A 57,671-nucleotide genomic window follows, 5' to 3' on the forward strand; every position below is an offset into this window, starting at 1 on the left:
AACAATGACCGGTTGCACACAGCTAATAGTGGAATGTCTCCGGCTAAATATGAAATGTCTCTGATTAAAGTGTCCGGTTCGACTTGACCAGAACAGCCAATACCAGCACAACTCCATCCTTCACACTGTTTGATGCCACACTCCGCTATGAAAAAGGCCCCATACTTTTCACTATTAATTCGAGCAACATATTTAATAAAAAATATGTATCTTCGACCTTCTTCAACAGGCAATACCCCGGAACTGAGCGCACTGTTATCGGAACATTATCGTTCAGATTTTGATTATAAGTTTTAAATTGTTGCCAACAGCGAAGTAATAATTCGATTGTATTGCCAGGGAAATCATGTTGTGTTTCCAATATGAATCAGGTTAGAAACGAATATGACAATTGTTATCATTTACAATCAATAGGTTATTGTTGTTTTGATACTGAACAGCTATTATAATGTGGCTGGCTTCGTCAGAATTCTTAAAATTATGCTGGTGTCGGTTAGACGTGGCAGATATATGAGTATTGAACACGACAACAATCCTGTTGGAATAGGAGGAAATTATGAAAGGCAACACAAAAGTAATAGATACGTTGAATGCGCTGCTTGCTGACGAATTAACTGCCATGGACCAGTATTTTACGCATTCTCGCATGTACGATGACTGGGGATTTAGCAAACTGTACGAGCGCATTGATCATGAAATGGACGATGAGAAGCAGCATGCGGATTTGCTTATCAAAAGGATTTTGCTCTTGGAAGGTGTGCCGGCTATGGGTAATCGCAGTCCGCTCAGGATTGGCAAGGACGTTCCGGCCATGCTGCGAAATGATCTGGAACTGGAACGGAGTGTAATTACTGCGTTGCGCAATGCAATTGCAGTTTGTGAACTGGAACAAGACTATCAGACACGGGAAATATTAGAAGGTCTGTTGAGTGAAACAGAAGAAGACCACGCCTATTGGCTGGAAAAACAGCTCGGTCTGATTGAAAAAGTCGGGCTGCAGAATTATCTTCAATCACAAATATGATCCCGGGTTTGTATAAAAATTTCTATTACAAGACAAAGCTGAACGGTTGCAGTGCAATGTAACAGGTTGGCCGTTTCGATGCGATGGATTACAGCGCCAGGTTCGGCGCTATTTCTTGCAACAGAGCCATTAATTTCTGTTCTAATGAAATTGGAGACACAAGATTACCTAAGCAAAGTCAGCATCATTTGAGGACTTGAATTAGCTTGAGCAAGAATAGCAGTTGCAGCTTGTTGCATAATTTGCGTTCTGGTCATTGTTGCTGTCTCAATTGCAAAATCAGCATCCTGGATGCGCGAACGGCTGGCTGTCATAGATTCTGCACTGACCTGATTATTGGCTATCGCCGATTCAAGTCGATTGAGTTGCGCGCCTATCTTCGCTCTTTCCTTATTAATATGCTCTAATGCAAGGTCCATTTTATAAATGGTAAAACCTGCATTATTAATCAAATCAATGTTATCAATACCCATGGCTCCAGCATTTACAGCACCAAAAGAAACATCCAGTGTTTCATTCTTGTTTGCGCCTAATTGTAAAGTTTTGTTATTGCCCAGCCCAGCCAGAGCGATATTTTCCCATTTTTCATTGAACCCACTCAACGCATTTTGGCCACTTCTGGAACTGCTGTTTGGAACAACACTTTCAGCCGTTCTAACAGCTCCACCATCAACATTTGCGCCTCCAATCGCACCAGTATCTTCGTCTGCCAAGTTCATTCCAGCGATATAAGCAGTGCCATTAGCCACAAAATCAGCATTAAAAGCATCTGCGCTTGCCCACAGCCCACCTGAAGCTGCGTTGATTGCATCATTCAGTGTGGCGGCTTGATTCTGATTAAGATAAGTCATGACATCCTTGATGCCAGCACCACCATTTTCTTTGATTTTCTGATGCATATAACCCACTGCAGCATAAGCAGCTGAGTACTCATCTGAGCTTCCTACCCAGGCACCGCCTGCTGAACCAAAATTTGCCGCTTGCGCCATGACCCCGACAACGCCAACATTGTTAATTGAACTCTGTAATCGCTCATCTGCGCCATGAATAAATTCAGCCGCACCCTCCAGGAACCATATCTGATCAGCCGCCGGATTGAACATTGAAGCAATATTCATGCTGCGATACATGACGGCATGCACCATTTCATGGGCAATAATTCTGTCATTGTAAAAAGGGGCCGTACCGCCGTTCGGCAGATTAGGCGGCGTGAAATCACTCATATCAATCTGCAGCTTGACATCGGTAGCCTTACCCGTAAAACCGCCGGGAATCGAACCAACAACCCGGGCGGCAGTTTGCCCTGCACCGTCCGAAAAAGTAGTCAACTCAATGCTAATATCGGCGCCATCAGCTGAAATACCATAGTATTGCTGGATCATGCTCTCAGCCTGTTCGAGCCAGCCGTTCTGCAAGCCATAAAGTACGGCCAATTGATTTGAATCGCCTATAACACTGCCACTTGTAAAATCAAAAATTTTTTCATTATTGAACGCAGTAGAGGATGATACTCTATCTATTTCCTGGATAAGTTGATTGGTCTCTTCCTGTAACGCCTTTTTATCACTGAGGCTATTTGTTGAATTAGCTGCCTGAACTGAAAGCTCCCGAACTCGCTGTAATGAGCTTGAAATAGATGAAAGTGCGCCGTCCGCGGTTTGCAGCATGGAAACACCGTCATTGGCATTTCGAGTCGCCTGATTTAAACCACGAATTTGTGATGTCATACGTTCGGATATCGCAAGTCCTGCGGCATCGTCCCTTGCGCTATTGATACGCAGACCGGAAGACAACCGCTCCAAAGAACGATTTAAATTCGTCTCCGTCATCGACAATTGGCGCATGCTGTTTAAGGCACCGATATTTGTATTAATTGATAAGCTCATTATTTCAAGTAAAATTATTTATACGATATTCTTATCTCTTTACGGAAAATCGAAGCAATTATTAAGACCAAAAATTGAATTTTCCGAATTTAATATATACAAAATATTTGATTACGAGCTCGTCTTACAAATTCTTAGAAAACTAATTTTTCGTGACAAAGAAAAATCAACCTACCACTAAAAAAAGTACGCCCACAACACAATATCAAACGCTTAAACAGATAGGCGAATTAAAACCGGATGCAGATCAAGCCAATGCGGTCGACGAATTGGAGCGTTTATATCATGCACTGATAGACTATTCTTGCTCCGACAGTCTAAAAAGTGGTTGGTTATTACATTTTTTTCGCCGCACTAACCACAAACAGGAATCTCCTAGAGGTATCTATCTTTATGGTAACGTCGGGCGTGGCAAATCCATGCTAATGGATTTATTTTTTAGCGTCGCCCCTTTGGCATCGAAACGGCGCGTGCATTTCCATGAATTCATGCTGGAAATTCATAATCATCTAAAAATATGGCACAATTTTTCCATACAACAGCGCAAACTTGCAATGCAAAATTTACAGAATATACAAGGTAGAAAAGTTGATCTGGATGATCCAATACCTGCCGTAGCGCAACAAATCGCTAATAAAGCAACATTGTTATGTTTTGACGAGCTGCAGGTTACTGATATTGCCGATGCGATGGTGGTCGCCCGGTTATTTAAAGAGCTGTTTGATCAAGGTGTAGTGATAGTATCTACATCCAACAGAGCACCAGATGACCTGTATAAAAATGGACTCAACCGCCATCGTTTTGTACCGTTTATTGATCGCATAAAAAAAAACATGGCAATCGTGTCACTGAATGGCCCCATCGATTACCGCTATAACCGATTAAAGGGCACAGACACTTATTTTCATCCGGTAAATGAAACCACCACAGCCAAATTATCCGCAGCCTTTTTTCGTTTGACGGATCGCAGTGTGGAAGATCGAGACAAGGTACCGAGTGGTGAACTAAACGTTCAAGGACGTAAATTATTTGTGCCGAAATCCGCGCGCGGCGTAGCAGTTTTTTCGTTCAAGCGATTATGTGCCAATCCACTGGGCTCAGCAGATTACCTTGCTATCGCTAGAGCTTATCATACGGTCATCATAGTAGCTATTCCACAATTTACACATGAAAATACAAGCGAAGCCAAACGTTTTATCCATCTTATCGATGCACTATATGAATATAACGTCAAATTTCTTTGCTCGGCGGTCACACCTCCACACCTACTTTATCAATCAGGCAACTCCGATTTCGAGTTTGAGCGCACTATATCCCGCTTAATAGAAATGCAATCAGAAGACTATTTAGCAAAAGGTCATGGAAAACTTATTGCTGAATAGCTATATTCCAAAAGACTGGCGTCTTCAGTCACGCTTTCTGGATGCAAAAACATAACCACCAATCGCTCCCAATATCAACCCAATTGGACAGGCAACAATAATACCAAAGAATATAGCTTGCTGAGTATCCTGCACCAAAAGCATTGGCCCAAAGAAACCAAAAATAAACCCTAATCCACCCAATATGAGCGCACCGTTCAGCACAGACGCACTCACACTCATTTTTTTACTGGAAAACGATTGCCACGAATACCATCCCACGCAAGCCGCACAGACTAATGATAAGGCTACGCTGATCAAACCAGTTAATTCAGTGGTAATCAATAAAATTGTCTGGATAAAAAACAGAACGATACCAAACATTAACAAGGAAACGATTACTCTAAATGTAAACTGCACTGTTGTAACTCCAATTTATGAATCAGGCGACCAAATAACAGGAAGTACCATTTCTTACCTTTTCGCTTCGCCTGATATATCGCAGAATCAGCATTAGCTATTAACATTTCAATATTTTTGCCGTCATGGAGAAAGACAGTGATGCCGATACTTGATCCCAAAATGGCATAAAAACCATTATTAGAGGCCGTTTATATTCTGTGTCAGATAAGCATTACGACTAACGCGCTTTGCTTGTTGGCCACGTAAAATAACTGTAGCCACTGCTCTTTCAATGCATAACTTACAGTTATTTTCCGCAGCTTGATGATAACTGGTTATGTGTTCAGGTGTCGAGCACATGATCCAGTCGATCTTCAAAAAAAGATCTAATTGTGACAAAACCTGAGTCCAGTTCTGAACCGACATGGTCCATTTCTCAGTGGCATTTAATATGCCTGCGTAAGGTAATTTCAATAAGCTGTTTTCATTTTGGAATGCACCTTTGGTTTTGGTTAATTTCCGAAACTGACGATGCATCGCTTCAACAGCATTGGTTGTGTAAATGATTTTTCGTATCGGTTCCGGGTGTTTAAAGTAAGCCGATAAATAATGCCACTTTTACGTCAGGATCTGATCACAATGGGATAGGTATTGCTCCATTTTCAAAGGCCAGGCAGTTCTTTCTTTTCTTCAGGTATTAATCCTGACAGGGTGTAAATGGCCTTGCCGATATAACGACCCGCTTCCGTAATTTTATAATGCACGGCAACCATTCGCATCACTGGGCAAATATTCTTCAGCGGTCTTTGCTGCCATTCTTTAAGTGCGGGCAAGTTTTGGCCCCTTCAGATACTATTTTCTAATTGTTTGTTCAATCTCCAGTTAAGCTATTTCAGCCAAACTGGAGAAGATAGAAAAACAGATGGTTAAATTTCAGGAATCAGACTTAGAAGTTCCTCAAGCGTAGCTGCATCACTAATAGGACATGTAAAGCCATCAATTTCGATACGCGATGTATCTTTACATGGCGCCACATCTTTTAGATTCGCCACCCCAAACTGATCCCAACACTGCTGATTGGTAAGTCCCACTGTGGGGCAATTCTGATTAGCAAGCAAGTTACCAGCTGGATATTCACGCGCAACCATCACATGACCGGGAGATTGCTCTTTAAAAAATAACTGAAAATCATTGCCTGATTGCTTGTCATAATTATAGACATACGTCCTTGACAATTCAGTTACTGTCGACAATGAGAAGGGTGGAACTATCCTAGTAGCGATCGCAGCAGGCTTTAGCGACAAGAATTTGTTTTGAGGACCCATATTTTGTTCAAATTCCACATCTTTAAGCAAGGTATACTTTGAACCTACCAGAGGAGAATGTTCTCTTACGTTGACATAATTCCTAAGAAATGCATCATCAACTATAGTTATCCGGGGCGGAGCCAATCCAAATTGCGGCTCTACTGGCAGTAAAAATGCCGGAAGATCAATGCCCAGATTGAATCCTTCAACCCTAATATTTCTCAACACAACGTGACCGGCTTGATATCGAGGATTATGCAAATCAATACCTATGTTAATTGTGCCGATATAGTTCTTGTTCGATACGGCTTGATTGCCAATAATCGTTATGTTGTCATAGGCGGCAGAAATGTTACGCTGAGAATATAAACCGGTCTGTTTGATATTCCACAAAAGATAGTCACTCAACTGTCCTACGACACCTGCAAAACCGACCCATATGCCAACACCACTGGCGTATACTTCATTGTTTCTTGACATTCGGATTTCTGGCGCAAATGTCTTTTTATAGCTCGTCCATTGAGTTAAATCGTCAATATCAGCACCTCTAAAATTGGGCACTAAAGGCTGATTATTCACAAACCCTTTTGATCGCGCGTTATACATGACACCCGCATAAGCAGCATTAGCGGCTACGTTTCCGGTTACATAATCATCGTTACCTGTAAACCATAAAGCGGAACCTTCATAGCCGAAATCACTAAATCCGTGATGTCTGCCTATTTCAGCAACGCCCCCATATCTTGGCTCATAAAGACTCTTAATGATGGTTCCGACTTTAACAACGAAATTATTACTGAAAACATTTTCTCTTTCATTGCCTTCTTCTGTAATGATCCCGGCACCCTCAACGTCATAGACAACGTTACCATCCACAAGACCAAAGTGAGAATTATGTACTGCTATGCCCCACTTAGCGCCGTTGTCAATTGCATTGCCAACCAGAACAAATTGATAACCGTCATTAGATGTATTTACGGGTCCCATATGATGATGCATATGAATAGGATAACGGCCAATCTGATTTGTGCCGATGTGTGCTACCACATTATCAGTAATGACTGTATTATCCAGCGGCTTCGCTGTAGTACGACCCATATCGACGAATGAAACATATCTGATATCCACTTTGGATCTCTCAGTAAACATGCTGTGTCCTCTAACGCCACCGGAATTTTCAGAACGCACCACAATGTTTCTGCTTAAATTGCCAATATGCGGCATACCAATCAAATTACCATCAGTATCACGGCCACCCAGATGATCGTACACCAGCGGTCGAGTTAATCTAATTGTATTGCCAGAAATGTCAGCGATAATCATTTCCTCAAGCTGAAGTTCTATTGGTGTCACAGGTTCAATCTGCCATTTCTTAACTAGAGGTGTTTGTCTGGTATCCGGCAGCACAAGCTTATCTCCCACTGACCAACCGGTCGGAGAACTTGCCAGCACAAGAGTATTCTGTCCAGCCCGGGGTTCTTGTGCCAACCTTATCCAGGTTGGTGACATTTCTTTTCCGTGCATATTGACTTCGCCGAATGAGATCAAGCCGGTACCATATTGCAATGGATCGTAGGCTCCTGTCGCCCTATCAGGGCCCCAAGTAGCAAGCGAACGATTGGCAATAATTATCTCCACTTTCACATTCCCTGCAATCGGACTTGCCAGGGTTCCAACATTCATCCTGCCCTCACGATAGACTAAAATAGTGCCTACTTTGATTCTGCTACTCATAGCTGTATCAAATGTTAACGTTCCCTTAATTCCGAGAGAAGCTAAAGCAGCGTCGCTGATACCATTGTAATTGACAGCGTGCCCTTGCTCTATTCGAACAACATCATCAGCATGAGGTACTCGCGCTTGTTGCCAGGTAGAAACATCAAACCAATTCCCGCTTTGTTTTGAAACAATCGTTGGGTGAGCTGCAAAGTTAGGAATCACATCTTTTCCGGTTACAACAGAATCCAGGTCGCCTTCCATTACGGCTGCTGGGTGATGATGCGGTTCCACGCTTTCTAATGGAGCCGTTTCTTTTGAAGTTGCATCCGGAGCCTCTTCCGCAAATACTAGTGATGCTGCTACAAAAATAATCATAGCTAATAAAAATTCTTTCATTTAATTTCCTTAGTACACTTATAGCGTTTATCCTGATTGAAGAATCAGTACATTACATATTCTCAATCAACAAATGAATTGATCTGTAAACAAATCAACTTTGGATAAATCTTGTTGATAATTAGAATCAATCTTTGAATTTTTCACTTTGATTCACCACGGGTCTTCTATGATTTGTACGAGCAGACTCGCATATACGAGATGATCAACAAGTCATACTTTTACCCAACTCATAGATATCTGTGTTTTTTTGATACCGTGTATCAAGTGCGAATAAAAGTGAATTTTGTGGTGTAGTTAGCTCAAATAAAATTGCTCATACGGAACCACTAGAATGCGTTTGTCAAAATCAAAATAAATTCGACTTCGATTATTGGAAGAGCAGGGGGATTTGTAAATTGTCATGTTTGGTTCCTCGTTCGTTAATCAAACTCAGACACAGGCCGGGGAACGCATGTTTCTACTATGTTGTATCTATTGACGATATCAGTTGTCGTATCTATTGATGATACTAACTGACATATCTGCAGACACTAACTTTTGGTAACCCCGCTATCTATTTGCTAGACCGGAAGCTTTGCGTCCTCACCTCACGATGAGTATGCCTTTGTCTTTTTGTTTTATCGTAATTTTTTGAAAAATCTTTAGGGACTGCTGACATATTACCGATACCAATTCAACTACCAGCAAAAGATACTGACAGCCGTACGTAACAACATCTTTGCGAAAACATGGGAAACTCTGTCGATAACCCTCACTGACAATCGTTACATTCATTTTCTTAATAGTCTGGCGCGCAGTTGGGCGTACTCATTACTTTTTTCTAACAAAACCTTCACCCTAATATTGGAAGCCCAAAAAACATGTTAACCATGATTGAAAATAATGTGACATCCAGTGTTATAGGCCGCAGCAAAAAACTTCTCTTTCACGTAGTATCACGTTACACTGCCAAGAAACACCATAACAATTGAGCAAGAATCGTTATCCGACGTGTCGCCTGAAATGATTTTATGCTATGGGAGAGTTTAAATGAATTGGTTTCGTCTAATTCTGTTTGGAACTGTCATACTGATGATGCTAACCGGTTGCATGGCTAGTCGAAAAGATAAAGACAAAATGGCAACATCCGCATTGCAAAACACCTTTCCGTCAGATCCGGTATTTTTCAAAGCCGCCCGAAAAATCAGTTTTGAGGATCAAGGCAAATTTATCATGCTGGAAGGCAATCAATGTACAGAACAGGTACGTGGGCCCGAATCTGCAATCATGTTAATCACATTAGACATGCCCACTTATGTCAATCGCGGCACCGTAGTATTGAACGGATGGGATTTGCGCTATTTACACAAAGACCACGAGGTACGTTCGATGCGTGCCGACATTACACACAGCAAACTGGTTACCGGCGGCGACAGCCCTCCTATGCTTGTTTTTGAAGTGGCAGGCGAACTCAGTGATCAGAATTGGGACGATGCCTATGAATTCTGCGTTTACTACACGGGCTTTGGCTTTAACTCTGCTTGGATTGATGCACAAATAGAAGGTGATTATAACGGTATAAACACCTGGGATTTACAGATCGATTCTGAAGGACCGATCGCTACGCTGGAAAGTTTATGGAGTGACGGCGCTCTCAGAAGCAGCGATTCAATCGTTGTTATTCCACGTGGATTTAGTTTCCAATATGACAACAAATTTGAATGTGAACTACGCTTCCCTCCCTGCCGATGGGACGATCCAGCTGATCACCAACTGCGTCAGGTCGCATATAGTCTTTTTCAAACAGGCGCTTCACCAAATCCTGACGGTAATCCACACTGGATTACACAAACTATTTTCAAAGACAATGGCACACGAACGCACTGGATCAAAGCGCGCGCAGCTCTTATCGGCGGCGGCAGTGTCAAACTGCATGCCGATTTCCTGCCATTGAATCCGCGGTCAGGCAAAGCGAATATTTGCCGTAATGGCGTCGATGGCGTTATACGTACTGAAACATTCCGTATTTATGATTTGCCTTTTGATTACGCTGTACCCATGCTGACAGGTTGGGATCTGAACTATGAATGTGATGATCAACATGTTCAACGTGCCGGCATTTGGATACACGACATACGCTTTGACCCTGATTCAAACGGATTAGAATATAAACTCTCATCCATTCTGCGAGACAAAAATGGTGCCCCAAGCTTCAATGCTGCTCACCGGGTCAGCGTACTGGGACTTAATCGTTCTTCAATACCACCTGTGGTTGAACGATCAGCTCCCGATATCCAAATCAGGCTTCGCGATCAATAACAGTTTTTAGTGAGTGCCTCTAAAATGGGAAAACATTAAACTTGAGCCCGTGATCAATTCATGAATTCACATGCACGTTCAATTTTACACTTAACTTCTTTTCTCTTGGCGTTGCAAACTTAAACATTTGTCCTGAATATTGCTGTGTGAGGCAGGTTTGTATCAAAAGTAGTGACAGACAATTACAGTCAGGCAAACCATAGTTCTCTGCAATCAGCTTTATTGCGCGCGTGATGACACTGAAAATCGCAAAAAGTAACAGCATTGGCTTTATTTGCCAGCAGTACCAATTACCGTTACTGGCGATCAAATCAATTCCGGCTCTTACTATCTTCTCAGGCTTGCGTTCTAACAATACACCGGGTTGTACTGCAGAGCACTGACCTCGCGCATGTGACGATTAGTACGCTGAACTAGAAGTTAATCAAAATCGGCGCTGTCATCGTGCGCAATCACCACCGTACTCGCCTGCCACCCACAAGCAAATGCCCCTACCGGATAGTCTTCTTTTACGTCACGGCCAGACTGGTACTCAGATACCACATTTCCAGACTGTTGCGCATATTTCTACCAGATGAAAGCCCATGGGCAGGCAAGTCACACCTTTTTTACAAAACTTGACATCTAAATCTGCTGGGAAATTCATTGCATCAATATTAATTTGAAAATAAATTGACTCCCACTGGCAAAAGTCGACTTTTGCCAGTATAAAATCTCCTTTTTTGATTCATGCAATCTTCGGGTTAGAAACCTAATTTCCCGATGAATGTGATAACAATTTCCTGAGGCGTTATAATAGCGGCCAGAATTTGAATAATATGATCAACAATACAACAATATGCGAAAACAACTGATTCAGAGAACCCCCTTTCTCGACGGTGAAGACGTCAACGCGAAACGAGCAGAAATTCGTAACTATTTTCATGGCACGCTGGATTGTTATGAACAGCTTTTCAAAACACTGCGCAATGATGATGCTTATTACAAAAAACCGATTTCACTGCGTCACCCTCTGATTTTTTACTATGGTCACACGGCGACTTTTTTTGTCAACAAACTGATGCTGGCAGGATTGATCACCAAACGTATCAATCCAAAATTTGAATCCATGTTTGCCGTCGGCGTGGATGAGATGAGCTGGGACGATCTGGATAACACGCATTATGAATGGCCTACTGTAGAAGAAGTACACCGCTATCGCGGCATGATGCGCAGCATGGTCGATAGGCTGATCAGCGATTTACCGCTGACACTGCCAATTACCTGGGAAAGCCCCTGGTGGCCAATTCTAATGGGCATTGAACATGAACAGATTCATTTAGAGACATCTTCCGTACTGATTCGGCAACACGCGCTTGCGCATGTGCAAACACATGAAGCCTGGCGGCCTTGTGAAAAAACGGGCGTTGCACCCGAGAATGAATTGATCAATGTACCTGCCGGATCAATTGAAATAGGCAAAAACAAAGTATCGCATCAACATTACGGCTGGGATAATGAATATGGCCTGCATACTGCAGATATCGCAGCTTTTCAAGCCAGTAAATATCTTGTCAGCAATCAGGAGTTTTTTGCTTTTATGCAGGCGAACGGTTATCAGACAGACGATTACTGGGAAGAAGAAGGCTTGTCCTGGCGTAACTTCACCCATGTCAAACACCCTGCTTTCTGGATAAAGAAAGACGACAACTGGTTCATGCGTACTATGACCGACGAAATTCCGATGCCATGGGACTGGCCTGTCGATGTTAATTATCATGAAGCAAAGGCTTTTTGTAACTGGAAGACGAAAACAACAGGACAACCGGTCAGATTACCTACCGAAGACGAATGGTACCGGCTATATGATATCTCCGGTTTGTCTGAAGTACCCCATGACAAATCGGCTGCGGGCAATCTACATCTCGATTATTATGCTTCCAGCTGCCCGGTGAATGAATTCCCACAAGGTGAATTCTTTGATATCGTAGGCAATGTCTGGCAATGGACCGAAACACCGACCTATCCATTCGAAGGTTTTGATGTGCACCCGCTGTATGATGATTTCACCACACCGACTTTTGATAACCAGCATAACCTGATCAAGGGTGGTGCATGGATTTCCTGTGGCAATGAGTCTCTCAAAAGCGCCCGCTATGCATTTCGGCAGCACTTCTTCCAGCATGCGGGTTTTCGCTATGTTGTATCCGACGCACCGGCCACGTTGCAGACTTCAAACTATGAAACCGACAAACTACTTTCTGAATACGCCGAATTTCATTATGGCGACACCTACTTTAATGTACCAAACTTTCCCAAAGCACTCGCGGAAATTGCAATTGCCGCCATGGGCGACAGACCTGCACATAAAGCCCTCGACCTCGGCTGCGCATCCGGACGCTCAACTTTCGAGCTTGCACGTCATTTTGACCGTGTAATTGGCATTGATTTCTCCGCGCGTTTTATCGGTCAGGGTGTGCAACTGGCGCAACAAGGCATTCTACGCTACACGCTGACCGACGAAGGTGATTTGGTATTCTACAAGGAGCGTACACTCAACGGCCTGGACTTGGAAGCCGTGAAAAACAAAGTAGAGTTTTATCAGGGTGATGCATGTAACCTGAAACCATTGTTTTCAGGTTACGACCTGATTCTTGCGGCAAACCTGATTGACCGGCTGTACGATCCCGCCAAATTACTTAACGTTATCCATACACGCATCAATAAAGGCGGTCTGCTGATGCTTACATCACCGTATACCTGGCTGACTGAACATACCAAGAAAGAACATTGGATTGGCGGCTTCAAACGCGATGGAGAAAATTTCACTACCCTGGATGGTTTGAAAGAAATTCTCGGCAAACATTTCAAATTGATTCAAGGTCCGCAGTCGGTACCTTTTGTCATCCGTGAAACCAGCCGGAAGCACCAACACACATTATCCGAAGTCACTATTTGGGAGAGAATTTCTTGAAGGGTGGACTCGATCCAGAGTATTTCAATCGGATAATCAACCGCGAACAAACCGATAGCGTCAAATATGACGGGCGGCAAGGCATATTTGGCAAATCTAACGTGACGCCAGCATGGGTGGCGGATATGGATTTTGCTGTGCCGCCTGCCGTCACCGAAGCATTAATTGCGCGCGCCAGGCATCCGATTTACGGCTACACGCTGTTTCCCGACAGTCTGTATGACGCCACTATCGACTGGATACAACGGCGTCATGGCTGGACAATAGCGCGCGACTGGATAGTAATGTGCCCAGGCGTGGTGCCATCGCTTAACGCCACAGTCATGGCATTTACCCGGCCCGGCGATTCGGTCATTATACAACCACCGGTTTATTTCCCCTTTTTTTCAGCAGTAACTCAAACCGACAGAAAACTGATCGAAAATCCGCTGAAACGCAATCATGATCGCTACGTTATCGACTTTCAACATCTGGAACACTGTGCCAAGGATGCACATCTGTTACTATTGTGCTCACCGCACAATCCGGTAGGTCGCGTCTGGTCGCCACAGGAACTGGAACAATTATTAACAATTGCAGAAAGACATAATCTCATCATTTTTTCTGATGAAATCCACGCCGACTTGATTTATCCAGACAACAAACATACCGTACTTGCCACACTCAACGGCAGTAACAAACATGTCATCACCGCTATGACACCGAGTAAAACTTTCAATATTCCGGGTCTGAATCTGTCCGCGCTGATTATTCCGGACAAAACAATCCGCAAAGCCATTAATGACGTATTCAACAGCTGGCATATCAGCGCATCCAACCCGTTCAGCATCACTGCATTTGAAACTGCGTATCGTGAAGGTGAAGAATGGCTGGAAGCATTACGGATTTATCTTCGCGACACGCGAGATTGTGTGGCAGCCTATCTAAACGAACATCTTACAAAAATACAGCTGATTTCTTCAGAAGGTACTTATCTACTCTGGCTCGATTGCAATGCAATGAACATGAACGATACCGAACTCAAACATTTTTTTGTTCATGAAGCCAACGTCGGCATGAGTCCGGGTATTTTATTCGGTAAGGAAGGAAGCGGCTTTATGCGACTGAATATTGGTGCGCCAAGACAAACGGTGATGCAGATCCTGAAAAATATTCATCAGGCGTATAATCGACGCACATAAATGCATGCATTTTTAGCGATATAAAGCGCAAGATGTTCGACGAACGTTTCAAAGCCGCCATGATCTGTTGGAATAACTCGGAGACCCAGGATTCTTAAAGCTTTATTTGATTTCATTGCAGTATTGTATCGTTAATTCACGATGAATTTGTCGATGAGTATTATCGAGAGTGCGCCACTGATTGCGAGAAACGATCTGCAGGGTTTGATCCGTTTCGGTTCTTTTCAATCTTATCAATCCAGAGAAGAGCTGACTTGCGCACTGCTTAGTTTTTGACTTTCTACACTAGCTTTATGCGCATCTTCTGTTGAGTTCTTTCACATTAAAGTCGCGCTATATACTTGATTGATTTTCAGTTTTTTCTTCATACATGTCTGAAGCTCAAAAATTCAAAAGCATGGTCACAGACATGACATGGAGCATCAGATCGGGACGGGTATTATTTCGTCTGTGAATATACTGATTCATATAGCCAATTTCTAACAAAAGATGCTTATTTATACCATAACCTATCCCGGCAAATGCCCGGTTCTGGTTAAAACCACTTTGAGTGCCTGCATCTGTTGAATTCAAATTGGCAAAAATTTCGTTCCATATAACAAGGCTGGTATTCGGTGAAACAAAGCGCATGGGTGTTGACAGTTTAAACATCTGCCGAAAAAGATGCGCGACATCACCGCTGCCAGGAATATCAAAAAAATGTTGTTCCAACCGGGTGCGACTGCTCGCTGTACCGAATGGATAATTCTCTTGCAGCGATAACTGCTGCCAGACCGCATGATCGTTAAACGAACGAAGTGCAAGCGGTCTGCCGGTTGGCACCCAGTCATATCCAATCCAGGCAGTAACTTTGTCACTGAAAGTATATCCGACCCCCGACCGTATCAATCCCTGGGTAAACCGGGACGAACTATCACCAAAACGACCCTGCATAAAGAGCTTGTACCTGAAGTTTTTCAGATAGGAATTATTTGCAGACATACTACCCGTCATTTCAAATCCTGCCCAGGTATAAAAATCCTCGGCGGTATTATCCGCTAAAACGGTATTCATAACGACCAGGTTGATCACTACTGATGCGATGAACCTGTTAATTCTTCTAAACCTGGATGACATCCGCATATTGATTTGAGAATGGTTAAAACGAAGTAGAATCTGTTATACACTCATGCAAAATCACTGCAGCTTACACTGAGTTGTGCGCAATAACACCCTAATTGTGGATCGTATCAAACTCGAATAAGTAGAAATACAGGATGGGGCAGGCGACAAAATTGCTGCAAGGAAATTTTGAAATGGCTATTTTTGTCTTGCGATGCCTGTCTCGAAAGAGTTTCTCAACGACCTGTTAAAAACCGGACACAACCGCTCGTCAAGAATATTGGTAGACTATGCTACTTGTTATTCTCATAAAAAATGTTTGAGAATAATGACATTTTTTAAAAGCTTTTAGATGGTGGCGTTGGGCGCTTACCATATGCATAATAAATGAGCATTTTGAGTCTGCTTTGAATGCTGCTACGGCATACGTATAATTTCTCCATGCCTGTTAAATGCCAACAAAAGCTGTGAACAATAAATGCTTACACATACGTAGGTGGCGAGTTGTTAAAAACATTCTGCTTTCCGCGATTTTTTGATTTTTATCTTCATTTTGCAGTGTGCTCAACGCCGCCTGATAACACTGTGTCAAAGATTCTTACACTCCTGCAAAAATAAGACACAACATAAAAGCAAGCAACTGTTTATTAAAAGAAATATTTCATGGCACAGATATTGCTCCAATTAATAATGCAAGACAAAGCAAAAGATTCTGTTCACCTTGTACAAACAGCTTGTTTCATAACTATATTTCAATAAAAGGAAAAAAATGCAAACGCAAATCAATCCACTCGCCGCTTTGGCTGTTGCTTTGGCGCTCATAAGTACGAACGCACAAGCCATACCCTTAACCATAAGTGGTAGCGCTACCCTGTTAAGCGGAGATAATCGCAGTGTTTCAAACAATAGCACCACCCCTAATCAACGCACCCAAAACACTAACATTGCTGTCAGTCAATTTAATTCAAATAATGGCGTACTAATGAGCTTGACAGCAGTGCTGACACCCGGTAACAGCACAACCTGGTTGCGTGCTGATGGCAACAATCCCGCTCGTGGCACAGCAACGGTGAACGAGGTTTGGAGCGGGAGCGGAGGGTTAAATTCAACTGGGACATTAAACACAGTGACCAAAAGCGGCAATGCGGATGGCGCTGACAATAGCTGGAATTCCCTGTCGCAAACCATCAACAATGTTACTAATTTGAACCATTGGGTTGGTACTGGCAATGTCGTCACTAGTTTAAATACCACACTGATAGCTGACCGTGACACTAACACGCTCACTGCAAATATAGGTAGCTCAGGTGCCAACAACACCGAAACCTTGACCAATCTAAACGCCGGCTATTCTGTAACATACGACTACCTGCTTCACGCAGATGCTTCCTTTGCCGCTGGCAGCTCTCATACTGTTCTTAACTTGGATTTTGGCTCAGTGAATCTGGGTGACCTTGCGCCTTTACTAAATTTCAGTATCTTTAACCTCTCGGGAGAACGCGTAGGACTTGATCTGGACAGCTTCTCTGGCGTTGGTGACACTTCGGCACTGGGAACAAATCTGGGTCTATTTGCTGGATTGGCCGCAAGCGGTGAAAATGGGTTTCAGGCCTCTTTAGATACCTCAGTCGCTGGTTTTTTCAACGCCACTTATCTCTTAACCTTGTCTGATGCTGATATTGGCGCATCTTCCAGCAGGTATCACTATGACAATTACCTGACATTAAATCTAACAGGCAATGTAATCAGTCAACCATCAGTTTCACCTGTAGTTGTCGCTGTTCCTGTACCCGGCATACTTTCTCTATTCGGTATTGGCCTACTTGGCTTTATTGGATTGAGACGGCGCAAAGTGCAATAACTGTCTATTTACTGACATTGGTAAGTTTATTTTACATTACGAGGCAGCTTTGGCTGCCTCGTCCGTTATCATCAATAACGCCAAACTCACTGAATATATAACACAACAAAACCGGCATATTCGCACCCTTTATTCGGCATTTAAAGATCCTGGCGATTCCCGGGACATATCAACCCAGACCACACCTGTTCCGGTTCCGCCGTCGATCACATGTGCAAAATCGCTTGAAGGAGATGACTGATAGACAAAAACGGCAAACAGCAATTACTCACCAGTAACACCCTGCAATCCGATGAAACGGTGTTGTTTCAGAATTCTAAATTCAATCGAAACCGATTGCACCGAATAAAAAAGAAGGCGCTTTTATAAATAGCTCAACTTAGTATAATTTCGGTGGGTTTCCTTTGGTCTCAACTACTTTACCTACTTGATTCTCCCACTTTCTTATAAGCTGATTCCACTCGCTTGATTGTAAATATTCCTTGTATGAATTTTTTAAATCAAATTCTGGCATGTACGTTCCCAAAACACCTTTTTCAAGAATACCGTCTTCAATGACTCCCTTCTCTCTGATAATCAGAACAGGGATTCCAATTTGAAATGCCATTGCAGGCTCTATATGGCTCCATGCACTCGTTAGCCAGCTGTTATCAATCGCGTAGGTATTATCAGTTTCGGGCTTCACATTACCCTGAATAATTAATGCTCGTCTAAAAGCAATTGTTATGATGCCATTTGACTCGAGCATTAATCGTCGAATTGCTTTTAGAGGTGCGTCCACATCATAATCAGTTACTCCGAGTGTTCGAGGATCATAGCCTCTAGACTTTAAATGTTCGCTCAAGGACAACACAAAATCTTCCTGATTCCTTGTAAAGGGTTTTGGATAACTAAGAAATATTGATATTCCCACTTTATTAAATTTCCATCACTCACATAACCAGAAAAATTTTCAAAATATCATAAAATAATTTAGTCAAAAATATATTTAGTTAAGCTTGAATAGGCTGAATCAAGCTGGCACAAATTACTCAACCGCCACCCGTTGCACCTTAATCGGCCAGACTCCTCTATCCACCGCCTGCCGGCCATTAAAAACGATATAACTCTGGCGTCCGTAATGTGGCAACGGGCGGATGATGGCCTCAAGTGAAGCGGCGTCCTGTGCGGATACGATAGCGAGCGAACCGCCATCGGGACTTGTCAACGTCCAGGCTTGTGCGCTGCCTTTGTCATTCACTGTTTCCGGTCTGGACGGCAGGTCTTTGGCTGACAGCCAGGCATCGACTTCATGTTGCAGGCCGATTATCAGTGTGGGTGTCGCGGGGAGTGGTTGATTGGCAGCTATGATTCGGGGTGCGCGACGCTGCAATTTTTCCGCCAATGTTGCTGCGATCTGTTGTGTTGCATCAGTATCCGGTAATAAAATGGTTACGGTAGTGGGATTGACCATGACTTCGCGCAGTATGGGCGGTGCTTCATCAGGTGCGAGTTGACGGAACAGGCGCACATCCGGATCAAGCACGACGGATTGCGCTTTGCCGTTGATGTCCAGCACAAAGCTTTGCCCGGATTGTTGCAGGTCAAGGATATGGGTTTCTTCCCCTGTAGCTGTTTGTACGGCGACCGGAACGCGCAATTGATAGGACGGCTCGTCTTGTGTCAGTGTTATATTCAGGCGATAACCGGTATCAGCCTGTTCCTGCCTGACATCAGTAATAGTCAGGTTCGGCGCGCCGGTACGATTCAACCACTGATCAAAAAATGGTTGCAGATTCTGCGCCGAAATCATTTCAAAAGCTTTCTGCAGGTGCGGCCATGCAGTAACTTTGAAGCGCTGCATGGCCCATAAGCCTTTAAGCGAGCGGTTAAACATTTCTTCACCGATCAAATCGCGCAGCATAAAAAACAACATGGCTGATTTATTGTAACCGACAATTTTGGATGCACCATGTGTGCGTGAAGTGAATGCGGCCAGCGGTGAATCCTGTCCAGGTTCCAGCGCAGCGAAGTCGCGCAGCCAGCTCAGTCGCATCTCGCGTGCGGCGTCATCGCTCTCCAGTTCCTTATATGTGTAGTCTGCCATGAATGTCGTCAGGCCTTCCGACCAGTTACCGCTCTGATAATCGGGATAAACCGCATTGCCCCACCAGTTATGCAACACCTCATGACCCAACGAGGTATCGCGTATAAACGGCAGTTGCAGCACATTAATGCCCAGATAAGTCAGTGTCGGCATACCGAACCCAGTCGGCGTAGGACTGGATACGATGCTGAATTCTGTGAACGGATAAGCGCCTATCCACGATTCGTACAGCTTGAAATAGCGTTTCACCGATTCAAGATAGTCATCGGCAAGCTGACTGATCTGTGGATGAAAATAGGTGCGTAACTGAATCGGTTCGCCTTTGATGCCGGTAACACTGTCCGTTGCAATCTCATAAGGCCCGGCCATCAGATCAATGCCCTCAGCCGGATGCGTGAATTCAAAACGGGCTCGATAACCTGAGTCTGTCTCCTCTTCCTCCACTAAACGACCCGCCACCAGTCCCCGTTGACCGGACGGCAACTCAATCTGAACGCTATAATGTACCAACCCATGCATTACGCGCGGATACCAGTAGGATGCATTCGGCAGGTACGTGCCCATTTCTCCACTGACAGCGCTGACAGCAATGGGCCTGTTCAGTGTCTGTTCGTGATCCAGCGTCTCATCAAGTGGATGCAATTCACCGCGCCAGTGAATTTCGACTTGATGCGGCCGCAACATGGCAACAGGTATCTGCCACATATGCGACTGATCCGTCTCTGGGTCAAATGGCTGACCATTTATGCGCGCCTGTGTAACCTCAAATTGCGCACCCAGTATCAGCGTCTGTTCACGCGTTCTATTGAAGGTAATGACGCTGCGCCCTTCCAGTGCGCGGGTTGTCGGATTGATGCGCACTTCAATGTCATAATCAATGGCACTGTCCGGCAAAGAATAAGCCGTTGCAGTGCTAGCAATACAGAATAAAAAATAATACAGGCAAAATTTAATCGTTTTTCGCTTCATCTTAATCCCAAAAAATAAACCAATCCGAAATCAAGCTTTCCGTTTTTCAGCAGCCTGCTAACTTTTCAATGCCGGAAATCTGGCGATGATTTCCATTTCCCGGTTTTTACGCTTCACTTTGAGCGGCAACCAGGTACCCGGCGCATGCCGTTTAACAATATTTATAACATCATCGGTCGTCTCAAGCATCAAACCGGCCATTTCAAGAATGACATCCGCATCCTGCAGACCTGAAGCCTCGGCGATACTGCCTTTTTCCACCTGCAGTACCAGAGCGCCGCCGCGCGCCATTTCAAAACGGATGCCCAACCGTTGATGCTGTGGGGCACTTAATGAATCAGAAACATGCGGCAACACGCCAAAAACTGCATCGGCCACGCTGGCGACAAGCTGGCTGCAGGATTTATTGATATCCCACGGTAATATTGATGCAACCTCCTTCACACCCAGATCATTTAACTGATGCGGCACGCCATAACCATGCACCACATGACCTGAACCCATAATGCCGACAACCAGCGGTTTTTCAGCATCGCCTGCACGTTTTTCATCGTTCAACACCTGATGCAGTATTTGCGCCATAGCGCGATCCCATAATTGCTGGCCGGCATAAAAACGCTTGAAATCCGGATCGTCATAACCGACTTCACCATCATTTTTGTCCTTGCGGTCATGCTGTTTGTAAATCGGCAAAAGAAAATCCAGATAAGCCTGACTGGGTTCAGCCGGGCGCGTCACGCCTTCACGTTCTTCAACCGGAACGCCATGAAAACCTTTTTCAGATACCATACGGCGCAGCCGCTGCTCAATATTCAATGCTACGATCGGGATATGATTCATACGCGCGAAATGAAACAATGGCAGATACAGATCTGGGTCGGTATTCCAGACCTTGTCCCATTCCGACGCAGTGAGAAATTCCTTTTCACTCAGTTCACCTGCAACCCATTGGTCCAGTATGGGCTGCACGCGACGCGGAAACATTTCAAAACCGATCACCATATCAGGACGTGCGGCATGCATCGCTGCAAGCATCTGTAATTGCCAGCGGTGATGATCGGCATTGACATGCGTCTCACCCAGCAACACTACCGAATTGCTGATTGCACGGTCAATAACGTCCGCATATGTTGCTTGGCCTACGCCGGGAATAATCCAACTGCCCAGCGGTACACAGTTTGACTGTACGGGCTTATGTGCAGGCTTGACCCCGGTTTCGGCAGCACCGGCCTGCGCAACAGTCATTTTCCAGCCAAAAAATATTATCAACAAACCCAGCGTAACCAAGCCTTTTTTCAGTATATTTATATCGTTTTTCATCGCTTTTATGATCATTATCCCACCCATTTCCGGGCATTTCTAAAGAGACGTATCCAGGGTGCATCCTCGCGTGTACGCGTGCGCCGGGCCGAATCACCCGATTCGTGCGGATACCATGAATGCTGTGCAATACGGAAAACACGTTCCGGATGGGGCATAAGTATATTAAACCGACCATCCGGCGTTGTCATACCGGTGATACCGCCCGGCGAGCCATTGGGATTGCCGGGATATGTTTCTGTGGCTTCTCCGCGGTTATCGACATACCGCATGGTAACCAACGCTTCGCTATCTGCCAAGCCACGATTGGCAAAGTCCACACGACCTTCGCCATGTGCAACGGTAATTGGCATGCGGCTGCCGGCCATGCCTTCAAAAAGTATCGATGAACTTTGCTGTACTTCTACCATGACAAAGCGGGCTTCAAATTGTTCCGAATAATTGCGTACAAAACGTGGCCAACTCTCAGCGCCAGGGATGATTGCGCGCAAATTACTCATCATCTGGCAACCGTTACAGACACCGAGCGCAAAAGTGTCAGTGCGCTGAAAAAATGATTCAAACGCATCGCGCGCGCGCGGGTTAAACAAAATGGATTTCGCCCATCCTTCACCGGCACCCAGCACATCACCATAGGAAAAGCCGCCGCAAGCGGCCAATCCCTTAAAGTTTTTGAGCGATACTTTGCCGGCAATGATGTCACTCATATGCACATCAGTTGTAGCAAATCCTGCACGATCAAATGCGGCCGCCATTTCCACATGGCCGTTGACACCCTGTTCGCGCAATATAGCCATTTTAGGTCTGACGCGAGCACGGACAAACGGCGCGGCAACATTTTCTTCGGAATCAAAGCTAAGCGCCACATGCAAACCTGGATTATTGTCATCCAGGATGCGATCATATTCCTGCTGTGCGCAAGCCGGATTGTCGCGCAGCGTTTGCATATGGTAGGTGGTTTCCGACCAAGCCCGTTGCAGGTCAATGCGCTTTTCAGCCATGACAGGCTTGTTGTTGCGCAGCAAACGCAATTCATCATTTGCATTGAGATGACCGATAATAAAGCTCATGTCCCGCAACCCGGCCTCGGCGAATGTATTCATGACGAATGCACGTTTTTTGGTAGAAACTTGTATTACTGCACCCAGTTCCTCATTAAACAACACAGCAAACAGACGTTCCAGAAAACGGCCGCTCAGATGCTCGGATTGCAGCTCTGCACCATCAATATCGCTGGCGAGCGGATCAAAACAAAGCTGATCAAGGTTGACGGTGACACCGACATGCCCGGCAAACATCATTTCACACAACGTGGCAAATAAACCACCGTCCGAGCGGTCATGATAGGCCAGTATCGCATCGGCAGCATTCAACTGCTGAATGCAGGTAAAAAATGCCTTAAGTTTTTCTGCACCCGGTTGCGCATCAATATCAGGTGCCTCATTGCCGATCTGTTTATGAACCTGCGCCAAAGCTGATCCACCCAAACGGTTTTTTCCGCACCCCAAATCAATCAGAACCAACGTCGTTTCACCACAATCGGTGCGCAGCTGCGGCGTCAAAATGCGCCGCACATCGCCGACTCTGGAAAAAGCTGAAATAATGAGCGATAAGGGTGCAGTGATTTCTTTGGCGCTTTCATCGCCGGTTTGATCGTCCACTTCCTGCCAGGTTGTTTTCATCGACATGGAGTCCTTACCCACCGGAATGCTGATACCCAATTGTGGACACAGCTCCATGCCGACGGCATAAACAGCGTCAAACAATCCGGCGTCTTCTCCATGATGTCCAGCCGCTGCCATCCAGTTGGCGGATAGCTTGATGTCACCGATCTGCTGAATGGGTGCAGCGGCGATATTGGTAACCGCTTCGCCAACTGCCATCCGCGCAGCGGCAACCGGGTTAATCAACGCCAGCGGCGTACGCTCTCCGATAGCGAACGCTTCGCCGAAATATGTCTGATAACCCATCATGGTGACGGCTACATCAGCAACCGGTATCTGCCAGGGGCCGACCATCTGGTCTCGCGCCGTCATGCCGCCAACACTGCGATCACCAATACTGATGAGAAAGGTTTTATCCGCCACCGTCGGCAGGCGTAACACACGATACGCTGCTTCCTTCAAATCCCATTCAGGAATATTTAACGCAGGCAGCAGTTGAATTCGACGTGTGACCTGACGTGTCATTTTGGGTGGTTTGCCGAGTAGCGCTGACAGTGCCATATCGACTGGCGGCGTTATAGATGCTTGTGTGGCTGCGCTATATTCATCGGTAACAACGAGCCGTTCCTCCTCCGTCGCCTCGCCGACTACTGCAAACGGGCAGCGTTCGCGTTCGCAGATTTCCTGGAACAGGACTAACAACTCCGGCCGTATGGCCAGCACATAGCGTTCCTGCGCCTCGTTGCTCCAGATCTGCATCGGCGACATCGATGATTCTTCGGAAGGCACGGCACGCAGATTAAATTGTCCACCGCGTCCTGAATCATGCACCAGTTCAGGAAAGGCATTGGACAGCCCGCCAGCGCCGACATCATGAATAAATAGAATGGGATTTTCTTCTCCTTTACGTTCCATTTGCCAGCAACGATCAATCACTTCCTGTGCGCGGCGCTGCATTTCCGGATTACCACGCTGCACCGAATCAAAGTCAAGCGCCTCCATATTCACGCCGGTATCCATGCTGGAAGCGGCACCGCCACCCAGGCCAATCAACATGCCAGGGCCACCAAGTTGTACCAACAATGCCCCGGGAGCAAATTTCTCTTTATGGATATGTTTTGCCGAAATTTGCCCGACGCCGCCCGCAAGCATAATGGGCTTGTGATAACCACGCATTTCACCGGCGATATTTTCTTCAAAAGTACGGAAATAGCCGGCCAGATTCGGACGCCCGAATTCGTTATTAAAGGCCGCGCCGCCAATGGGCCCGTCGAGCATAATCTGCAATGCAGAAGCAATACGCGCAGGCTTGCCATAAATACTTTTTTGATCAGAATAGTGATATTCCCACGGCTGCATAAAGCCTGAAATATTCAAATTTGAAACCGAAAATCCAGTCAATCCCGCCTTGGGTTTGGCACCACGCCCGGTTGCGCCTTCATCGCGTATCTCACCGCCGACGCCAGTTGCCGCCCCTGGAAAAGGAGAAATTGCCGTTGGATGATTGTGGGTTTCCACTTTCATCAGCAGATGCGTTTGTTCCTGTCGATATGTGTATAAATTATTCTTCCCCGGATAAAAACGCGCAATTTCTGCGCCTTCAATAATGCTCGCATTATCCGTATAGGCGACCAGTGTGCCTTGCGGGTTTTTCCGGTGTGTATTGCGGATCATGGCAAATAACGATTGACCCTGCGGCTGGCCATCGATCACCCAGTCTGCATTAAAAATTTTGTGGCGGCAGTGTTCAGAATTAGCCTGGGCAAACATCATGAGCTCTACATCCGTCGGGTTGCGCTCAGCCTCGGTAAAATAATGCGCAAGATATTCGATTTCGTCGGGTGATAAAGCCAAACCCATTTCTATATTGGCGTTTTGCAGCGCTTTCATGCTATCCGTCTGGATATCAACGATTCTTAATGGCTGCGGCGCAACATGCCGGAATAACCGCTCGGCATCGTCAAAAGACTGTAAAACAGATTCGGTCATGCGGTCATACAGTAAAGCCTGCAGTGATTGCTGTTGTTCTGGAGTGATTGTCAGATCGGTCTGTACATGATAGGCAATACCGCGTTCGATACGCTCAACGGCTTCCAGTCCGCAATGATGCGAGATATCGGTTGCCTTGCTCGACCATGGCGAAATCGTACCGGGGCGGGGAATCACAAGATAACATGCCTGTCCTGGCGCAGGATGATTCTGCGACATGCAGCTATTCAACAATTGCTCGAGCAACATGATTTCGTTTTCAGTCAATATACGGCTGACTGCACAGAAATACCAATATTCAGCATAAATATGAGAAACTTGCAAATCAAGTGTATTTAGTTTGTTCGTCAGTTTCTCAAGTCTGAAAGAAGAAAGGGCGTTGCCACCACAAAATCGAAGCATCGGGAAAAGTTACCATGATTAAAAGTGACATTTTACACGAGAAACAATCCTTTACATTAATACCGCATCACACGCTACAGTACAGCACATAAATAACATGAAACATACAATTGACCCCGTTTTTTTAACCGAAGAAATCCGAGCAATTGAACAAGCTGCGTTTTCCATGCCCAATCCACCCGATTTGATGGAAAAAGCAGGGTGCGCCGCTGCGGAAGCTGCCAGGGATAAATTTTCCGTAAACAAGACCTTGCGTGTTCTGGTACTGGCTGGCCCCGGCAACAATGGCGGCGACGCATTTGTCACCGCACGTTATCTGAAACAATGGGGTCATACGGTAACAGTCGTTTTTTGCGCTGACCCCGAACGGCTGCCGCAGGATGCCAAAAAGGCCAGACAGGCCTGGCTGAATAATCAGGGAGAAATTCAACCGGACATGCCGGATAGTTCAGGTGTTCAAAACTGGGACTTGATCATAGACGGCTTATTCGGCATTGGCCTGAATCCGAATCGCCCGCTGACAGGCCAATACCTGGACTGGATTAACACCGTGAATGCCATGCGAACACCTGTTCTGGCACTGGACATACCTTCCGGACTCGGCAGTGATGATGGCGGCATTTACGGCGCAGCCATCGACGCCAGTGTTACCGTTACCTTTATTGGTCTCAAACCCGGCATCCTGACCCAGTATGGCCCGCAATATTGTGGCGAACACATTGTGTGCGATCTTGACCTTGATTCGGTAGCGATATCATCTCCCCATGCGTGGGTAATCAACCGAAAACTGGCTGAAATACTGTTACCCGCCTCACGAACCGCCAACAGTCACAAAGGCAGCTTCGGCAGCATCGGCATTCTGGGCGGCAACAACGGCATGGTTGGCGCAACCATACTGGCAGGCAGAGCTGCGTGTTATCTTGGTACAGGGCGCGTTTATCTGGGCATACTTGCAACGTCCGCACCGGATTTCGACCTGCTGCACCCCGAACTCATGCTGCGCACACCGTCTGAATTATTTGAATTGAGCACCATCAACTGCCTGGTGGTGGGACCTGGCATGAGTATGAACGAAACAACTTATGCTTGGGTGGAAAAAACGCTTGAAAGTGACTTACCACTGGTTCTGGATGCTGATGCGCTCAATCATATCGCCTTTCACAGCGAGCTGGCCAGAAAACTGAAACACCGCGAAGCGCCTGCCGTCCTCACGCCACATCCTGCAGAAGCAGCACGCCTTCTGGACACGGATGTGGCGACCGTTCAGCGCAACCGCATGGATGCCGCAATCTGTTTATCCAGAAATTTGAACTGTACTGTGTTACTAAAAGGTTCCGGCAGCATTTGCACGCTTGCAGACGGCACATGCTTTTTTAACACCAGCGGCAACCCCGGACTAAGCAGCGCCGGTACAGGTGATGTCCTTGCCGGTATTATTGGCGCACTGATTGCGCAAGGACAAAAGCCGAACGATGCACTACTACTCGCTGTTTATCTGCATGGCGCGGCAGCAGATGCATTGCTTGAACAAAATAATGGTCCGGTGGGCATGACGGCTTCGGAAATAATTACGGCTGCGCGGTTACTATTGAACAAGTGGGTCTATCAAAAAAATGAGACGCGTAACACCTAGAGGCGCGCTCATTTTACAACCAATTTTATAAATAACAGCCATCCACTGTTGAAAAACAGATTGCTGTTAAAAAGCTGTCTTCTATATTACTGCTTCAAGCGTTTAATCGTTTCCAGCAGTATTTCGTTGTTCGGATCTTTTTCCAGCGCGGATCGCCAGACATCTTCAGCATCTTTGTGCGCACCCTGAACCCAGAGTACCTCGCCCAGATGTGCCGCAATTTCAGAGTCCTGACTGATTGAAAATGCACGGCTCAAATAATTCAAGCCATCGGTGATATTGCCCATACGGTAATAAACCCAGCCCAGACTATCCATGATATATGGATCATCCGGAGAAAGCTCGACCGCTTTTTTAATCAGTCTCAGTGCTTCTGGCAAACGCTTGCCACGCTCTGCATAACTATAGCCCAATGCGTTGTATGCATGCGCATTATCCGGTTTAAGTTCGATTAATTTTAGCAAATCCGTCTCAAGAATTTCGAATTTACCGATCTTATCCGCAGCCAGTGCACGATCATATAGCAGCTCGGGGTAGTCTGGGAGTTTTTCCAGTCCCTTATCGAGAATCCTGAATACTTCCTGATGTGACCCGGCCCGTCGCAGAATCTGCGCCTCCGCCAGAATAAGATGTGCAGTCTGCTGATCGTCTACAGCCGGTAACTGCTGAATATGCAAGCGCGCATCACCCAGCTGCCCTTTTTGTGCAAGCAAGTCGGCGTAGCGAATCTGAGCCGGCAGATAACGCCCGCCTCTTTGTACCTGGCGATAAGATTCCATTGCCAGGTCTGTCTGTTGCATTTCTTCATAAACCCGGGCCAGATGAAAATGAATTGCGCTGGCATCCTGATACCCTAATGCAAGCGCTTTTTTCAAACTACGCTCAGTCATGTCAAAATCATACAATTCAGTTGAAATCAGGCCTATCGCCACCATTATTTCAGCATCTTCCTGATTATTATCGAACAAAATCTGCAGTTGCTCGCGCGCGGAATCCTTTTCATTCAATTCAACCAGGAGCCTGGTATAGACAATACGCACCTCATTCGTTTCAGGATATTTTGTTAGATAATCACGATAAAAATGCATCGCATCCGAATTAGACCGACGCTGTAGCATTCTTCCGTTCTGCACAGCAGCAACATCCCAACCCGGACGCAGGGTCAGCGCCTGTTCCATTTCGGCAAGCGCAGTGTCATATTCTCCAGAGAACCAGGCAGCCTGGGATATCGCAAAATGCACCTCGGGAAATTTGGGGTACGGCACCGCCAGTTTCTGTATCAATCGCAATGTTTCCGCTTTGCTGGAATTGCGTGATAACAATTGATTCAGTTGCATGAATGCATTACCGACATTTTCCTCGTCGGAAGCCAGTAATTTTTCCAGATGCGGAAAAGCTGCATCGAGTTTACCGAGATTGACCAGCATTGCAGCCAGTGTCTGACGTGCATCGAGCGAATCCGGATCAAGCTCAACCCACAAAGAAGCTGCCCTTTCCGCAGCAAAAGGATGACGTGCATGCAAAGCAACTTCACTGGCACGCTTGGCGATACGCGGATCACGTGTCGTCTCAGCCAATTTGAGATAACGGCTGACAGCAATATCAAGATTGCCGCGCTGCAACGCCGTCTCACCCAATAAAAAATCAAATAATATAGGCGCCGTCAATGCCTGTTTCGGCAACCTGGACGTATCTATTTCTTCGTCATCGCCTTTATCAACGACTTCCCTGGATTCATCTATTTTCGAAGATTCGATGGATTTTTCTGATTTGTCACCACCTTCTTGAATGGGAAACTGTACACATGCGGTAAGGCCGAATGTCAATAGAAGCGCAAGAATTTTAGGTTTCATGAAAAATCCAGAGATAAAAGTCAAACAAATAATAAAGCCAATGTATATGAATAGATAGTTAGCTATTTCCTATTAGCAGGCTGATGAAAGGCCCGATGATGTAATCATTGATGCCTTCTGGTTTTTATTGACTCTATTTTACTTTTATACACTTATAAAGCGAAACAAATTATTTTCTCGTTTTAGTTATATCAAACCAGACACACTAAAAAACGGAACAACAAATCAGTCATATCAATTATATAGATGAAACCATATCATACCTGCATAATGAAGCAAAAACCGCATATCAGCCCGTTAATATATATTTCAACCAATGAGAACACTATTATTTTATTAAAGTTCACCAATGACTGATGCAATCAAGAACGCCCGTTATCGCGTACCCAATATTACCTCAATCCGATGCATTTGCCCTGCGCGTTGATAATGCAGTTCAACTTTCTGTTTTCCCTCAAGCGTTTTCAGGACATCAGAATAAGACGCCAGATCACTGATCGGCTTGCCAGCGAGCCGGAGCAAAATATCGCCTGTTTCTAGCTGCGCGTGTTGCGCAGCCGAATCGGGTATAACGCTATCAACACGCACGCCCGCACCCCGATAGGCAAAATCGGGCACAGTGCCTAGACGAGCACGGCGTCTGTTTTTCTGATTGCTGCCGGGTTGCGTGGATACAGCCTGCGCGCTGCCTGATTGCAACGTCACGGTCAGCGGCTCCTTGCGACTGGCAAGATACTCGGCAGCCTCCTTGAGAATGGCCGCCACCTTGACAAGACCAGCGGCATCGATTTTATCGATGGTATCACCGGGCGCATGATAATCTTCATGTGCGCTGGCGAAAAACTGTACTGCCGGAATACCAGCCTCGATGAAAGCTGCCTGATCGCTGGAACCGAAATCATCCTGTACGGCATTAACCGGGATCCCTGTCACAAACCCCGCCCCGCGAAACACATGCACAAATTCACGGGCGCTGCCGGCACCCAGTAACGTAACAGGATTTTCACCCAAACGACCTACGGTATCCAGATTAAGCATGGCGGTTATTTCTCCTGCAGGATAGTTTTTTTCGTTTCTGATATAGTATCTTGATCCGAGCAAACCGGATTCTTCACCGGTAAAAGCAACAAAAACAATGCTGCGCTCAGGTTGCCATTTTGACGCCACCTGCCGTGCCAGTTCCAGCATAACCGCCACACCGCTGGCATTATCATCCGCACCGTAATGAATTTTCCCCTGATTACCCGTACGCACATCCGGCCAACCCATGCCCAGATGATCATAATGCGCGCCGACTACCAGACTTTCAGCTGCCAGTTGCGGATTGTTTCCGGGCAAAATGCCGACCACATTGCGCAACGTAATATTGCCCTTGGGTGGGCCTACATCCTGCTGCCAGGTCTGAAAATAGCCGCCGTCATCACCTCCAGGCTGCAGACCGGCCTGCTCAAATTGCTTCGCAATATAGTCTGCCGCTTCATTCAGTTCCGTACTGCCCAACTCACGCCCTTTGAATGCTTCACTGGCCAGATGCGCGATATCAGCCATCATGCGGCTTTCAGAAAATACGGGGGGTAATTGCGCCAATGCCTCACGTTGTTTCAGTGAACCGGCATACGATGCATCGAACGACCCGCTATCCTGTTCACCCTCCAGTCGCACAATCTGCGATAAGGGCGATTGGGTAACTGGCCATTGCCCTTTGTGGATATTCACCAGTTCTTCATTCTGAAACGCCAGATAACTGTATTTGCGATAATGCGGCAGCTTTCGGGTCAGCTCCCTAATTGCCTGCGGACTGTGTCCCGCAACCCACAACAGCGTCTCATCTGGATTAACCGGTTGTCTTGCGGTCAATACGATGGAATGCACATCGCCTGCAAATATTTGATCATTCAGCATTAATCGTTGCTGCTCAAACGCCGCGCCATGCTCCGACGATGCTTCCACAACAGTTGCGGCAAACCGGTTCTGCCAGCCCAGGATCCAGACCGTACGATTCACTGGCAAATCATTCAACTGATTATCCCTTTTCACTTCAAACTGGCCCGGTTGCGTTCTTTGCCAGTTTTCGACAAGCTGCTCATAGGCCTGCAGCATGTCTCCATCACCTGCTGCAGGCAGGATCAGCAGGGGTTTTTCCGCACCAAATCCCTGCGATAAAGCCGATGGTATTTCGCGGCTGTCCAGTCGCCGGAAAATATCGAATTGCGGATCAATTTCCACGCGCACTGGGCGCGCTTTAAGGTCTAATACAATCGTGTGCGTACGTCCGGTCATTGTGACTTGTGTCTGATGCGCCTGCGCCTCACCCTGCAGATGCACAGCGACCGGCACCTGCAATTGATACACAGCGCTGTCCTGCGCCTGTTTGAGCACAGCTTTAAGTTGATAGCCCTGCGGTGTTTTTTCAGCGGTTGCTGCCTGCAGAACTAAATCAGGCGCACCGGTACGTTGCACCCATTGCGCAAAGAAACTGGAAAAATCACGTTCGGTGATCTGGTTAAATATTGCCTGCAGATCGTCAAAACCAGCCTGTTTAAATTTGAACTGTCTGTAGAATCGACTCAGTGCACGAACAAAATCCGCATCACCCACTTCCTGGCGCAACATGTGAAAAAACATCATGGTCTTACCGTAACCCACCGCTTCCGAACTGGAACTGTGGCGTGAAACAAAACGCGCAATCGGAAAATCTTTTTCCTTGCCGACAAAGTCGACATATTTCTGTAATACATCACGTCGGTATTCTTCGCCCTTTCCTCTTTGTTCGTTGACCAGATGATCGGCCAGATACGCCGTCAGCCCCTCCGCCCAGTTGCCTTTGCCATAATCGACAAACACACCGTTGCCCCAGTAGTTATGCAAAATCTCATGCGGATACGAAGAATGCAGAATAAACGGAAAGCGAATGACTTTCGGACCTAGCAAGGTAAACGAAGGCATGCCGTAACCGGTTTCCCAGAAGTTCTCGATCAGCGCGAACTTGGAATATGGATAAGGCCCGATCAGCTTGTTATACATACCAATATACTGCGCAGTGGTATCAAGATACTTCTGCGCCAGCGTCGCATCGTCTTCACGCAGGTAGACGAACGCTTTAACCGCACCGGTTGATTGCACGTAGCGATGGTAGCGGCCTGCAACCAGATAAATATCATCCTGTGGATTGGATTCCTCCCAGACAATTACGTTGCCCGACGCATCCCCTTGTGTGCTGATCAGTTCGCCTTGGCTGACTGCGTCCCAGCCAGCAGGCATGCGGACATGCATGCGAAACGACACCATTGGTTCAGCAAACTGCGGATACCAGGCACTCGAATTGGCCAGAAAAACACCCTCGGATGAAATCACACCCGGCGAATAACTGAAGCTGCGCGCATATTCCTGCCCTGCCCCCTGCACCGCGTGATTGATAGTACCGCTGTAATGCAACGTAACCGATTGAGCCTGCACGTCCGGCATCAATGTATAGTGTTTCAAAGGAACAGGCGCACCCCTGAGCCGCCCTGTCTGTGCAATTGATACACGACCGCCTTCCACCGTATCGATGGTCAAATGCGCATGCAGGCTGAAATGCAACTCGGCTGTGGCATCCTCATTCAAATAGCGCACGGGTATGCGAATCTGATCTTTAACCTTGATTCCTGAATTCTCTGGTGATATGGATACTTCCATCTGGTGATGGAATATTTCGTTGCTGCCAAGTACAGACAGACTGTAAAATAGGCAAGTGAAAATAAAAATAGTTATCAGTTTTGTTTTTGTATGTCGTGCATTCATTTTTCAAAGGTATGCGAGGCGTTATTCAAATCAGAGATAACCGCTGCGTGGCATCATCGAGCGTTATGAATTGTGATAGGGTACAGCGCAACTATGTAAAGAATACCGCATGTGACGCTCCAAATCCAATCACTTGAACAGATAATACACCGTTAACAATGTTTCATCGTGCCTGATAACCTGCAATACATACCGACCCCGATGCAACGCATGATACTTGTCATCTTTCTCGTATTCATTGCATTGTCAGGCTGCCAGCAACTCAGCAAGCAGGCGCGCCCGATCGACAGTATTCCATCGACCGATACACCTTATCAACGCAAAGACTGGCCGCACTGGATCGATGCAGACAAGGACTGTCAGAACACTCGGCAGGAAATGCTTATCGCAAACAGCAAAACCCCGGTCAAATTTAAAAATGCCAAACGCTGCACCGTTAAAACCGGTCTGTGGATCGGTCCTTATACCGGCAGAAAATTCACCCGGGCTTCGGATGTCGACATCGACCATATCGTTCCACTTGCTCACGCACACCGCCATGGGGCAGACAAGTGGACCAGGACACAGCGCCGCACCTTCGCCAATGATTTTGAAAACCTGCTGGTGGTTGATGACGCCACCAATCAGGCCAAATCAGACAAGGCTCCGCATCAATGGCTGCCGCCAAATAAAGATTTCTGGTGCGAGTATGGCCAGCGCTGGCAGCGCATCAAGGACAAATACCGGTTGATCTACAATAAGCAAGAAAAAATGGCTTTAAAATTGTTGGCTGAGACCTGTTTTCGATAATATGATTTGGGTGTGTGGCACTTTGCTTATCTACGCCAGATCGTTTTTTGGCGCCTATTAAAACTGAACACCATTATTCCCAAACCCAGAAGCGCCAGCGGAGAAGGTTCGGGAACAGTAACAACCTGCGTAAGAAAACCGCGAATTTCTCCCCCTGACGCAAACGTAGTGTGGATATTGAAATAAGACTTATGAAGTGACATGCCAGCGTACAAGAACTGCTGTGCTCCCGTTATTCCGCCATGAGTTGTGATAAAAGTTGAGTTAAATGATGAACTCAGAGTCATATCCAGAATATTATCGTAAGTGCCTGCTGTTACCGCTAACGGAAAACCTGCAAAACTCGGGGTAGTCGTGGCTACACCAACAACTCCCGTCAATGGATCAGCAGTGCAGCAGTGTATGTGCGCAGCGGTTGTCGTGCCAATCAAATTGGAAAAACTCGCCTGAATGTGCATCGTGTTGGCGACATCGTCGATAGTAACTGTAACAAAACCAGACCCTGGAGACACAATTGGCGGGGATTCACTGGCTCCATTCAATACCGCTGAGTAGGTCATAATACCCGCATTAGCAAGTGGTATGGTAACCAGTATGCATGTAATAATGACCGCAAAAATGCCTGAACGCTTCATGATAATCTCCGATGAATGATTGAAACCGCTCTGTACAGTCAGATCATTACTACTTCTGCCTGAGTTCTGATAAAGAACCATATTAAATTTCAAGCATTAATCATGCCACAACATTTATAGTCTGAAAAATCATCATATTAATAAGTACATAAAGATCCGCTTATACCGGAATGTAAAATTTTTCGACATGCCGCATAACGAAATCCAATCCAGCAAACAGATATTCATCAGTTACAGCCGCACCGATAACGAAGCGTGCATTGCACTGCGTTTGGCTTTGGAACAGGCTGGCTGCAGTGTTTTTCGGGACGAAGATGCAGTCGGTATCATGATCGGTGAGTGGGTGCTGAAGTTGAAGTCGCGCTTGTCCGCAACCTGTCACCACAGGATGATCGTCCCCCATCGAATAGCGGTTCGCTGGCGCGCTGAACACTGAAATACCGGGCAGCCGCTCACTGTGCGCCGCAAAGCGGCACCGCGTGCAATTTTTTGCTTTCATTCTGTTCAGAGGATTAGCATACTGACCATGCAAATCGCGTTTGCCGTTTTGTGGGGCTCCCTGAGACAAGAATCGTATGCTGCGCTGGATGGTGTCGGTGGATGGCGTTGCACTTATCCACCTTACGGAATTAGCTATAAAAAGCAGGGTGGATAAGCGAAGCGTCATCCACCATAATCATTCACTACCTATTAATCTTACGTTCAATCTATGCCTAACTACCGGCGCAACCGCATCCCCGGCGGCACATATTTTTTCACCGTTAATTTACAAGACCGCGCATCTGATCTGCTGATTACGCATATCGACGCATTACGAACATCCGTTCTATCCGTCAAACATCGGCATCCATTTCGCATTGATGCGTGGGTGGCGCTGCCCGATCATCTGCATTGCATCTGGACACTGCCTGAACATGACGATGATTATTCCAGCCGCTGGCGAGCGATCAAAAAAGCATTCTCAAAATCCATTCCAAAAACCGAATACCGTTCACAAACCCATATCAAACGCAATGAACGCGGTATCTGGCAACGGCGGTTCTGGGAACATACCATTGCCGACGATCGCGATTACGCCGCACACATGGATTACATTCAGTACAACCCGGTGAAACATGGTTGGGTGGCATCGGTGAAAGAATGGCCGCATTCAACTTTTCATCGGCTGGTTGAGAAAGGCGTTTATCCGCTGGACTGGGTGGGTGGTGCTGCGGAAATACCGGACAAGGGTGAGCGGGATGAATGATCGGGCATTGGATTGATAAAATGGCGCAATTGGTGGATGGCGCTGCGCTTATCCACCCTACAGATCAGCAGGATACATGAATTACACAGATAAGATGGGTTGCTGCGCAGCCCATCCCCCGTCTGTCTCCCGCGCGCTCCGCCAGCGCGGCTGCCAGCCGGCTGCTGGCCTGCTCCACTGATGATGCAATACCCTCCGGGTATTACACTTGCCTGACCTGAGCTCAATGACCTCGGGCAAGACGAAAGCCAGTATCGTGGCGGTAAGACGGATCGAAGTGAAGGCGGATGGCGGAACGGCAGGACCTGCCGTAGTTGATCCACGAGCCGCCGCGCAGCACGCGCAACGCGCTATTGCCAGTTTCCCAGGATGAACCATCGACAGGTGCACCTTGATAATTATCATGCCATATGTCCTGACACCATTCCCATACATTACCGTGCATATCGCACAGGCCAAACGGATTGGGCGGATACGCACCCACTGGTGTCGTTTTGCCAACATTTCTATTAAAATTCGCCTGTTCACTGGCAATGCTCTCCCCTGTGCAATACCGCGTCTGGGTACCTGCACGGCAGGCATATTCCCATTCGGCTTCGCTGGGTAAACGGTAACTGCGCGCCGTCTGTTCGCAAAGCCAGATGCAATAATCCTGCGCATCCTGCCAGGAAACATTAATTACAGGCCGGTTTTCCCGCCCCCAACCCTTGTCATCCGGTTTTTTCCGACCGGTTTCCCGGCAAAATTGATCGTAATCATCAAACGTTACGGCGTAGACACCCATCGCAAATGGCTGCGCAATCTGCACGTCATGCTGCGGGCCTTCATTCTCATATCGATCCGACTCATCTTCCGGCGATCCCATGAGAAAACGTCCGGCAGGAATCGCCACCATCAACGGCCCTTCACCGCCGGTTTTCAACTTGTCGCGAAAAATCTGCCCCGGTGCGGGTAAGGATGGCGTGACGATTTGCGGCGGTTTAACAGCAATCGTTGACGATTCTGACGCATGACCGTTCAGATGCAGGCGCAATGGCGTTAACAAATCCGTCAATCCGGCATGATCCACGCCGTCCTCCCAGTCAGTCAGATTGGCTGTTTGAATACGGCCAAATCCATATGGCAATACTATCGATTCAATCAATGCCGGGAAAAGAATATCCTTGCGCTTGCCGTAATCCGCTTCCTCGAGCACATAGTCACTGTCACGCGATTGCGCCGACCAGAGCACAACCACCGCTCTGGCAGCGTGTAGTTTACGTTCAATTTCTTTATCCCATCGGCGGCCAACATGCGTATTTCTGTCGATAAAAACCGACCAGCCTTCCGCCTGCAATCGTTCAAACAGACGGTTGGCAATTGCCACATCCGTTTTTGAATAGCAAAGAAAAATATCACTCATATATTGTAGATTTTATCGTCCCACGACCTGTAATAATCGTTATTATAAGCAACTCAGTAACACAAATGATAATTGTAGGGCGGATAAGCGTAGCGTCATCCGCCAAAGAAACGGAACTTACGCATGGACATACGCCCACCATTACACCTGCACCTGCTGGCGCATCCCCAATCCGAACAAGCCAACGCGCTGGCAGCCATGCTGATGCATCGTTTTGTCGAACCGCCCGCCAGCGGCGGGTTACGGGTACCGGTCTTTTTTACGCCGGACGACGGAGACGATCTGCCGCCGACTTTGAATGCCGGTGATGGATTGCATCTGGATGCCGCCCGGTATACGATTATCGTGGTGCTGGCCGATGCGCGCATGCTGCGCACCGTTCCCAATGGCACCGGACGCGCCTGGATTGATTTCGTTGAACAGGCGATTGCAGCAACACCGCTGGATGCAAGTCCGCATCATGTGCTGCCGGTGGCGCTGGAACAGGCAGGCTTTCAGATCAGCAAGGGGCGCCATGTGTTACCCGCAATGCTCGATAAAACCAGTACCGGCGAACAGGCAGCCAGTGCGCGCCGACTGGCCGAAGTGTCATTTCATATTGCTGCACGTGCGATTCAGTTGCTTACACATGGCAAAGTGCCTGCAGACGCGCCCGACAAAATAAAAGCGCCGGTTACGATTTTCTTAAGCCATGCCAAAGCCGATCTGGACCGGCAACATCGTGAAGACCCGGTACGCCAGACACGTTCGGTACTGAATGAGTTACCGGTCGAGCAGTGGTTCGATGCGCAACAGATCGCCACCAGTCAGGATTTTGCCGATGCCATCCAGGCGGGTATACGCGGCAGCACCATCATGCTGGCATTTCAGACCGATCAATACAGTTCGCGCCCCTGGTGCCGCCGCGAGGTACTGGAAGCCAAACGGCTCGGCGCGCAGATTCTGATCGTGGATGCACTTGAATCGGGCGAGCCGCGAAGTTTTCCCTATAGCGGTAATGTACCGACCGTGCGCTGGCAATTTGGCGAACCGGATGTCGATGCACGCCGCGTCATCGACCGCGCCGTGCTGGAAGCATTACGCCTGCAACATAATCGCGCTGTGCTTGAAACCGTAGCTGAACCCGGCGAAACTGTTTTGGCCATAGCTCCGGAAGCGGTTACGCTGGCCTACGCCTGTCAGGAGAACGAACCAGGGAAAACCTTCCTTTATCCCGACCCACCATTGAGCCGCGAGGAACTCCAGGTATTACAGCAGCTGCGGCCCAAAGCGCAGTTCATCACGCCACTCACCAAAATTGCGCAGCACGCCCGGCAGCAGCAGGCCGGGAAAATAAACATGATCACCGTCTCGATCTCAGACAGCGAGGATGTGCGTAAATATGGGCTGTCACCGGAGCATTTCGCCACGCTGACGGATGAGATACACCTCTACCTGCTGATGGCCGGGTTGAAAATCGCTTACGGCGGCGCCTTGAAAGGTGATTTTTCCGCAGCATCGAATTTTACGCTGCGTTTGTTCGAACTGGTGCGCGCTTATTCAAAACTGGCCGAAAACGTGCAATCACAGCCGCTGCAACACGCCATCCACAATTTTGCGCCGTGGCCGCTCAGGTTGAGTTATGGAGACGCCGAATGGAATCTGTTCAACAGTGATATTGCACAGTACGACGAGGGTCCCCGGCCTGATTTACCGTGGGATGATGATACGTTGTTTCCACTTGCTGAAAATTACACCCGATCATTGGATTCAAATTCGCCGCAACGCCGTTACGCCTGGGCGCACGGATTATCCGCCATGCGCGACCGCATTACCGAATCGTCACAAGCACGCCTGGTCGTCGGCGGCAGGCTTACAGGATTCTCCGGTATCGTGCCAGGTGTCGTGGAGGAAGCCTGGCTGTCGATCAAACAACAAAAACCGCTCTATATCGCCGGCGGTTTTGGCGGCGCGGCTCGAGCTGTGTACGATCATTTGCTTAGCAACGAGCGCGTTGAATTCAGTGATACCTGGTCAAAACAGACCATACCGGACTATGAAGCTGTGTCTGCTTTAAATACTGAGCACGGCGGCACATTGCCAACTATGGAAAAAATCGGCGCAGCGCTTACTGAACATGCTCAGGCAGGGATCGCGCAAACCCTTAACAACGGTCTTGATGCGCAGGAAAACATTGCACTCATGACCTGCACCGATCCGCAACGCATTGCCGGATTTGTTCTGACCGGTATCGGGCGGCTCCGATCGCAGTGACTGGAAAAATCTGGCGGATAACGCTTTGGTTATCCGCCCTGCAGTCCTACCGTTTTATATCAGCACCGCCGTTGCTTTCCACCACCGGCAATCCTGTATTCGCGTTCATGCTAATAATTCCATTGTAACTGGAAGCGCATAATATTCGCGTCTTTAACATGTACCAGGTTCTTGACATTGGTTCTATCCATATGCGAATAGGCGACGACAAATTCAACTTCCGGTCTGATTTGCCATTCAAGACCTGCTTCAATCTCTCTGACACGTGCAAAGGGTGCATTCGCCTGGAATTTCTCGGCACCACTGTATTTCTGCCATTTTACATACGGAATCAAGGCACCCCACGGACTATCATACTTGTACATGGCCTGCACGTAACCACCGTCAATATTGCCTGATTCTATGCGTGTCATATCAGCACTTAACTGCGGGGATTTACCCCAGTTCCATTCGGCCTGCAAACCAAAAGGCTGCGGGTATAAAATAGCGTGCAAACCGATACGCGCATCGCGATAACCTTTTTTATTGAAGATTGGCGCAGCGAGAATACCGGCACCCGTATTTACCGCCACATCCGGTACAAATTTTCCGGTATAACCATAAACACCCGTCTCAAAAATCTGACCATTATCAAACTGGAATGGATAAGTGACCCGTGCTGCAATATGCAGATTGTCATTTTTATCCCTTTCATTAAGGCCCTGTCCGGTATAAAGGCCAAAACCGATCACACCATAATCACCGGAACCCTTAAGTCCTTTTCTTAGGAAACTGAACCGTTCCTGGATATGCTCGGGCGTCCAGTAGAAAAATACGCCGGTGTCACGCTCGTTTCGAACACCGGTACTGAGTGCGTCAGCGCGCTCAAACGCTAGCCGGTCGCGGCTTGACTGCAGTAATTCAAAGCTGTTCGGTACTTTCGACAAACCCGGACGAATACGGAATTCTTTTTTCTTGTCAAAATAGATGTCACCATACATGTCACGCACCGACACATCACCACCCGCGAACTCTGTTTGCATATAGAGCTTCAGATGGTCGCTAATATCACCCTGGAACACCAAACGCGCGCGGCGGATAAAGAAATTGGTATCTTCCTCGATGGATTTATCCCCCGGCGAAGACAGATTTTCCAGGTCCCCGCCCAAACCGGCGCTTTGACGGAACTGCGTATAACCCCCAATTTTAATCCTGTCATACCATTTTTTTTCTTCTTTAGAAGCGGATTTCTCATTTTCGGGCGTGGAATCAGGTACGGGCACCGGTTGAGTTTGCTCAGATGCTGTCTGGATTGCCTGTTGCTGCGCTTCAAACCGCGCTTCCATAGCTTTGAGTTCTTCCATTTTCTGATCGATTCTGGTCTCAAGCACCCTGGCTTCTTCTTCAGTTGGCCTTTTTTCGGCAGGCATGTTTTCAGCCTTCTTCACTGGTTCAAAATCGCCCAGTTTGATGCGATTTTCTCCCGGTGTTGTATAGACCTGATTGGTTTCCGGATCGACGTAAAGTGTCAAAGCGGATGCTGTTGATAGATAACCGGCCAGCAGTATAGTCGAAACAATCCATGCAAATCGTTTTTGCCTCACAACGGGCAAGAACTCTTTTTCTTCTTTTCCAGACATACCCATTTTATCTCCAATGAAATTTTCTGGAAGAGAGGTTATTACATTAATGTTACATTTTTATTACATCAAGAAAATCATTCAGCGGTATCAGCAAAATTTAATCATGATTGCATCTATACGCCATCAGTGATTGACCGGCCAAATGGGTTTGAGAAGCGTAGCCGCAGCGGGGAGAAGTTACCTGAAAGCAGATTTAAATGACTAAAAGCCGACTCAAGGGACGAGGCATATAATGTGCCGGGCAAAAAGCAGAGTTGAGGTGTAACAAATGAACATCTTCAGCATGTTTTTAATGCTGCAACGGCAACGCAGATAGTTATCCAACATTCAGTTAGCGGAAATACCGAAAACCTGATCAAAAAAATTTTTAACAGCTGATCACACTATTGTTGGATAGCTTTCCAGTATTTCGGTTATTGTTCTTGATACGCCGCCTTGCCATTCAGGCAGGCACAGGTTAAATGTTTTCTGCAGTTTTGCAGAATCAAGCCGTGAATTAAGCGGACGTTTCGCCGGTGTCGGATATTCGGCACTGGTAATGGGATGCAGATTGCCGGGCGTGGTTTTCAAAGAAACATTTGCGCGGGCGGCCTGTGTCAGTATAAACCGTGCAAATCCATACCAGGATGTGTAACCTTTTGCTGTCAAGTGATACAGGCCGTTGACAGCAGAATTGTCACGCTGATTTCGCAGTAACTGAACGATATGGGCCGTAACATCCGCCAACAATTCGGCGCCTGTTGGTGCCCCGATCTGGTCGTCAACGATCTGTAGTTGATCGCGCTCCTGCGCAAGCCTGAGGATCGTTCTAACAAAATTATGCCCATAGGTTGCATACACCCAACTGGTACGCAAAATAATATGCGGACACCCTGATTCCATTATGTTTTTTTCACCAGCCAGCTTAGTTTTGCCATAAATATTAAGTGGGTTGGCCGTATCCGTTTCCATGCGCGGTTCATTGCCGTCACCGTCAAACACATAATCGGTTGAATAATGGATAAGCCATGCATTCAGCCGCCGGGCTTCTTCCGCCAGAACAGCCGGCGCAAGTGCGTTGATGGTTTGTGCTAATGGGGATTCCTTTTCTGCTTTATCGACTGCCGTGTAAGCGGCTGCGTTGATGATAATATCCGGCCTGACGCTCTGTACTGTTTGCTGAATACCCGCTGGGTCAGCAAGATTGCCGCACATTGCCTGACTGTCGGAACCCAAAGCAATCAACTGACCGGATGAAGCCAGCGGCGCAAGGCTGCGCTGCAGCTCCCAGCCAACCTGGCCGTTTTTACCGAATAACAGTATTTTCATGAACGTTGCTCGCTATAATTTTTTTCTATCCACTCACGATAAGCGCCGGTCTTTATGTTTGTCACCCACTCCTGATGGTCCAGATACCACTGAACCGTTTTCCGGATACCGGTTTCAAACGTTTCACCGGGCTTCCAATTAAGTACGCGTTCAATTTTCCGGGCGTCAATCGCATAACGCGTATCATGTCCAGGCCGGTCTTTTACATGGGTAATCAGATCAAGATAACTGTAATTTGATGGCGAGCCTGACAATTCTTCCAGCAGTGCACAGATGGTACGCACAATTTCAATATTGGGCTTCTCATTCCAACCGCCAATATTATAGATTTCACCTGGTTCTCCGGCTTCCAGTACACGTCGTAACGCACTACAATGATCTGTAACATACAGCCAATCGCGTATCTGTTTGCCATCACCGTAGACAGGCAGCGGCTTTCCAGCTAAAGCATTGGTGATCATTAATGGAATCAATTTTTCCGGAAACTGATAAGGACCATAATTATTGGAGCAATTGGTGATCAAAGTCGGCAAACCAAAAGTGCGGTGGTACGCATTAACCAGATGATCACTGGAGGCCTTGCTGGCCGAGTAAGGGCTGCTCGGCTGATAACGATGCGTTTCAGTGAATGCCGGGGCATTCTTATTTAAGGAACCGTATACTTCATCGGTCGAGACATGTAAAAAGCGGAATTCTTTTTTTGACGATGCATCAAGTGTTTTCCAATAATCATGCACTGCTTCCAGCAACCGGAAAGTACCGACAATATTGGTTTGTATAAACGTTTCAGGACCCAGAATTGAACGGTCGACATGGCTCTCGGCGGCCATGTTTATAACGGCCCTGGGCCGATACTGCACAATCAGTTCTGACACCCGTTCGCGATCACCGATGTCACCCTGCACAAAAACATGCCGTGTGTCTTCATTCAAAGAAACGAGATTTTGTAGATTGCCGGCATAAGTGAGCTTATCCAGATTAATAATAGTTTCATCTGTTTGTGAAAACCAGTCCAGCACAAAATTTGACCCTATAAAGCCCGCGCCACCTGTCAATAAAATCATCAGATTATTTTCTACAATTCAATTATTTTAATATTTTTCCACCAGAATCATTCGGCCGCCATTCTGGCACTATCCCCGCTTCCTCCGGCATGGATTGAAATTCACAATCGATACCGATACCTGGCACCCATACCAGTTCTTCACCACAAAACATGAGTGGTAGTGCATAGCGTTCCCAGGGGGGTATCAGCGCTTCCTGCATCAGATTTTTCAGACTGCGCCTTGGCCGTTTACAATCGGGCGAAAAGCGCTCTCCTCCCTGGCGCATTTTAATATGAACAGGCGTCTGTGTTAGTTTCTGCGCACACAAGCCTAGGCCTTTTACATGTGTAAAGTGAATTGATCCGCCCAATTCGCTTAGAATCAAATGAGACTCACCCTGCCACTTCAATTGTAAATGATTTGGAGGCAACTTTCTCAGTGGCAGAATATAGACAAAATCTTTATAAACGCGAATCTCTGTATGCCCAAAAACCACATGCAGCTGGGTGTCTTTTCTGGCGCAACGCAATTGATTCAGGATATCATTCAGTTTGGCCGTGCTGGGAAGCTTTACCTGTTGCAGCCGTAAAATATAACGCAGCAAATTTCTTGCACGCGGAAGGCTTAATTCACGCAGTGCAGATATATGCAGATTGCCGGCCTCAACGCAGCACCTAGCATCCGACGCGGCCAGATCGTCCAGCAATAGAGATGCTTCAGCCATATGCTGGCTGGTGCGCTGCAACGTTTTGACGTAATTGGGATACCGTCTGCTTAAAACCGGAAGAATTGCATGACGTAAAAAATTACGGTTGAAGTCGGTGCTGTCATTACTTTCATCATGAATCCAGTTTAACTGATGCTGTCGGGCATAGGCTTCAATGCTGCCGCGGGAAACGTTAAGTAGCGGCCGCAAAATGGGGGGCGCTGCATCGCTTGATTGTTTCCGGACGATGGGCATGGCACTCAAGCCTTTCACACCCGCACCACGAAGTAGTTGCAACAACAGTGTTTCAGCCTGATCATCCTGATGCTGGGCCAGAACTAAATAGTCCGCACGCAAGCGATTAAAGATATGATAGCGCTCTTCCCGCGCAGCCGCTTCAAGACTCACCCCTGCCTCTTTGTGAATATTAACATATGAAACAGACACGGGAACTCCATGTGAATAACATAGATGACAGCAAAAATGACTCCATTGCGCGGCGTGACTGCTGATTCCGTGATTCACATGTATTGCCGACAATTCAAAGGAGACTTGCTGAGACAATGTTACCAGAATGTCCAGCAAAACAACCGAATCTAAGCCGCCACTGAGACCAACCGCGAGATGACAGTCTTGTCTGATATATGTTTGTAGCACCTGTTGGACATTGTCGATCAAATTATCCAGGTTATTCGACTTTTTCCTCCTTGAATGAACCATATTTCATTAATTTTTTCAAACGTTTATCTATCAACGTATCGGCTGAATAATCTTGTAATTTTCTGAGTGAATCCTGTATCACCGCTTTCACGGCCTGCATCGTAGCCGGATAATCCCGGTGCGCGCCGCCAATTGGCTCATTAATAATACTGTCGATCAAATGTATTGCTTTAAGCCGGTCTGCCGTGATTCCCATAATTTCTGCAGCCTCTGGCGCTTTGTCCGCACTTTTCCATAAAATGGATGCGCATCCTTCAGGCGATATGACTGAATAGGTGGCAAATTGCAGCATATGAACCATATCGCCTACGGCAATCGCCAACGCACCCCCTGAACCACCTTCACCAATCACAATGCAGATGATAGGCACTTTCAACTCGGCTAAAACATAAAGATTCTTTCCAATTGCCTCAGACTGCCCGCGTTCTTCTGCATCTATACCTGGGTATGCACCCGGTGTATCGATAAAGGTAATCAACGGAATTGAAAATTTTTCGGCTAACCGCATTAAACGCAGCGCCTTGCGATATCCTTCGGGTTTAGGCATACCAAAATTACGATGGATTTTCTCACGTGTATCACGTCCCTTCTGATGGCCGATCACCATCACAGACTGACCGTTGAAGCGCGCCATGCCCCCCACGATGGCATGATCGTCGGCGAAACTGCGATCACCATGCAGTTCTTCAAAATCCGAAAAAATATGTTTAATATAATCAAGCGTATAAGGGCGTTGCGGGTGTCTTGCAACTTGAGAGATCTGCCAAGGCGTCAGTTTTGCATAAACACTTTTGGTCAGGGCCTCACTCTTTGTCTTCAAACGGTCTATTTCTGCAGAAATATCCAATGCAGAATCACCTTGCGCAAAACGCAGCTCCTCTATTTTCGTTTCAAATTCGGCAATATTTTGTTCAAAATCCAGAAAAGTGATTTTCATGTAAACACTAAAATAAAAATAAATTCCTAAAAATGTGATGATACAGGATTTAGATCGAATTCTGCAGGCATGAATTCATTTAACTGCTTCCGGTTATCTTTTAGAATAGCCTATTGTGAAGTTTCAAAAACGCAAGGAGGTCAGCATGAAAAGACGCACATTTTTGCTAATTCTGGGTGTAGCAGCAACTGTGCCAGCAGCTGTTTTCTATCGACCAGAGCGGGTAATGGCCATCAACGAACCCGCAATCATAGAGCAGTTAAAAAAACCGCGTACAGCCTGGAAAGCATTGGTTTCGCCGGAAGCCTATAAAATTTTATTCGAAGAACATACCGAACCACCGGGAAGTAGCAAACTGAACAATGAGCATCGTGATGGCACCTATATCTGCGCAGCGTGTTATTTACCGCTTTTCGAAAGTCAGCACAAGTATGAAAGCGGCACCGGGTGGCCGAGTTTTACCCAGCCTATAGCAGGGCATATCGGCACCAAGCGTGATTACAAGTTAATTATTTTAAGAACAGAGTATCATTGTGCGCGGTGTGGCGGACATCAAGGGCATGTTTTTAATGACGGCCCCAAGCCACGTGGAGAACGATGGTGCAATAATGGGCTTGCACTCAAATTTATTGCCCACACCGAATCACTGCCACCACTCAGAAGTTAGGAATTCAATATGTTACATTGCCGATTTATAGTCATAAGTGCTGTGACAGCGCTAGCTTTTATAGTTACAGGGTGTCAGCAACCGGAAAATTCCAAACATATGCCAGACACCCGATTTATCGCTGAAGAAAATCTGGGTGTCGCTATCTTCGCTGGCGGCTGTTTTTGGTGTACCGAATCTGATTTTGACAAGCTACCGGGCGTAGTTGCAACAACATCGGGATATATCGGTGGCACAGTTGCCAATCCTACTTATAAACAGGTTGTTGCCGGCAAAACAGGTCATGTGGAAGCGGTTAAAATTCAATTTGACAAGACGGCGACCAGCTTTTCAGAATTGTTAAATACTTATTGGCTGACGATTGACCCAACATTTGAAGATGGTCAGTTTTGCGATATTGGCCCGCAGTATCGCAGTGTTATTTTTTATCTGAATCCGGAACAACAAACACTCGCAGAAGCATCAAAAGAAGCGTTGGCAGTTTCAGCCCGTTTCGATCAACCGGTCGTCACTGAAATTTTACCGGCCACTGAATTCTATATGGCCGAGGATTATCATCAGGATTATTACATCAAGAATCCTTTGCGATATGCTTATTATCGCAATAACTGCGGCCGCGACGAGCGTTTGGAGCAACTTTGGGGGGTCAATCATTAATACCGCCGATTCCTACATTTCCCTGGGCAACATGACGCCTGAAGACTTTTTACAGCACTACTGGCAAAAAAAACCACTTCTGGTACGCAATGCCTTGCCCGGTTTTCAAGGATTATTAACCAGGCAGGAATTAGTACAACTCGCCGCTAACGAAGATGTGCAATCACGTCTGATAGCCAACAAAAACACCAAATGGCATTTGAAGTACGGGCCGCTGACCACAAAGGATTTTACCCGCTTACCTGCAGATACATGGTCACTGCTGGTACAAGAAGTTAATCATTTTTTGCCATCGGCACGCGACTTATTGCAAAAATTCGGCTTTATTCCTTTTGCCCGTCTGGATGACCTGATGGTCAGCTATGCGCCTGCTGGAGGCGGTATCGGGCCGCATTTTGATTCCTATGATGTTTTCTTGTTACAGGGCTTTGGCCGCCGGCGTTGGGAAATTGCTGGCGATTATGATCAAACACTGGTGGCCGATGCACCGCTAAAAATTTTGCAACATTTCAAGCCTGAACATAGCTGGATTCTAGAGCCAGGCGACATGCTGTACCTGCCGCCAAATTATGCGCACCATGGTACCGCTTTAGATGCTTGTATGACATACTCCATTGGATTTCGGGCACCCAGCCACCAGGAATTAATCACTCAGTTTCTCATTTATCTACAGGATAATCTGCAAGTAGATGGCTGGTATATTGACCCTGATCTAAAGCTACAACCCAACCCCTGGAAAATACATCGCGAAATGCAGCGGCAGGTGCATTCCATTTTAAAAAAAATTAAATGGCGTGCGTCCGATGTTGAAGACTTTCTGGGTGTCTATCTGACAGAACCTAAATCACATATTTTTTTTGATTGTCCCGAGCATCCGCTAACATATAAAAAGTTTAAAAATGTAATTCGCAAAAAAAATATCCAGCTTGATTTAAAAAGCCGAATGCTGTGTCAACAAGACAAAATTTTTCTGAATGGCGAAGCTTACAAAGTTAACACAACTGCAAAAAAAAATTTATCGGGACTCATTTATCGCCGGAATGAATTCTCGAGAAATAACCTTGACGATGAAGCGGGAAAAGTTCTTTATCAATGGTATGTTAATGGATATATCAACATAATTGACATTGCCTGAGAACTCCAGATCCAAAAAAATTTCACTGATTTTTTATTAAAAGATACTGGACATCGCAGTTTTAATCTGGTATTAAGTTTATAGTCTTTCGATATTTGAAGGACAAATGAGCTGTTTAACATAAATTAATTCGTCATAATTAATATTCAATATAGGAGATATTAAACATGAAATACTCTTTGTTTATAGCTGCTTTATTAGCAATGTTTTTGGTAGGCTGTGGTGACCCAAAACCGGGTCAGTATCCGCCTGGATTTATGGATGAACGTGAAGGAATGCCAGACTAGAGCTTAACCCAGCTTTGGCCAAGCAGAAAAAACCGCCCTTATAGGGCGGTTTTTTTTGAAACAAGACACGAGACTTTTTTTAATGCCAATATTGCGCCGTCACTTGAATAGAAACAAGCAGTGTCAAACATGATTTTTTTGAAAATACAAAAAATTAAGTAACTGACCAGATATTGTCTCCAAATAATGGGTAGTATATTGTTCTTAAAAGATTTATACTTGCAACAGTTGCAGGGGTATATTGATTTTAATTGAATCTTTCAGATACGATGAAATGCGGCGCTCCATTAACTGTGTAATGGCATGAACTGCACATCATTCACAGAAAGTTATATTAAAAAGCACGACATATGCAGCAACAGTTACCTTAGCATGTGCTGTAAGGTAAGGCTTGCAGAGCTCTCATCATTTCTCAGTTGATGGAGTACTAAGGTACTTGTATACTGAATTAAAATAGATATATACTGCTCCGTTTTAACGAACTAACTTTTAATATTTTTTACAAGGAAAATTTAATAATGAAACAAACTCTTTTAGTTCTGGTATTAGCGTCTTTCTTTTTAGCAGCATGTGGCGGCAGACCTGGTCAGGCATTGCCTGAACAAGAGAAGGAGAATTTTGAAAGAATTCTTAAAGAAGAAGCTGAGAAAAATAAATAAGAAATAGCTTCCGATTAAAATACAGAATCAAGCATAAAAAAACCGCCTTTAAGGCGGTTTTTTTATGCTTGAACCTTTTTTTACGGCCAAGGCTAATTTTTACATGTATTAGCTGCCGTGGTGTAACACAGCATAAGTAGCATCACTTGACACTGACCAATCGGTATTACTTGAGTTGCTCATGCAACAACTTCAGAATGCTGCTCGCTACTGCCTGACTAACCGGCGTATTGTCTTCATTCAATATGGAAACTTTACTGGTGCTGGTACCCGTTTCTTTAACCAGAATATGATATCTGGCGGCCTTGGCATCTGTATTATCTTTGTTTCTCCAGAACATGATTCCTGACAAAATACCTTCGTCATCTCCTTTCTTCTGACTGTCAGTATCCGGATTAACATATCGCACAAAATATATACCGTCTATACGATTACGATCTTCAACCGTAAAACCAATACGGTCCAGCGCCAGCCCGACACGCCGCCATGACCGATCAAACGCTTCATTGACAATCAGGGTATTACTGCTTTCTCTATCGATATACGCTTTGTCCTGTGTGTTGCCGCCGGTCGAAGCCAGCTCAAATCTGGCACGCTCTTCTTCTACACCGAAACGCATCATCAAACGTGACAACATTTCCGCTTCCAGGTCCGGGTCGGCTGGGCGTGGTTGCCAGATCGTACGATTCGCACCACCTGATTCCAAAATCTCATCCATACCACGGTGACTGATATAGACTTCTGTCGTACCCATTTCAGTTCGTTCGAGTCGAGTACGGAATTTATCGCGCTCTGCCGTCGAATAAATGCTATCCAGAACTGTGGAAAGAATACTTCGAATAAAATCCTGAGGTATTTTGGCACGGTTTTCAGCCCAGTCCGTTTCCATAATACCTGCTTCAGGTATCTCCAATTTTATGAGAAAGCCCAGTTCCTGCCAGAACTCTTTAATCACAGGCCAGACGACCTCAGGCGGCTGAGGAACAACCAGCCAACGTTGTGTTCCGGCGCGTTCAACATGAACGTTCTGAATCGATATCGGCAATAAGGAGGAAGTGCCCGTACCCGGTTGAATACCGCGTTCATTGTTATATGTAGAAAAAGTCGTGCTACCTGAAGCTGTATCCGGTATGGTATAACGTTCATCAATCGTGGGCGCAATCAAATCAGGCGGCACATCCAGTGGGGGCAATTTGCCAGCAGACTTGTAATCTATCTGTTTTTGCTCAGGAAACAAAGTACAGCCGGAAACTGCCATCAGAAACATCATGATTATTAAATAAATGAATCCATGTTGCCACCGCATTTTTGACATTCTACTCCTTTGAATCTTAACTCTGCGCCGAATCCATCGCTTCCTTCACAAGCTGATGGTACTGACTGGATAAAGGGGTTAGAGGCAATCGAAGTCCAGTGCCAATTAGCGCCATCTGGGCAACTGCCCATTTAACCGGAATCGGGTTTGCTTCCACAAACAAATCGGTATGCAGGCGCATAAGTTTATTATTAATCGTCCGTGCAGTTTCAAGATCACCTGCCGCTGCCGCCACACACATTTCATGCATCAGCCGCGGTGCCACATTAGCGGTTACCGAAATAACACCATGTCCACCCAGCAACAGCAACGCCAACGCACTGATATCATCACCACTCAGCACCAGAAAATCTTTTGGAGCGCGGCGCAACAAATCACTTCCACGTCCCATATCACCCGTTGCATCTTTGATACCGATGACATTGGGAATCTGTGCTAACCGCAAGGTGGTTTCATTGGCTATATCGGCCACGGTTCTACCCGGCACATTGTATAGTATATGCGGTATATCTACTGCCTCGGCAATCGCTTTGAAATGCTGATACAGCCCTTCCTGGGTCGGTTTGTTGTAATAGGGTGCAACAGACAGACAAGCGTCAACACCGGAATCTTTTGCGTAAACTGATAAATCGATTGCTTCCCTTGTTGAATTTGCACCTGTGCCGGCAATGATGGAAATACGTCCGGCAGCATGATCAACCGCGGTGCGCATTAATAAGTGATGTTCTTCAAAGTCGACAGTGGGAGATTCACCAGTCGTACCCACTACGACGATACCATCTGTATGCTGTTCAACATGGAAATCAATAAGGGCACGAAAGCGTTCCAGGTCTAATTTGCCATCTTCATGCATCGGTGTCACAATGGCAACAAAGCTACCTTTAAACATGACTATCTATCCAGTGAAAATTATCTATTTTACCTGAATCTGGTCTCACAGAAGTGTTTTCCCGACGCATACAACCATAATATTTCGAAAAAAATCTTATGAAATTTGCTGCCGCCGGGAATCAGAAACAACTCTATTTCGTGAAAACGATCCTCACAAAACGAATAATCGAGATTTCACAAACCGGGTCTGCCGGCAGCCTGTCGACTATTCTGTCTTGGAAAATTGCATGAGATCGTTGGCATAATCAACCATGATGGTATCTTTCGCTGCAAACTGACCCTCCAGAATTTCCTTCGCCAACGGATTCTCAATCTGCGCCTGAATAGCCCGCTTAAGCGGGCGTGCACCAAAAACAGGATCAAATCCGACTTGAGACAGTTCGGCCAGAGCTGCGTCACTGACGTGCAAATGCATCTCCAATGCCGCCAGTCTTTTTTCAAGATACTGTAACTGTATCCGTGCAATGGATTTGATATGCTTCTCATCCAACGCGTGAAAAACAACCACTTCGTCAATACGATTAACAAATTCCGGACGAAAATGGATTTTTACTTCACCCATCACTGCATCCTTAATTGCCTGGTAATCCTGACCATGCATTTCCTGAATCATATGTGAACCCAGATTGGATGTCATGACTATAACCGTATTTTTGAAATCAACGGTTCGACCTTGACCATCCGTCATGCGGCCATCATCCAATACTTGCAGCAGCACGTTGAAAACGTCTGGATGCGCTTTTTCCACTTCATCCAGAAGAATAACTGCATAAGGCTTTCTGCGGACAATTTCCGTCAAATATCCGCCTTCTTCATAACCGACATAACCCGGCGGAGCACCGATCAAACGCGCCACAGAATGTTTTTCCATAAACTCTGACATATCAATGCGTATGAGATGATCTTCTGCATCAAACAGAAAGTTGGCTAACGCCTTACACAATTCGGTTTTGCCCACTCCGGTCGGACCTAGAAACAAAAATGAGCCATATGGACGATTGGGATCAGCCAAACCAGCACGTGAACGGCGTATTGCATCTGAGATCAACCGCACGGCCTCATCCTGTCCTACCACACGCTCATGCAGTTTTCCCTCCATGAGTAATAATTTCTCCCGCTCGCCTTGCATCATTTTAGACACCGGTATGCCAGTGGCGCGCGAAACGACTTCGGCTATTTCTTCCGCACCGACTTGTGTGCGAAGTAGTCGGGGTTTCTCAGTTTCGGGTTTCTGCTTTGAGCTTTCCTGTGATTTGAGCTGCGACTCCAGCTGTGGCAAGCGCCCGTACTGCAATTCAGACACTTTCTGCCAGTCGCCTTTCCGGGTTGCGGTTTCTATTTCCAGTTTGACTTTTTCAATTTCTTCCTTGATATGCTGGGAACCCTGTATATGAGATTTTTCCGTTTTCCAGATTTCTTCCAGATCGGCATATTCGCGTTCTTTCTGTTTGATTTCCTCTTCCAGCAGTTGAAGGCGTTTAATAGAAGCCTCATCCTGCTCTTTTTTAATGGCTTCCCGTTCAATCTTGAGTTGTATCAAGCGCCGATCCAACCTATCCAGTGCTTCCGGCTTGGAATCAATTTCCATACGGATACGGGCGGCCGCCTCATCGATCAAGTCAATCGCTTTATCCGGCAAAAAGCGATCCGTAATATAACGATTGGATAATTCGGCAGCAGCAACTATGGCCGGATCGGTAATATCGACACCATGATGCACTTCATATTTCTCTTGCAAGCCGCGTAAAATGGCAATAGTGGCCTCGACGGTTGGCTCCTCGACCAAAACTTTTTGAAATCTTCTTTCCAGCGCAGCATCCTTTTCGATATATTTCCGGTACTCATCCAAAGTAGTAGCGCCCACGCAGTGTAATTCACCTCTTGCTAAAGCGGGTTTGAGCATATTACCGGCATCCATGGCACCTTCTGCCTTACCGGCACCGACCATGGTGTGCAGCTCATCGATAAAGACAATGGTGTTACCTTCATCCTGCGCCAACTCCTTCAGCACCGACTTCAGGCGTTCCTCGAATTCGCCGCGATATTTGGCGCCTGCAAGCAACGCGGCCATATCCAGCAACAGCACCCGTTTGTTTTTCAGGCTCTCGGGTACTTCGCCATTGATAATCCTTTGTGCCAGGCCTTCCACGATGGCGGTTTTTCCCACACCGGGCTCACCGATCAAAACGGGATTATTTTTCGTGCGCCGCTGTAGTACCTGGATGGCGCGACGAATCTCATCATCACGACCTATTACGGGATCCAACTTTCCCTGCCGGGCACGTTCGGTCAGATCAAGCGTATACTTTTTAAGCGCTTCACGACTGCTTTCCGCTTCAGCAGAATTGACTTGCTCACCACCACGCACTGCAATTATCGCTTGCTCCAGTGACGCATAACTGGCGCCATACTCTTTCAGCAGCGCGCCTGTCTCACCTTTATCTTTGAGGGATGCCAGCAAAAACATCTCTGAAGCAATAAACTGGTCTCCATGTTTTTGCGCTTCCTTGTCTGCCAGATTAAGCAGATTTGCCAGATTCCGAGACAGATTAACTTCGCCACCAGTACCTTCAATCTTGGGCAAACGCTGAATATTACTTTTCAAAGCATCGCGCATTGGTACAACATTCGCGCCGCTGCGCTGCAATAGAGAAGCAGTTGTGCCGTCTTCCTGTTGTAACAAGGCAAGCAGCAAGTGACTCGGTTCAATATAAGCATGATCCTGCCCAACTGCGATACTTTGCGCATCGGCCAATGCCTGCTGAAATTTTGTTGTTAATTTGTCAAAACGCATTAAATTCTCCCGTAGTAAGTCACTGTTCACTACGTGGGGGAATACGTTAAAATTTCAACCTAGTCTAAGGTTCGAAGTTCTTACGCAACCCCAGCAGCCGATTTATTATGTGGCAGTTGATTTGACTGGTTCTGTACCGCCAATTCATTCAATGTCTGTGTATTTTCCGCGTACCGATCAAATGCAGCGAGTCTTCTTTACTTTGATTGTAAAAATGCCATTTTCGTATCAACGCCATGATAACCGACATAAATAATCCAAATAATACGACGACGACATATATATGTACTTCAAAGAAAATCAGTAGCGCATAAAAAGATAGCATCGCCAGTATGCTCAGATTTTCATTAAAATTCTGCACAGCAATTGAATGTCCAGCGCCCATTAAAATATAGCCACGATGCTGTAATAAAGCGTTCATAGGCACCACAAAAAACCCAGCCATGCTTCCAATCAATATTAATAGGAATACTGCGATCCACAGATCATGAACAAGGATCATGAGCATCACTACCAGGCCTGTTGCAAAGCCTAACGGAATAACAGATAACGATTGTTTTAGCGACACCATCCGTGCCGCCATTACAGCACCTATCGCAATTCCCAGCGCCACAACACCTTGTAGCTGTGCCGCTTTATTCAGCGGATAGTCAAGCGCTACTTCAGCCCATTTTATAACGATAAACTGCAATGTAGCGCCCGCACCCCAGAACAAGGTTGTTACGGCAAGCGAAATCTGCCCAAGTTTGTCTGTCCAAAGCAACTTCACACAGTGAGAAAACTCATGAACCAGATAAACCGGGTCCTTCCTCGGAATACGATGATCAATACCGGTATTGGGAATAAACAGATTAAAAATAGCTGCGACTAAGTAAATGGCAGCAACTATAAAGATACTGACTGCTACCGCTGTATTCATCAATGGAAAATCAAACGCGAGTAATGCCTGTGAAACAGCCGGGGTAATTAAAATACCTCCCAACATAGTACCCAGCACAATTGAAGCCACCGTCAATCCTTCTATCCAGCCATTGGCAATAACCAATTTTTCCGGCGGCAACAACTCAGTCAGTATGCCGTATTTAGCAGGCGAATAGGCTGCAGCACCCAGCCCGACAACGGCGTAAGCCGCCAGCGCAGAATACTGATGCATTGCAAAAAACAATAAACCACAACCCAGAATTTTGATTGTATTGCTGATAAACATGACCCGACCCTTAGGCATGGAATCTGCAAAAGCACCCACGAAAGGCGCAAGAATGACATAAAACAAAACAAAAACAAACTTGAGCAGTGGCGTCAGAAAAGCGGGCGCATGGAGATCTATCAATAATGCAATTGCAACAACCAGCAACGCATTATCCGCAAGGGAGGAGAAAAATTGCGCAGCCATAATGGTATAAAAACCGCGATTCAAGTTGTTTCCTCTCAGAATTTTATTATTTTTTTAAGTACGCAATTACTAAGTTAGTGGATTTATACCATGAAATGATAACAATACGTACTCCATAAGCTGTCAAAACTCTATAATTGTCCCAAAGGAAGAAAAATTATCCAAAAAAATACTTATATGAAAACTTAAATTCGAAAATCAGGGAATATAGATTATCATAGAGGACACTTGTTTCGCGATTATTGCAGACAAATCAAATTGAGCAAAACCAGAAAATCAAACTTGAAAAAAGATGAAAATGCGCCACCAGCGGACACCGGGCCACAAACAAAGAAAATGATGAAAAAGCGTAGTTTACACGCTGCAACCAGATAAGAATTTAGACAACTTGTTTATGATCAATAAATAACTGAATGTCCATTGAACTTGACAGACACTGAAATATTGTTCAAAAACCGAACAAATTGATCGTTTCGAAACAAAAAAGTAACAATGCTAAAAATTCCTGCAAACTGAAAGAAATCTGATGTCACGCCCTATTCAAGCTTATATCGACCTAGCAGCTTTAACGCACAATCTGTCAATAGCACGTCAACATGCGCCTAAGGCACGCATCATGGCAGTTATCAAAGCAAATGCATATGGACATGGATTGTTACACACGGCACATGCACTAAGCGATGCAGACGGCTTTGCATTTCTTGAGTTGGAGGCAGCCATATGCTTGCGTGACGCCGGATTTCGACAACCCATGCTCTTGCTTGAAGGTTTTTTTTCCCCTCAGGAACTGGCTTTATTAGAGAAGTACAAATTAAGCACAGTCGTGCACCACGATGAGCAGGTCACCATGTTATCAAACTGTAAACATCACGGACTGAATGTTTTTCTAAAAATAAACACTGGCATGAATCGTTTAGGGTTTGCACCTGATCAGTTTCCCGCTGCTTTTGAAAAGCTGTCGAGTAATCCGGCCATATCACAAATTACAGTAATGACACATTTTGCAACGGCTGATGGCGCAATCGACAATGAAGTTTTTAAGCATCAATTACAAATTTTCAATCAAATCTCCCGATATCACCCAAAACCCCTCTCACTCGCTAATTCCGCAGCGATTATCCGCTACCCGCAAACGCACCGGGATTGGATACGCCCCGGCCTGATGTTATACGGCGTTTCTCCTTTTACCGAACAAACTGCAACGGATTTAAAATTAAAGCCAGTAATGACCTTAGTCAGCAAAATTATCGCCATTCACCAGCTTAAAAAAGGAGATACGGTGGGCTATAGTGGCAATTTCAAGGCTGACAAACCCATGCGCATCGGAATCGTTGCCTGTGGTTATGCAGATGGATACCCACGTCACGCGCCGACGGGCACGCCTATATTAGTGAATAATCAAAGATGTCGGTTAATCGGCAAGTTATCAATGGACATGCTTGCGGTCGATCTGACCGAAACAAATCATGTTCATCTCAACAGTCCGGTAACGCTTTGGGGACAAGGTTTACCGGTTGAAGAAATTGCGCAGGCAGCAAATACAATTAGCTATGAACTACTCTGTACACTATCTACACGAGTAGAAATGGTCGTTATAAAAAACGACTTTCAGTACCAGTCTACTCGTGTTTATCAAGCATAAAATAATTTATTCTACTTTTGCTTTACCGCGCAACTCCTGCACATAAGCTGCAAATTCACGTTGCAATACACGTTGTTGAATATTCTGTTTCACTTCTTCGTACGGTGGCACATCCATTGGGCGCGTATCAATGAGTTCAATGACATGCCAGCCAAAAGAAGTTTGCACAGGTGCATCGGTCAATTGTCCTTTCTGAAGTTTTGACAAAGCCTCGGCAAAAGGTCTGACATAGGCCGCAGACGGGCTCCAGTTGAGTTCACCACCACTCATTTTACTGCCTTCATCAATTGATTTTTCTGCAGCAATCTTAGCGAAATCACCACTTCTTTTTAAGTTAGCGATTATATCTCTGGCTTCGCTTTCATTTTCCACTAGA

At 46.2% G+C, this 57,671-nt stretch carries 43 protein-coding genes, 1 pseudogene and 1 riboswitch (1 of these 45 running past the window's edge); of the genes and pseudogenes, 16 read left to right on the plus strand and 28 right to left on the minus strand.

The features are described from left to right. Positions 1-556 precede the first annotated feature (556 nt). Positions 557-1,024 (plus strand): bacterioferritin, encoded by a 468-nt coding sequence (gene bfr, locus C8R11_RS06660; protein WP_107795034.1) that lies wholly within the window; start codon positions 557-559, stop codon positions 1,022-1,024. A gap of 164 nt (positions 1,025-1,188) precedes the next feature. Here bfr and C8R11_RS06665 read toward each other — a convergent pair whose 3' ends face one another. Continuing rightward, positions 1,189-2,910 (minus strand): flagellinolysin, encoded by a 1,722-nt coding sequence (locus C8R11_RS06665; RefSeq protein WP_107795035.1) that lies wholly within the window; start codon positions 2,908-2,910, stop codon positions 1,189-1,191. Positions 2,911-3,062: 152 nt separating this feature from the next. Here C8R11_RS06665 and zapE point away from each other — a divergent pair, with 152 nt between their 5' ends. After that, the gene (gene zapE, locus C8R11_RS06670; protein ID WP_107795036.1) at positions 3,063-4,292 is read left to right on the plus strand and encodes a cell division protein ZapE; all 1,230 of its coding nucleotides are present in this window, start codon (positions 3,063-3,065) and stop codon (positions 4,290-4,292) included. A gap of 24 nt (positions 4,293-4,316) precedes the next feature. Here zapE and C8R11_RS06675 read toward each other — a convergent pair whose 3' ends face one another. The 5 genes and pseudogenes from C8R11_RS06675 to C8R11_RS06690 all read right to left on the minus strand — a co-directional run bounded on the left by C8R11_RS06675 (position 4,317) and on the right by C8R11_RS06690 (position 8,095). Continuing rightward, on the minus strand, positions 4,317-4,691 hold the full coding sequence (locus C8R11_RS06675) for a multidrug ABC transporter permease (RefSeq protein ID WP_244907581.1): 375 nt from the start codon (positions 4,689-4,691) through the stop codon (positions 4,317-4,319). Then, entirely contained in the window at positions 4,670-4,852 is a 183-nt protein-coding gene (locus tag C8R11_RS17135) for a diguanylate cyclase domain-containing protein (RefSeq protein WP_181258187.1), read from the minus strand. Before C8R11_RS17135 ends, C8R11_RS06675 begins: the two co-directional genes overlap by 22 nt. Before the next feature lie 164 nt (positions 4,853-5,016). Next, positions 5,017-5,335 (minus strand): annotated as a pseudogene (locus tag C8R11_RS16675) (transposase); the annotation flags it as partial. Then, entirely contained in the window at positions 5,336-5,506 is a 171-nt protein-coding gene (locus tag C8R11_RS17225) for a hypothetical protein (RefSeq protein ID WP_181258188.1), read from the minus strand. A gap of 93 nt (positions 5,507-5,599) precedes the next feature. After that, positions 5,600-8,095, minus strand: coding sequence for a G8 domain-containing protein (locus C8R11_RS06690; RefSeq protein ID WP_107795040.1), 2,496 nt, complete (start codon positions 8,093-8,095; stop codon positions 5,600-5,602). 539 nt (positions 8,096-8,634) lie between these two features. Then, a riboswitch (cyclic di-GMP riboswitch) is annotated at positions 8,635-8,711 on the minus strand. Between the two features lie 416 nt (positions 8,712-9,127). Between C8R11_RS06690 and C8R11_RS06695 the strand changes: the two genes are divergently transcribed. Continuing rightward, a complete protein-coding gene (locus C8R11_RS06695) occupies positions 9,128-10,396 on the plus strand; it encodes a hypothetical protein (protein WP_181258189.1) in 1,269 nt (422 codons plus the stop codon). A 420-nt stretch (positions 10,397-10,816) separates the two neighbouring features. Here C8R11_RS06695 and C8R11_RS16930 read toward each other — a convergent pair whose 3' ends face one another. Next, entirely contained in the window at positions 10,817-10,939 is a 123-nt protein-coding gene (locus C8R11_RS16930; RefSeq protein ID WP_280523876.1) for a hypothetical protein, read from the minus strand. Between the two features lie 295 nt (positions 10,940-11,234). Here C8R11_RS16930 and ovoA point away from each other — a divergent pair, with 295 nt between their 5' ends. Then, positions 11,235-13,349, plus strand: coding sequence for a 5-histidylcysteine sulfoxide synthase (gene ovoA, locus C8R11_RS06705; protein ID WP_107795042.1), 2,115 nt, complete (start codon positions 11,235-11,237; stop codon positions 13,347-13,349). Beyond that, a complete protein-coding gene (locus C8R11_RS06710) occupies positions 13,346-14,530 on the plus strand; it encodes a MalY/PatB family protein (protein WP_107795043.1) in 1,185 nt (394 codons plus the stop codon). Before ovoA ends, C8R11_RS06710 begins: the two co-directional genes overlap by 4 nt. On the opposite strand, the gene C8R11_RS06715 is transcribed toward C8R11_RS06710, so the two are convergent. Continuing rightward, positions 14,506-14,646, minus strand: coding sequence for a DUF1972 domain-containing protein (locus C8R11_RS06715; RefSeq protein WP_107795044.1), 141 nt, complete (start codon positions 14,644-14,646; stop codon positions 14,506-14,508). The genes C8R11_RS06710 and C8R11_RS06715 overlap by 25 nt on opposite strands. A gap of 37 nt (positions 14,647-14,683) precedes the next feature. On the opposite strand from C8R11_RS06715, the gene C8R11_RS16935 reads away from it, so the two are divergent. Then, positions 14,684-14,806: a hypothetical protein gene (locus C8R11_RS16935; protein WP_280523877.1), complete on the plus strand. Its 123-nt coding sequence runs from the start codon at positions 14,684-14,686 to the stop codon at positions 14,804-14,806. A gap of 105 nt (positions 14,807-14,911) precedes the next feature. On the opposite strand, the gene C8R11_RS06720 is transcribed toward C8R11_RS16935, so the two are convergent. Then, on the minus strand, positions 14,912-15,583 hold the full coding sequence (locus C8R11_RS06720) for a DUF2490 domain-containing protein (RefSeq protein WP_181258190.1): 672 nt from the start codon (positions 15,581-15,583) through the stop codon (positions 14,912-14,914). 817 nt (positions 15,584-16,400) lie between these two features. On the opposite strand from C8R11_RS06720, the gene C8R11_RS06725 reads away from it, so the two are divergent. Continuing rightward, complete coding sequence (locus tag C8R11_RS06725) at positions 16,401-17,492, plus strand: PEP-CTERM sorting domain-containing protein (protein ID WP_107795046.1); 1,092 nt, start codon at positions 16,401-16,403, stop codon at positions 17,490-17,492. A gap of 379 nt (positions 17,493-17,871) precedes the next feature. Here C8R11_RS06725 and C8R11_RS06730 read toward each other — a convergent pair whose 3' ends face one another. The 4 genes from C8R11_RS06730 to purL form a co-directional block, all read right to left on the minus strand. Beyond that, complete coding sequence (locus tag C8R11_RS06730; RefSeq protein ID WP_090696945.1) at positions 17,872-18,405, minus strand: hypothetical protein; 534 nt, start codon at positions 18,403-18,405, stop codon at positions 17,872-17,874. Between the two features lie 114 nt (positions 18,406-18,519). Then, positions 18,520-20,547, minus strand: coding sequence for a M1 family metallopeptidase (locus tag C8R11_RS06735; protein ID WP_107795047.1), 2,028 nt, complete (start codon positions 20,545-20,547; stop codon positions 18,520-18,522). A gap of 57 nt (positions 20,548-20,604) precedes the next feature. After that, positions 20,605-21,867, minus strand: coding sequence for a ChaN family lipoprotein (locus C8R11_RS06740; RefSeq protein ID WP_244907582.1), 1,263 nt, complete (start codon positions 21,865-21,867; stop codon positions 20,605-20,607). Between the two features lie 14 nt (positions 21,868-21,881). Beyond that, positions 21,882-25,922 (minus strand): phosphoribosylformylglycinamidine synthase, encoded by a 4,041-nt coding sequence (gene purL / locus C8R11_RS06745; RefSeq protein WP_107795048.1) that lies wholly within the window; start codon positions 25,920-25,922, stop codon positions 21,882-21,884. A 97-nt stretch (positions 25,923-26,019) separates the two neighbouring features. Here purL and C8R11_RS06750 point away from each other — a divergent pair, with 97 nt between their 5' ends. Then, entirely contained in the window at positions 26,020-27,555 is a 1,536-nt protein-coding gene (locus C8R11_RS06750; RefSeq protein WP_107795049.1) for an NAD(P)H-hydrate dehydratase, read from the plus strand. Positions 27,556-27,641: 86 nt separating this feature from the next. Here the strand turns inward: C8R11_RS06750 and C8R11_RS06755 are convergent, their stop codons facing one another. Together C8R11_RS06755 and C8R11_RS06760 are read right to left on the minus strand one after the other, a co-directional pair. Continuing rightward, positions 27,642-29,408, minus strand: a complete 1,767-nt coding sequence (locus tag C8R11_RS06755; RefSeq protein WP_107795050.1) for a tetratricopeptide repeat protein — start codon at positions 29,406-29,408, stop codon at positions 27,642-27,644. Positions 29,409-29,783: 375 nt separating this feature from the next. Continuing rightward, the gene (locus C8R11_RS06760) at positions 29,784-33,086 is read right to left on the minus strand and encodes a M20/M25/M40 family metallo-hydrolase (RefSeq protein ID WP_244907583.1); all 3,303 of its coding nucleotides are present in this window, start codon (positions 33,084-33,086) and stop codon (positions 29,784-29,786) included. Between the two features lie 306 nt (positions 33,087-33,392). Here C8R11_RS06760 and C8R11_RS06765 point away from each other — a divergent pair, with 306 nt between their 5' ends. Further along, on the plus strand, positions 33,393-33,980 hold the full coding sequence (locus C8R11_RS06765) for an HNH endonuclease family protein (RefSeq protein WP_107795052.1): 588 nt from the start codon (positions 33,393-33,395) through the stop codon (positions 33,978-33,980). A 26-nt stretch (positions 33,981-34,006) separates the two neighbouring features. Here C8R11_RS06765 and C8R11_RS06770 read toward each other — a convergent pair whose 3' ends face one another. Continuing rightward, positions 34,007-34,615, minus strand: coding sequence for a CHRD domain-containing protein (locus C8R11_RS06770; RefSeq protein WP_181258191.1), 609 nt, complete (start codon positions 34,613-34,615; stop codon positions 34,007-34,009). 160 nt (positions 34,616-34,775) lie between these two features. Next, the gene (locus tag C8R11_RS06775) at positions 34,776-35,282 is read right to left on the minus strand and encodes a hypothetical protein (RefSeq protein ID WP_107795053.1); all 507 of its coding nucleotides are present in this window, start codon (positions 35,280-35,282) and stop codon (positions 34,776-34,778) included. Positions 35,283-35,324: 42 nt separating this feature from the next. Here C8R11_RS06775 and C8R11_RS06780 point away from each other — a divergent pair, with 42 nt between their 5' ends. Continuing rightward, positions 35,325-35,861, plus strand: a complete 537-nt coding sequence (locus tag C8R11_RS06780; protein ID WP_107795054.1) for an REP-associated tyrosine transposase — start codon at positions 35,325-35,327, stop codon at positions 35,859-35,861. A gap of 223 nt (positions 35,862-36,084) precedes the next feature. Here the strand turns inward: C8R11_RS06780 and C8R11_RS06785 are convergent, their stop codons facing one another. Further along, a complete protein-coding gene (locus tag C8R11_RS06785) occupies positions 36,085-37,263 on the minus strand; it encodes an SUMF1/EgtB/PvdO family nonheme iron enzyme (RefSeq protein ID WP_107795055.1) in 1,179 nt (392 codons plus the stop codon). Between the two features lie 123 nt (positions 37,264-37,386). On the opposite strand from C8R11_RS06785, the gene C8R11_RS06790 reads away from it, so the two are divergent. Beyond that, positions 37,387-39,516 carry a TIR domain-containing protein gene (locus tag C8R11_RS06790; RefSeq protein WP_107795056.1) on the plus strand — a complete coding sequence of 710 codons (2,130 nt, stop codon included), beginning with the start codon at positions 37,387-37,389 and terminating at the stop codon, positions 39,514-39,516. Between the two features lie 110 nt (positions 39,517-39,626). Here the strand turns inward: C8R11_RS06790 and C8R11_RS06795 are convergent, their stop codons facing one another. From C8R11_RS06795 to C8R11_RS06815, 5 genes are all read right to left on the minus strand, one after another. Then, positions 39,627-41,135 carry a porin gene (locus C8R11_RS06795; RefSeq protein WP_181258192.1) on the minus strand — a complete coding sequence of 503 codons (1,509 nt, stop codon included), beginning with the start codon at positions 41,133-41,135 and terminating at the stop codon, positions 39,627-39,629. A 381-nt stretch (positions 41,136-41,516) separates the two neighbouring features. Further along, entirely contained in the window at positions 41,517-42,446 is a 930-nt protein-coding gene (gene rfbD / locus C8R11_RS06800) for a dTDP-4-dehydrorhamnose reductase (RefSeq protein WP_107795058.1), read from the minus strand. Further along, positions 42,443-43,510, minus strand: coding sequence for a dTDP-glucose 4,6-dehydratase (rfbB, locus tag C8R11_RS06805; RefSeq protein WP_107795059.1), 1,068 nt, complete (start codon positions 43,508-43,510; stop codon positions 42,443-42,445). Before rfbB ends, rfbD begins: the two co-directional genes overlap by 4 nt. Positions 43,511-43,532: 22 nt before the next feature. Next, on the minus strand, positions 43,533-44,918 hold the full coding sequence (gene tilS / locus C8R11_RS06810; RefSeq protein WP_107795060.1) for a tRNA lysidine(34) synthetase TilS: 1,386 nt from the start codon (positions 44,916-44,918) through the stop codon (positions 43,533-43,535). Continuing rightward, the gene (locus C8R11_RS06815; RefSeq protein WP_107795061.1) at positions 44,887-45,855 is read right to left on the minus strand and encodes an acetyl-CoA carboxylase carboxyltransferase subunit alpha; all 969 of its coding nucleotides are present in this window, start codon (positions 45,853-45,855) and stop codon (positions 44,887-44,889) included. Before C8R11_RS06815 ends, tilS begins: the two co-directional genes overlap by 32 nt. A gap of 145 nt (positions 45,856-46,000) precedes the next feature. On the opposite strand from C8R11_RS06815, the gene msrB reads away from it, so the two are divergent. The 4 genes from msrB to C8R11_RS16125 all read left to right on the plus strand — a co-directional run bounded on the left by msrB (position 46,001) and on the right by C8R11_RS16125 (position 49,260). Beyond that, a complete protein-coding gene (gene msrB, locus C8R11_RS06820; protein ID WP_090696969.1) occupies positions 46,001-46,522 on the plus strand; it encodes a peptide-methionine (R)-S-oxide reductase MsrB in 522 nt (173 codons plus the stop codon). A gap of 9 nt (positions 46,523-46,531) precedes the next feature. Beyond that, positions 46,532-47,179: a peptide-methionine (S)-S-oxide reductase MsrA gene (msrA, locus tag C8R11_RS06825; RefSeq protein WP_107795062.1), complete on the plus strand. Its 648-nt coding sequence runs from the start codon at positions 46,532-46,534 to the stop codon at positions 47,177-47,179. 31 nt (positions 47,180-47,210) lie between these two features. Then, positions 47,211-48,314, plus strand: a complete 1,104-nt coding sequence (locus tag C8R11_RS06830) for a cupin domain-containing protein (RefSeq protein ID WP_244907584.1) — start codon at positions 47,211-47,213, stop codon at positions 48,312-48,314. Positions 48,315-49,119: 805 nt separating this feature from the next. After that, positions 49,120-49,260 carry a hypothetical protein gene (locus C8R11_RS16125; RefSeq protein ID WP_170841558.1) on the plus strand — a complete coding sequence of 47 codons (141 nt, stop codon included), beginning with the start codon at positions 49,120-49,122 and terminating at the stop codon, positions 49,258-49,260. 166 nt (positions 49,261-49,426) lie between these two features. Here C8R11_RS16125 and bamC read toward each other — a convergent pair whose 3' ends face one another. The 4 genes from bamC to lplT form a co-directional block, all read right to left on the minus strand. Further along, positions 49,427-50,575, minus strand: coding sequence for an outer membrane protein assembly factor BamC (bamC, locus tag C8R11_RS06835; protein ID WP_244907585.1), 1,149 nt, complete (start codon positions 50,573-50,575; stop codon positions 49,427-49,429). A gap of 16 nt (positions 50,576-50,591) precedes the next feature. Next, entirely contained in the window at positions 50,592-51,464 is an 873-nt protein-coding gene (gene dapA, locus C8R11_RS06840) for a 4-hydroxy-tetrahydrodipicolinate synthase (protein ID WP_107795064.1), read from the minus strand. 207 nt (positions 51,465-51,671) lie between these two features. Next, the gene (gene clpB, locus C8R11_RS06845; protein WP_107795065.1) at positions 51,672-54,260 is read right to left on the minus strand and encodes an ATP-dependent chaperone ClpB; all 2,589 of its coding nucleotides are present in this window, start codon (positions 54,258-54,260) and stop codon (positions 51,672-51,674) included. Positions 54,261-54,408: 148 nt separating this feature from the next. Continuing rightward, positions 54,409-55,677 (minus strand): lysophospholipid transporter LplT, encoded by a 1,269-nt coding sequence (lplT, locus tag C8R11_RS06850; protein ID WP_107795066.1) that lies wholly within the window; start codon positions 55,675-55,677, stop codon positions 54,409-54,411. Positions 55,678-56,179: 502 nt separating this feature from the next. Between lplT and alr the strand changes: the two genes are divergently transcribed. Continuing rightward, on the plus strand, positions 56,180-57,295 hold the full coding sequence (gene alr, locus C8R11_RS06855; protein WP_107795067.1) for an alanine racemase: 1,116 nt from the start codon (positions 56,180-56,182) through the stop codon (positions 57,293-57,295). A gap of 6 nt (positions 57,296-57,301) precedes the next feature. On the opposite strand, the gene C8R11_RS06860 is transcribed toward alr, so the two are convergent. After that, on the minus strand, positions 57,302-57,671 hold the 3' end of the coding sequence (locus C8R11_RS06860; RefSeq protein WP_107795068.1) for a peptidylprolyl isomerase. 425 nt of this gene lie beyond the right edge of the window; 370 of the gene's 795 nt are visible here — the last part of the coding sequence; its start codon lies off the right edge, out of view — the gene reads right to left on this strand; the stop codon is at positions 57,302-57,304.

This window comes from Nitrosomonas aestuarii (assembly GCF_003046585.1).
In the GTDB taxonomy this organism is placed as follows: Bacteria; Pseudomonadota; Gammaproteobacteria; order Burkholderiales; family Nitrosomonadaceae; genus Nitrosomonas; species Nitrosomonas aestuarii.

Excerpts from the sequence above, each read along its gene's own strand:
- C8R11_RS06765 (WP_107795052.1), top strand. The coding sequence starts at position 33,393 with ATGCAACGCATGATACTTGTCATCTTTCTCGTATTCATTGCATTGTCA.
- rfbB (WP_107795059.1), bottom strand. The coding sequence starts at position 43,510 with ATGATTTTATTGACAGGTGGCGCGGGCTTTATAGGGTCAAATTTTGTG.
- C8R11_RS06695 (WP_181258189.1), top strand. The coding sequence starts at position 9,128 with ATGAATTGGTTTCGTCTAATTCTGTTTGGAACTGTCATACTGATGATG.
- C8R11_RS06690 (WP_107795040.1), bottom strand. The coding sequence starts at position 8,095 with ATGAAAGAATTTTTATTAGCTATGATTATTTTTGTAGCAGCATCACTA.
- C8R11_RS06830 (WP_244907584.1), top strand. The coding sequence starts at position 47,211 with ATGACGCCTGAAGACTTTTTACAGCACTACTGGCAAAAAAAACCACTT.
- C8R11_RS06715 (WP_107795044.1), bottom strand. The coding sequence starts at position 14,646 with ATGAAATCAAATAAAGCTTTAAGAATCCTGGGTCTCCGAGTTATTCCA.
- C8R11_RS06815 (WP_107795061.1), bottom strand. The coding sequence starts at position 45,855 with ATGAAAATCACTTTTCTGGATTTTGAACAAAATATTGCCGAATTTGAA.
- C8R11_RS06755 (WP_107795050.1), bottom strand. The coding sequence starts at position 29,408 with ATGAAACCTAAAATTCTTGCGCTTCTATTGACATTCGGCCTTACCGCA.
- C8R11_RS06725 (WP_107795046.1), top strand. The coding sequence starts at position 16,401 with ATGCAAACGCAAATCAATCCACTCGCCGCTTTGGCTGTTGCTTTGGCG.
- msrB (WP_090696969.1), top strand. The coding sequence starts at position 46,001 with ATGAAAAGACGCACATTTTTGCTAATTCTGGGTGTAGCAGCAACTGTG.
- C8R11_RS06760 (WP_244907583.1), bottom strand. The coding sequence starts at position 33,086 with ATGGAAGTATCCATATCACCAGAGAATTCAGGAATCAAGGTTAAAGAT.
- C8R11_RS06740 (WP_244907582.1), bottom strand. The coding sequence starts at position 21,867 with ATGAAAAACGATATAAATATACTGAAAAAAGGCTTGGTTACGCTGGGT.
- C8R11_RS06665 (WP_107795035.1), bottom strand. The coding sequence starts at position 2,910 with ATGAGCTTATCAATTAATACAAATATCGGTGCCTTAAACAGCATGCGC.
- C8R11_RS06770 (WP_181258191.1), bottom strand. The coding sequence starts at position 34,615 with ATGAAGCGTTCAGGCATTTTTGCGGTCATTATTACATGCATACTGGTT.
- alr (WP_107795067.1), top strand. The coding sequence starts at position 56,180 with ATGTCACGCCCTATTCAAGCTTATATCGACCTAGCAGCTTTAACGCAC.
- clpB (WP_107795065.1), bottom strand. The coding sequence starts at position 54,260 with ATGCGTTTTGACAAATTAACAACAAAATTTCAGCAGGCATTGGCCGAT.
- msrA (WP_107795062.1), top strand. The coding sequence starts at position 46,532 with ATGTTACATTGCCGATTTATAGTCATAAGTGCTGTGACAGCGCTAGCT.
- bfr (WP_107795034.1), top strand. The coding sequence starts at position 557 with ATGAAAGGCAACACAAAAGTAATAGATACGTTGAATGCGCTGCTTGCT.
- C8R11_RS06720 (WP_181258190.1), bottom strand. The coding sequence starts at position 15,583 with ATGAATACCGTTTTAGCGGATAATACCGCCGAGGATTTTTATACCTGG.
- ovoA (WP_107795042.1), top strand. The coding sequence starts at position 11,235 with ATGCGAAAACAACTGATTCAGAGAACCCCCTTTCTCGACGGTGAAGAC.
- C8R11_RS06735 (WP_107795047.1), bottom strand. The coding sequence starts at position 20,547 with ATGAAGCGAAAAACGATTAAATTTTGCCTGTATTATTTTTTATTCTGT.
- C8R11_RS06790 (WP_107795056.1), top strand. The coding sequence starts at position 37,387 with ATGGACATACGCCCACCATTACACCTGCACCTGCTGGCGCATCCCCAA.
- C8R11_RS16125 (WP_170841558.1), top strand. The coding sequence starts at position 49,120 with ATGAAACAAACTCTTTTAGTTCTGGTATTAGCGTCTTTCTTTTTAGCA.
- C8R11_RS06780 (WP_107795054.1), top strand. The coding sequence starts at position 35,325 with ATGCCTAACTACCGGCGCAACCGCATCCCCGGCGGCACATATTTTTTC.
- C8R11_RS06785 (WP_107795055.1), bottom strand. The coding sequence starts at position 37,263 with ATGAGTGATATTTTTCTTTGCTATTCAAAAACGGATGTGGCAATTGCC.
- C8R11_RS06775 (WP_107795053.1), bottom strand. The coding sequence starts at position 35,282 with ATGACGCTTCGCTTATCCACCCTGCTTTTTATAGCTAATTCCGTAAGG.
- rfbD (WP_107795058.1), bottom strand. The coding sequence starts at position 42,446 with ATGAAAATACTGTTATTCGGTAAAAACGGCCAGGTTGGCTGGGAGCTG.
- tilS (WP_107795060.1), bottom strand. The coding sequence starts at position 44,918 with ATGGTTCATTCAAGGAGGAAAAAGTCGAATAACCTGGATAATTTGATC.
- C8R11_RS06750 (WP_107795049.1), top strand. The coding sequence starts at position 26,020 with ATGAAACATACAATTGACCCCGTTTTTTTAACCGAAGAAATCCGAGCA.
- bamC (WP_244907585.1), bottom strand. The coding sequence starts at position 50,575 with ATGTCAAAAATGCGGTGGCAACATGGATTCATTTATTTAATAATCATG.
- purL (WP_107795048.1), bottom strand. The coding sequence starts at position 25,922 with ATGCTTCGATTTTGTGGTGGCAACGCCCTTTCTTCTTTCAGACTTGAG.
- C8R11_RS16935 (WP_280523877.1), top strand. The coding sequence starts at position 14,684 with ATGAGTATTATCGAGAGTGCGCCACTGATTGCGAGAAACGATCTGCAG.
- C8R11_RS06795 (WP_181258192.1), bottom strand. The coding sequence starts at position 41,135 with ATGTCTGGAAAAGAAGAAAAAGAGTTCTTGCCCGTTGTGAGGCAAAAA.
- dapA (WP_107795064.1), bottom strand. The coding sequence starts at position 51,464 with ATGTTTAAAGGTAGCTTTGTTGCCATTGTGACACCGATGCATGAAGAT.